This window comes from Eleftheria terrae, assembly GCF_030419005.1.
GTDB lineage: Bacteria > Pseudomonadota > Gammaproteobacteria > Burkholderiales > Burkholderiaceae_C > Caldimonas > Caldimonas terrae.
The window spans coordinates 2,333,259-2,387,095 of sequence record NZ_CP106951.1 but is presented as its reverse complement, the minus strand read 5'-3'; the positions used below and the strand labels follow the sequence as shown (position 1 = coordinate 2,387,095).

Here is a 53,837-nt window from a genome sequence, read left to right as displayed (position 1 = left end):
GGCCTTCGTCGCGCCCGGGCTCTACTCGCACGAGAAGAAGCTGGTGCTGCCGCTGGTCATCTCCAGCACCGTGCTGTTCCTGCTGGGCGTGGCCTTCTGCTACTTCTTCGTGTTCGGGCAGGTCTTCAAGTTCATCCAGAGCTTCGCCCCCGCCACGATCGCTGCCGCCCCCGACATCGAAGCCTACCTGAGCTTCGTGCTGACCATGTTCTTCGCGTTCGGCCTTGCCTTCGAGGTGCCCATCGTGGTGGTGGTGCTGGCCCGGCTCAACATGGTGAGCATCGAGAAGCTGAAGGCGTTCCGCAGCTATTTCATCGTGGTCGCCTTCATCGTCGCCGCGGTCGTGACGCCGCCCGACGTGATCTCGCAGCTCGCCCTGGCGGTGCCGATGTGCCTGCTCTACGAGTTGGGCATCTGGGCCGCCAAGCTGTTCATCAAGCACACCAAGGCGCCGGAGTCCGAGGAAGAGGACGCCGCGGGCTGATCGCCCCGCTGTGGCGGGCCCGCCTGACGCCGGCGGCAGGCGCCGGCAGTGAATCATCTGGCCGAGCTTGCGGCCACGGTCTTGGCCGGCGCCGGCCCTTCGCTACCGTGGCAGGTGCCTACACGGCGGGTGCCGCGGCTTCGGCGGGGGGCGGGCCATGTATGACCTGCCCTGCATGTACGGAAGAAGGCCCCGTCAGAGCCTCCGGCTCGTTCAGCGATTGCGGCGCGACACCTTGGGCCGCTGCGCCACCTTCACCCTCAGCTCGAGCTTCTTGTCGCCACGCTGCACGTCGATCTCGGCCTCCGACTCCGGCTTCAGCTCCGCCACCGCGTTGAGCAGCTGCACCGTGCTGGCCACCGGCTTGCCGGCCACCGAGGTCACCACGTCGCCCGGCCGCACGCCCGCCTGCTGGGCCGGGCCGCCCTGCAGCACGCCGGTGATCAGCACGCCTTCCTTGACCGGCAGGTTGAAGGTTTCCGCCATTTCCGGCGTCAGCTCCTGCGGCTCCACGCCGATCCAGCCCCGGGTGACCTGGCCTTCCTTGATCAGGCTCTCCATCACCTGGCGGGCGGTGGAGGCCGGAATGGCAAAGCCGATCCCCATGTTGCCGCCCGACCGCGAATAGATGGCGGTGTTGATGCCCATCAGGCTGCCGGCCGCATCCACCAGCGCGCCGCCGGAGTTGCCGGGATTGATCGCGGCGTCGGTCTGGATGAAGTTCTCGAAAGTGTTGATGCCCAGCTGGTTGCGCCCCAATGCGCTGACGATGCCCGACGTCACGGTCTGGCCCACACCGAAGGGGTTGCCGATGGCCAGCACCACATCGCCCACCTCCAGCGCGTCCGAATTGCCGAAAGTGATCACCGGCAGTTTCTCCAGCGTCAGCGACAGCTTGAGCACGGCCAGGTCGGTTTCGGGGTCGGTGCCCACCACCTTGGCGTGGGCCTTGCGGCCGTCGCTGAGCATCACCTCGATGTCGTCGGCGCCCTCGATGACGTGGTTGTTCGTCAGCACATAGCCCTCGGCCGACACGATCACGCCCGAGCCCAGACCCATCTGCGGTTGCGCCTGGCCCTCCTGGTCGCCGAAGAAGAACCGGAACCAGGGGTCCTCGGCCTGCGGGTTGCGGGCCGGTGCCTTGCTGGTGGCGATGTTGACCACCGCCGGCGAGGCCCGTTTCGCCGCTGCCGAATAACTGCTCTGCGCCTTGCCCGCCGGTACCTGGGGCACCTGGGTGATCGACACCGTGGGCGCCACCCCGGTGGCATTGCGTTCGAGCCATTCTGGCTTCAGCGTGGCGACGACAAACAGCGCGGCCACGGCGACGGTGACCGCTTGCGAGAAAATCAGCCAGGTATTGCGCATAGGACGTGTTTGATGACCCACCGCGATGAACTGAATGCTTACCTCAAGGGCCTGCTGGAGGTGGATCGTTTCCGGGATTATGGGCCGAACGGCCTGCAAGTCGAGGGACGCCCCGAGATCCGCACCCTCATCACCGGCGTGACGGCCAGCCTGGCTCTCATCGAGGCGGCTGCCGATGCCGGGGCCGACGCCATCCTGGTCCACCACGGCCTGTTCTGGCGCGGGCAGGACGGACGGGTGGTGGGCTGGATGAAGCAGCGGTTGCAGCGCCTGCTGTCGCGCGATATCAACCTCTTCGCCTACCACCTGCCGCTGGACGCGCATGCCGAGCTCGGCAACAACGCCCAGCTGGGCCGGGTGCTGGGTTTTGCTGGCGAACAGCGGTTCGGCGAGCAAGACCTGGGCTGGCTGGGCCAGCCCGAGGAGGCACTTGGCCTGGAAGCGCTGGCCGAGCGGGTGCGGCAGCGCCTGGGCCGCCCCCCGGTGCTGGTGCCGGGCGATGGCCGGCCCATTCGCCGCGTGGCGTGGTGTACCGGCGGCGCCCAGAGCTATTTCGAGCCGGCCATTGCCGCGGGCGCCGACGCCTTCCTGACCGGCGAGATCTCCGAACCGCAGGCCCACTACGCCCGCGAGACCGGCGTCGCCTTCCTGGCCTGTGGCCACCATGCCACCGAGCGCTACGGCGCGCCGGCCCTGGGCGAGCATCTGGCCCAGCGCTTCGGCCTGTCGCACCGCTTCATCGATGTGGAGAACCCGGCATGAGGGCGCCGCTGGCCCTCACGATGGGCGACGCCTGCGGCATCGGCCCCGAGATCATTGCGCAGGCCTTTCGCCGGCAGGCGGTGGCTGGCGCCTTCGTGCTTGGCGACCTGGGAGTGATGCGGCGTGCCGCCCAGGTCACCGGGGGGCTGCAGGCGGTTGCCGAGATCGAGCAACCGGCCGATGCGCTCGTTCTGCCGCCCGGCTGCATCGGCGTGTTGCCGGTGGTGCAGCTGCCGGCCGACCTGCCAGTGGGGCGGGTGGACGCCCGCGCCGGCGCGGCCGCGCATGAATGCATCCGCCGCGCCTGCGAGCTCGCATTGGCCGGCGAGGTGGCCGCCGTCGTCACCGCGCCCATCCACAAGGAGGCCCTTGCGGCGGCCGGCATCGGCTTTCCCGGCCATACCGAGATGCTGCAGGCCTATGCCAACGGGCCCGACGGCCCACCGGTGCGGATGATGCTCGCCAACGATGAGTTGAAGACGGTGCTGGTCACCATCCACGTCTCGCTGCGTCGTGCGATCGAGGGCGTCGACTTCGACAATGTGCTGGAGACGGTGCGCATCGTGCATCGCAGCGCGCGGCTGTGGGGCCAGCCCGCGCCGCGCATCGCGGTGGCCGGGCTCAACCCGCATGCGGGGGAGGGCGGGCTGTTCGGCGACGAGGAGCTGCGCATCATCGCGCCGGCCATCGAGGCAGCGCGGCGCGAAGGCATCGACGCCAGCGGCCCCTATGCGCCAGACACCATCTTCATGCGGGCCCGCAACACCCTCGAGCACCCCGGCGAGTTCGACGTGGTGGTGGCCATGTACCACGACCAGGGGCTGATCCCGGTGAAGTACCTGGGCGTGGAGCGCGGCGTCAACGTGACCCTCGGCCTGCCCTTCGTGCGCACCAGCCCCGACCACGGCACCGCCTTCGACCTCGCCGGCACCGGCCGGGCCGATCCGTCCAGCCTGGTGTCGGCCATCGAGATGGCGCGCCGCCTGGCCGCCGCGGGCGGCTGAGGGCGTGGCCGAGCCGCCTCAGCTTTTGCTGTTGGACGACAGCTCGGCGAGCTGTCGCCGGGCGCGTGCCACCGCGCGCTCGATCAGGTAGGCCTGCTCGAAGGCCTTGAAGCGGCCGGTCTCGCACAGCTTCGCGAAGGTGCGGCCGGTCAGCGAGATGATCTTCTGGTGCTTCTTGCCGTGGCTGAAGATGAAGAAGCTGCGGCCGGGGCTGACCCAGTTGAGCCGGACCTTGATCCAGCCTTCCTCGGTGTGCATCTGGTAGGCGATACCGGCTTGCACGCACTGCGCCAGCTTGGCGCCCTGCGTCGGCGTCTCGGGGGCCAGCTCGGGTCCCAGGCCGTCGAGGTTGATGTCGATGTCGCCGGGCGCGGCGGCCGCATCCAGGCTGCCGAGGTCGATGTCCAGCGAGCCGTTCCAGTCGATCGCGGCTTCGTCGATGAAGCCGAGCTGCTGGGCCTCCTCCTGGGAGAAGGCGGTGTCGGCGGCGGCCAGCGGGGCCGGCGTGGTGGCTTCGGCCACCTGCTCGGCGCTGGGCACCGGCAGGCGTTCCAGGGCCTGCAGGTGCACCTCCAGCTGGCGCAGCTGGAAGTCGGTGAGCGCCTGGCCCTTCAGCGACTGCGCGTGGCAGGGCAGCAACTCGCCGAAGAAGGCTTTCTTGCGCTCCTCCGGCCAGCGGATCAGCGCCAGGCCTTCGTTGAGCGTCTTCATCAACTGCGGCAGCGCCAGGATGAACTGCTTGCGGTCGGCCGGCGTGCCCTTGGGCTGGACGCTCAGGATCAGCTCGCGGGCGGTGCGCCGCAGCCGGGTGCTGACCTCGGCATCGGGGCCGTGCCTCAGGGTGGCTTCCACCACCGCCCGGCTCCACGCGGTCTGCAGGAATTCGCGCAGGAACTCCTGCATCGCGATCGGCAGCAGCAGGGCCTGCATCTGCTGCTCGTAGCGCGCCTGGATGCGCAGCTGCGCTTCCTTGCCGCTGAGCAGCTGTACCGCGTCGGCATGGGCGAGTGCCTCGTCGCGCGTCTGCTCCTGCACGAAGCTCTCCAGCACGCGCAGCTGGGCCTCGTACAGCTCCATCTGGTCGAAGTCGCCTTCGACCACCTGCTGCACCAGTTCGCGCACCAGTTCGAGGAAGCGCCGGCCGGCGCCCTCGGAGAAGTCATCGAAGGCGCAGGCCAGGCTGGCCATGCGGTTCACGAACTTGCGCACCGGGTGATTGCGCGAGGAGAAGAACTGCACGTCCTTCAGTGCCACCCGCAACACCGGCAGCTGCAGCCGCGCGATCTGACGCGCCATCTGCGGCGGCACCTTGCTGTCCGACAGAATCTGGTCGAACAGCGATGCGACGATGTCGATCACCATGTGATCGAGCGTGCCGCTGGAGGCCCGCATCAGCTCTTCGCGGTGGGTGCGGATCAGGTTCACCGCCATCAGGCCGCCCAGGCCCGAGCCGGTCGTCGGGCCGCCGCCTGCCTGTCCGCCGCCGGTCAGTGGCAACGCGCCGCTGTGGCCCAGCGTGGGCGACCCGGTGCTGCCCCAGGAGGTGCGGGGGTCGAGCGTGGCCGGTGCACTGCTCAGGAAGGCCAGGCGTCGGATCACTTCCGCCAGCTGAGCGTCGGACACGCCGCCACCCACCGCGCCGCCGCCTGCGCCCCGATGGCCACCGGCCAGGGCCTCTCCGGTGCTGTGGCCGAAGCCGCTGCCGAAGGCCGACAGGGCGCCCGAGGTGGTCCGCGTCGGCGCACCGCCCAGGCTGGCAGGCTGCGTGGCGGCCATGCCCAGCGGCGCCGCCACGCCGAACATGGCGCTGAGTGCCCGCATGGCCTCGGCCACCGCGGTGTCGGAAGCGGGAAGCCCGGCGGGCTGCGTGGGCGCATCGCTCTCATGGGAGCTCAGGCCCAGGCTGCGCGAGGGCGATTGCGTGGAATGCCCACCCGATGCCCGGCTGCGCACCGCCAGGCCGGCCGGCTGGATGCCACGGGCCACGAAGTCACTGACGATCTCGCCATAGCAGGCCCGCATGGCCTTCGCGAGGCCGTGGCCCAGTTCACCGGCCAGCGTCTTGCGCACCGGGGTGTCGGGCGAGGCCGCCTCGATCGCGCGGAACAACGCCTTGCCAAGCACCTCGGGCCGGATCGGGTTGCGCTCCGGGTCCGCCCGCTCCTGGCCCAGCAGCGAGCCGACATAGGCGTCCAGCTCGCGCAGCTCCCATTCGCAGGTGTGAGCGATGGCCAGCGCCAGGCGCTGGGCCGTCACATGTTCCTCCACCTCGCTGTCGCCCACGAGGCTCAGCGAAGCCCAGTTGGTCGCCGCAGCGCCTCGCGTGACCAGGCGGGGGTTGAGCTCCTGCGCCACCTTCTCGTTCAGCACTGTCGAGAAGGTCATGTTGAACAGCGCCAGCGAACGCTGCAGGTCGAACTGGGCCGCCATGTAGCTCTGGCGCTCGGCATTGCTTTTGGCAGAAAGCGCGAGCATGCCCAGCGCGTCCACCACCCGGCTGGAGGTGGTGGACACGGTGGACAGGATCTTCTGCACCGCCGCCTGCATGGCGGTGTGGAGTCGCGGATCTGGAAAGCTCATCGCACCTGCGTTCGCAAGGAGTAACAAGTATGGCGTGAAAAACCCGCCTGCGAACTCGGCATCGTCCCGGGCGCGCCGCGACCGTGAACAGTTCGCCATCCCTCGCCGGCATGTGACAGCGATTTACATTTGGTTGCCTTTTGGGCTGTCCGTCGTGCCGCGTTGGAGCACATCACGGATCTCGCGCAGCAGCACCACCTGTTCAGGCGGCGCGGCCGGGGGCGGGGGAGCTGCATGGAGTTTCTTCAGCCGGTTGATCTGCCTCACCATGAGGAAGATGACGAAGGCGAGGATGAGGAAGTTCAGTGCCACCGTGATGAAATTCCCGTAGGCGAACACAGCGCCGCCCTTCTTCGCCTCGGCCAGGGTGGCGGCCGTCTGGCCGGCCAGCGGAATGAAGTAGTTCGAGAAGTCCAGGCCACCGAAGATCCGGCTGACCACCGGCATGATGACGTCGCCGACCAACGAATCGACGATCTTGCTGAAGGCGCCGCCAATGATCACGCCGACGGCGAGATCGATCACGTTGCCCTTGATGGCGAACTCCCTGAACTCTTTCACGAATCCCATGTAGCGGCTCCTGTGGTGGGCTTGCGAATTGCGGGGCAGTCCCCGCCGCAACGACCTGAAGTATTGCTCAGGTATGTCGGGAAAGCCCCTGGCCGGGTGGCGCCTTCCGGCCGGTAGCGGACGGCCGGCGGCTGCCGTACTGGTTTCCTCGGGGGCCTGTCGGCTAGAATTGCAGGTTGCCCCTAACTGTAGAAGTGCTTCTGAGGATCCCCATGAGTGACCAGCAAGTGGACAAAGGCCGCCGGACCTGGGTGGCCATTGCCTGTGGCGCGGGTGCCGTCGGTGGCGTCGCCACTGCCGTTCCCTTCGTCAGCACCTTCCAGCCGTCCGAAAAAGCACGCGCCGCCGGTGCCGCCGTCGAGGTGGACATCAGCGGCCTGCAACCCGGCGAGATGACCACCGTCGAGTGGCGCGGCAAACCGGTGTGGATCATCAAACGCACCCCGCAGCAACTCGAGGGGCTGAAGCACACCGAAGCCCAGGTGGCCGACCCCACCTCGGCGCGCACCCAGTACCCCACGCCCGAGTACGCGAAGAACCAGTACCGCTCGATCAAGCCCGAGATCTTCGTCGGCGTCGGTATCTGCTCGCACCTCGGCTGCTCGCCGACCGCCAGGTTCGCGCCTGGTGCGCAGCCGTCGCTGCCTGATGACTGGCAGGGCGGCTTCCTCTGCCCCTGCCACGGCTCGACCTTCGACATGGCGGGGCGCGTCTTCAAGAACAAGCCCGCGCCGGACAACCTCGAAGTGCCGCCGCACATGTACCTCTCCGACAACAAGTTGTTGATCGGCGAGGACAAGAAGGCCTGAAGCCCACGCAGTACTTTGAGGTGACACCCCATGGCTAAATTCAAAGAAGCGCCGGCAAACGCGACGCCCGCCCAGCAGCTGCTCAACTGGATCGACAACCGCTTTCCGCTGAGCAAGCTCTACAACGAGCACGTGGGCGAGTACTACGCGCCCAAGAACTTCAACTTCTGGTACATCTTCGGCTCGCTCGCCCTCGTGGTGTTGGTGATCCAGATCGTCACCGGCATCTTCCTCGTGATGCACTACAAGCCGGACGCCAACCTGGCGTTCGCCTCGGTCGAGTACATCATGCGCGACGTGCCGTGGGGCTGGCTGATCCGCTACATGCACTCGACCGGCGCGTCAGCCTTCTTCGTGGTGGTCTACCTGCACATGTTCCGTGGCCTGCTGTACGGCTCGTACCGCAAGCCGCGTGAGCTGGTGTGGGTGTTCGGCTGCGCGATCTTCCTGTGCCTGATGGCCGAGGCCTTCTTCGGCTACCTGCTCCCGTGGGGCCAGATGTCCTACTGGGGTGCCCAGGTGATCGTGAACCTGTTCGCCGCCGTGCCTTTCGTGGGCCCGGACCTGGCGCTGCTGATCCGCGGCGACTACGTCGTCTCGGACGCGACGCTGAACCGCTTCTTCAGCTTCCACGTCATTGCGATCCCGCTGGTGCTGATCGGCCTGGTGGTGGCGCACATCATCGCGCTGCATGAAGTGGGCTCGAACAACCCGGACGGCGTCGAGATCAAGGACACCGTGGGCCCCAACGGCCGCCCGCTGGACGGCATCCCCTTCCATCCGTACTACACCGTGCACGACATCTTCGGTCTGTCGGTGTTCCTGATGGTCTTCACCGCGATCATCTTCTTCGCGCCGGAGCTGGGGGGCTACTTCCTGGAGTTCAACAACTTCATCCCGGCCGACCCGCTGAAGACGCCGGCGCACATCGCCCCGGTGTGGTACTTCACGCCGTTCTACTCGATGCTGCGCGCGACGACCGACCCGATGGTCACCGTGCTGTGCGTGGTGGTGGCGCTGGGTGCCATCCTCGGCGTGCTCAAGGGCGGCTTCAATGCCAAGGGCAAGGTCGCGACCCTGGTCGGCGCCCTGGTCGCGGTGGCGATGCTCAAGACCTTCGACGCCAAGTTCTGGGGTGTCGTGGTGATGGGCGGCGCGGTCGTGATCCTGTTCTTCCTGCCCTGGCTGGACCGCAGCCCGGTCAAGTCGATCCGCTACCGTCCCCAGTGGCACAGCTGGCTGTACGGCGTCTTCGTCGTGTACTTCCTGGTCCTCGGCTACCTGGGTATCCAGCCGCCGTCCGAGATCGGCACGCTGGTGGCCCAGGTCGGCACGCTGTTCTACTTCGGCTTCTTCCTGCTGATGCCGTGGTGGAGCCGCATCGGAACCTTCAAGCCGGTGCCCAATCGGGTCGTCTACGCCGCCCACTGAGCACGCCGGAGAAAAGCACGATGAAAAAACTGATCCTCTCCCTGCTGGCCTCGATGGCCTTTGCACTCGGCATGTCGTCGGGCGCCCAGGCGGCCGAAGGCGGCATCCCCTGGGACCGCTTTCCGATGGAGCGCCTGACGGACCGCACCGCGCTGCAAAACGGCGCCAAGCTGTTCGTCAACTACTGCCTGAACTGCCACTCGGCAGCCTTCATGCGCTACAACCGGCTGCGCGACCTGGGTCTCACCGAAGAGCAGATCAAGAACAACCTGACCTTCGCGACCGAGAAGATCGGCGAGACGATGAAGGTGGCGATGGACCCGAAGCAGGCCAAGGACTGGTTCGGCGCCACCCCGCCGGACCTGACCGTCATCGCCCGCTCGCGTGCCGGCCATGCCGGCACCGGTGCCGACTACCTCTACACCTACCTGCGCACCTACTACCGCGACGAGACCAAGGCGACCGGCTGGAACAACCTGGCCTTCCCGAACGTCGGCATGCCGCACGCGCTGTGGGAGCTGCAGGGCCAGCGCGCCGCCAAGTACGTCGAGGAAAAGGATCCGCACGACCCGAGCAAGACGCACCACAAGTTCGTCGGCTTCGAGCAGCTGACCCCGGGCACGATGACGCCGCAGCAGTACGACGCGGCCGTCGCCGACCTGGTCGCCTTCCTGCAATGGATGGGCGAGCCGGCGCAGAACGACCGCATCCGCCTCGGCGTGTGGGTCCTGATCTTCCTGGCGTTCTTCACCGTGATCGCCTGGCGCCTGAATGCCGCCTATTGGAAAGACGTGAAGTGATCCGGTGCAGCAGCATCGCCTGAACGGCCTTGCTGCACCGCTCGGAGTGGGTGACTGACCAGCGCCCACTCCGTTTGTGTTTTTGAGTCAACCTCGCCCCTCAAGGAGCACGCCATCATGATGGTGCTTTACTCCGGTACTACCTGCCCGTATTCCCACCGTTGCCGCTTCGTCCTGTTCGAAAAGGGCATGGACTTCGAAATCCGCGACGTGGACTTGTTCGCCAAGCCGGAAGACATCGCCTTGATGAACCCGTACAACGAGGTGCCCATCCTCGTGGAGCGGGACCTCATCCTGTACGAGTCCAACATCATCAACGAGTACATCGACGAGCGCTTCCCGCATCCTCAGCTGATGCCCGGCGATCCGGTGGCCCGTGCCCGCGTGCGCCTGTTCCTCCTCAACTTCGAGAAGGAGCTGTTCACCCACGTCAACGTGCTCGAGTCGCGCGGCATGAAGCCCAACGACAAGCAGCTCGAGAAGGCACGCTCGCAGATTCGCGACCGTCTGACCCAGCTGGCGCCGATCTTCCTGAAGAACAAGTACATGCTCGGTGAGGATTTCTCCATGCTGGACGTGGCGATCGCGCCGCTGCTGTGGCGCCTCGACTACTATGGCATCGAGCTGTCGAAGAATGCCGCGCCGCTGCTGAAGTATGCCGAGCGGATCTTCTCTCGGCCTGCCTACATCGAGGCGCTGACGCCGTCCGAGAAGGTGATGCGCAAGTAAGGCGTCCTCCACATGAGCAATCTGCAATCGACCGGCGGTTCCGCGGGCAGCTCCACGCGGCCCTACCTGATCCGTGCCTTGCACGACTGGTGCACCGACAACGGCTACACGCCCTACCTGGCCGTGTTCGTCGACCGGTCGGTGCAGGTGCCGATGGAGTATGTGAAGAACAGCGAGATCGTTCTCAACGTCAGCTTCGACGCCACCAGCGGCCTGCAGTTGGGCAACGATTTCATTGAATTCCGCGCCCGCTTCGGCGGCGTGCCGCGCGACATCATCGTGCCGGTTGATCATGTGATTGCCATCTACGCCCGCGAGAACGGGCAGGGCATGGCCTTCCCGATGCCCGGCGAGCATGCGGCTGCCTCGCTGGCCGAGCCGGCCGAGGCCGCCGACTCGGAGGCCGAGGCCCCACAGCCGCCCCGGCATGAGACGTCGCCCGGCCTGAAGCTGGCGCCTGTCGTTCCCGAGGAGCGCTCCGCTCCACCCACCGGTGAAGACGGCTCGACCGAGCCGCCGCCGCCCTCCGGCGGCCGGCCTTCGCTGAAACGGGTCAAGTAGAATCGCCTTGCCGGTGCCGCGAGGCACCGACATGCCGGCTTAGCTCAGTTGGTAGAGCAACCGCCTTGTAAGCGGTAGGTCATCCGTTCGAGTCGGATAGCCGGCACCAGCGTTTCGTGAAGGCTTACTCACGGGTTACGGCCGGTTTCGGCTCGGGGTCTCACCCCGATTGAACCTTGACCCTGATCGCGCTAACCTGCCAGCCACGCAACCGAAGCGCCTCCTCAAGGCGGGGTTGCAACTGCCGCAGCTTGGCTGCGGCCGCCCCGTTGGGGGCCAACAAGGACCATCCTTGCTCATCCACAGGCCCGGGTTTGACATGGGCCGCGAGGGCGGGAGGCAGGAGAGGGCGGACCACCGCGAAGCGCTCGTTCGACTCGCGCATCAGTTCCTGCAGGCGTTTCAGCCCCGCATGGCGGCTGAGGGCCTCATGGAAGGCAAGCGTGCGGTCGGCGCGTTGAGTCATGGCAGGAGTGTATCGATGCAGATCATGATCACACATGGACGACTGGCACAGACCCGCGTCTTGCAAGTCGGCCCGTGGCAGATGGGCTTGTTGGTGCTCGTCTTGTCCGCGCTGATGTTGACCTTTTCGGCTGCCGTTTACCACTTCATTTTCCTGAAGGCCGCCCGCGACGGCTGGCCGGTGGTCAGCTCCCTCGTGAAGCTGGTCGTCAAGGACGAGTTCGCCCAGCGCGATCGGTTCATGCGCGAGAACCTCGACGCGATGGCACAACGTGTCGGCGAAATGCAGGCCAAGCTGATCCATCTCGAGGCGGTCGGCGAGCGCGTGTCCGGCCTGGCCGGGCTGAAGCCCGAAGACCTGAAGCTTGAGGACAGCGCCACGCTGAAGCCGGCCGACAAGGCGGCCGGCGCGCAGGGCGGCCCGTTCGTGCCGAGCGACAAGCCTTCGCTGACCGAGCTGAACCGCGCCATCGACCTGCTTGACAACGTCTCCGCGCAACGCGCGGATGTCTTCACGCTGATCGAGTCGCGCCTCTTCGAGGAGCAGATGAAATCGCTGATGGTGCCCAATTCCAAACCGGTCGAAGGGCCCACCAGCTCGGGCTTCGGCTTCCGCTCCGACCCCTTCTCGGGCCGTTCGGCGCTGCACACCGGCCTCGATTTTCCCGGCGCGACGGGCTCGCCGATCAAGGCCGCCGCCGGCGGCGTGGTGGTGCGGGCGGAGTTGCACCCGCAGTACGGCAACATGATCGACCTGGATCACGGCAACGGCCTGGTGACGCGCTACGCGCATGCGTCCAAGCTGCTGGTGCAGCAAGGCGACCTGGTCAAGCGCGGGCAGGTCATCTCCCAGCTCGGCTCCACCGGGCGTTCGACCGGGCCCCACCTGCACTTCGAGGTCATCCTCAACGGCGTGCATCAGGACCCGGCGAAGTTCCTGGCCAGCGGCCCGCGGGCCAAGGCCGGCGAGCAGGTGGCGGCCAAGTCGCATCGTCACGACGAGGTGGCGCCCCCGTCCCATCGTCACGACGAGGTGACGGCCGCCGCGCCGGCACAGGACGCACCGGCCGCCCACTGAGAGCCCGGCCGCGTCGCAGCAGAACCACCGCAGCGGATCACGGGACCGGACACCGTCCGGGCGCGCGAGCCACTGGCGCCGACCGGATCGGCGCCCGGCAAGAGTGGCCGCTGCGGCCGGCCACCGGCCGGTATCGGGCGCCGGAGGGGCGGCTCTGAGCGCCTGTTCCCCGGTGCTAAACTCCAACGCTTTTGGAGCGGTCCCTCCCGCGGCATGCAGCAGCCGGCCTGGCATGGCCGGCTTGCAAAGCACGCGGCAGGCCTCACCTGCGCTGACACTCACAGGCGGCGGCCCCTGCGCGATGCCACGGTTGCGACGGCGCGCCCAGCGCGCCGCCGGCCTCGGCTCCCCGGGCCGCTCTTTTCATCCAAGAACCTATCCGCATGTTGCCCAAGCTTCTCACCCAGATTTTCGGCAGTCGCAACGATCGACTCCTCAAGCAATACCGGCGTGTGGTGGAGAAGGTGAACGCGCTGGAGCCGCAATTCGAGAAGCTGAGTGATGAGCAGCTGCGCGGCAAGACCGAGGAATTCCGCAACCGCTTCGACAAGGGCGAGACGCTGGACGACCTGCTGCCGGAAGCCTTCGCCGTGGTCCGCGAGGGCGGCAAGCGGGTGCTCAAGATGCGCCACTTCGACGTGCAGCTGATCGGCGGCATGGCGCTGCACAACGGCAAGATCGCCGAAATGCGCACCGGCGAAGGCAAGACGCTGATGGCGACGTTGCCGGTCTACCTCAACGCGCTGAGCCGCCGCGGTGTGCACGTGGTGACGGTGAACGACTACCTGGCCCGTCGTGACGCCGAGTGGATGGGGCGGCTCTACAACTTCCTCGGTCTGAGCGTCGGCGTCAACCTGCCGCAGATGCCGCGCGAGGACAAGCAGGCCGCCTACGCGGCCGACGTGACCTACGGCACCAACAACGAGTTCGGCTTCGATTACCTGCGCGACAACATGGTCTACGAGACCGCCGATCGCGTGCAGCGGGGCCTCAACTACGCCATCGTCGACGAGGTGGACTCCATCCTGATCGACGAGGCCCGCACGCCGCTGATCATCAGCGGCCAGGCGGACGACCAGACAGCGCTGTACCTCGAGATCAACAAGATCGTGCCGCTGCTGAAGAAGCAGATCGGTGAGGCCGACCCGCGCACCGGCGAAGGCGTGATCGAGCCCGGCGACTTCACCGTGGACGAGAAGACGCACCAGGTCTTCCTGACCGAGGCCGGCCACGAGAATGCCGAGCGCATCCTGGCCCAGGCCGGCCTGCTGGCCGAAGGCGCGAGCCTTTACGACCCGGCCAACATCACGCTGATGCACCACCTGTATGCAGCGCTGCGGGCCAACCACCTCTACCACCGCGACCAGAACTACGTGGTGCAGAACGGCGAGGTGATCATCGTCGACGAGTTCACCGGCCGCCTGATGTCCGGCCGACGCTGGTCGGACGGCCTGCACCAGGCGGTGGAGGCCAAGGAAGGCGTGAAGATCCAGGCCGAGAACCAGACGCTCGCCTCCATCACCTTCCAGAACTACTTCCGCATGTACGCCAAGCTGGGCGGCATGACGGGCACGGCCGACACCGAGGCCTACGAGTTCCAGGAGATCTACGGCCTGGAGACGGTCGTGATCCCGCCGAACCGGCCGATGCAGCGCAAGGACCAGCTGGACCTGGTCTACAAGACCAGCCGCGAGAAGTACGACGCGGTCATCGCCGACATCCGCGACTGCTATGAGCGCGGCCAGCCGGTGCTGGTGGGCACCACCTCGATCGAGAACTCCGAGCTGATCTCCGGCCTGCTGGAGAAGGCCCAGCTGCCGCACCAGGTGCTCAACGCCAAGCAGCACGCCCGCGAAGCGGAGATCGTCGCCCAGGCCGGCCGGCCGAAGATGATCACCATCGCCACCAACATGGCGGGCCGGGGCACCGACATCGTGCTGGGCGGCAATGTCGAGAAGCAGATCCAGCTCATCGAGGCCGACCCGGCCTTGAGCGAGGCCGAGAAGCAGGCCCGCGCGGCCCAGTTGAAGGACGAGTGGAAGGGCCTGCACGAGCAGGTGAAGGCCCTTGGTGGCCTGCGCATCATCGCCACCGAGCGCCATGAGTCGCGCCGCATCGACAACCAGCTGCGGGGCCGCTCCGGCCGCCAGGGCGATCCGGGTTCCTCGCGCTTCTACCTGTCGCTCGAAGATCCGCTGATGCGCATCTTCGCCGGCGACCGGGTGCGCGCCATCATGGAACGCCTGAAGATGCCCGATGGCGAGGCCATCGAGGCCGGCATCGTCACCCGGTCCATCGAAAGCGCGCAGCGCAAGGTGGAGGCGCGCAACTTCGATGTGCGCAAGCAGCTGCTGGAGTACGACGACGTCTCCAACGACCAGCGCAAGGTCATCTACCAGCAGCGCAACGACATCCTCGATGCGCAGGACCTCAATGCCCAGATCGCCAGCCTGCGCGAGGGCGCGCTGACCGACGTGGTGCGCACCTATGTGCCGGCCGAAAGCGTCGAGGAGCAATGGGACCTGGCGGGGCTGGAGAAGACGCTGCGCGAGGAGTGGCAGATCGAGCTGCCGCTGAAGGCCGACGTCGAGAAGAGCTCGGCCATCACCGACGAGGAGATTGTCGAGCGGGTGGTGAAGGCTGGCCACGAGCTGTACGAGCGCAAGGTGGGCTTGGTGGGCAAGGAGCAGTTCACCCAGTTCGAGCGCATGGTGCTGCTGCAGTCCATCGACTCCCACTGGCGCGAGCACCTGGCCGCGCTGGACTACCTGCGCCAGGGCATCCACCTGCGCGGCTACGCGCAGAAGAACCCGAAACAGGAATACAAGCGCGAGGCTTTCGAGCTGTTCGCCCAGTTGCTGGACGTGGTGAAGATGGAAGTCACCCGGGTGCTGTTGACGGTGCGCATCCAGTCCGAGCAGCAGATCGCGCAGGCCGCCGAAGCCATCGAGGACCGTGCCGAGAGCATCTCCAACGTGACCTACACGCATCCGAACGATGACGGCAGTGTCGCGAGCGAGACCGATCCCGCCACGGCCGCCACCGGCATGCAGCGGGTTGGCCGCAACGATCCCTGCCCCTGCGGCAGCGGCAAGAAATTCAAGCAGTGCCACGGCCGGCTGTCCTGATCGTCGCCGTCGCCTGCTGTGCAAGGGCTCCTTCGGGAGCCCTTTGTCATGATCGGTCGCGCACGACTCCTACAATGCGCTGTTGTCCTTTTTGAAGCCGAGCCTGTCCATGCCCGTCAACCTGTCCGCTCCCGATCCGCAGCAACTCCACCCCGTCGCCGGTGTCCGGCTGGGCATCACGATGGCCGGCGTGCGCAAGGCCAATCGCAAGGACCTGACGGTGATCGTGCTCGACGAGGGCAGCGAGGTCGCCGCCGTCTTCACGCAGAACCGCTTCTGTGCGGCCCCGGTCCAGCTGGCGCGCAAGCACCTCTCGCTGGGCGTCGGCACGCGGGCGATGGTCATCAACACCGGCAACGCCAACGCCGGCACCGGGGAAGATGGCCTGGTGCGGGCCTTCTCGACCTGCGTCGCGCTGGCTCGTCACCTGGAACTCGCGCCGGAGCAGGTGCTGCCGTTCTCGACCGGCGTGATCATGGAGCCGCTGCCGCACGACCGCATTGCGGCCGGCCTGCCCGGCGCGCTGGCCGACCTGCGGGAAGACAACTGGCACCAGGCCGCCGAAGCCATCATGACCACCGACACGGTGGCCAAGGCGGCTTCCCGGCGGGTGCGTATCGGCGGCCAGGAAGTCACCGTCACCGGCATCAGCAAAGGTGCCGGCATGATCCGCCCGAACATGGCCACGATGCTCGGCTTCATCGCCACCGATGCCAACATCGACGCGGCGGCGCTGCAGCAACTGGTGCGCGAGGCGGCCGATGCTTCCTTCAACCGCATCACCATCGACGGCGATACCTCCACCAACGATTCACTCGTGCTGGTGGCCAGCGGCAAGGCGGCCCATGCGCGAATCGCCGACCTCGGCTCGGCCGACGGCCAGGCGCTGCGCGAGGCGGTCACCGCGGTGGCGCTTCAGCTGGCGCAGGCCATCGTGCGCGACGGTGAAGGCGCCACCAAGTTCATCACCGTGCAGGTGGAGGGCGGGCGCAACGAGGACGAGTGCCGGCAGGTGGCCTACGCCATCGCCCACTCGCCGCTGGTGAAGACGGCCTTTTTCGCGAGCGACCCCAACCTGGGCCGGATCCTGGCCGCGGTCGGCTATGCCGGCATCGCCGACCTCGACCAGGCGGGCATCGACCTGTACCTGGACGATGTTCACGTTGCCCGCCAGGGTGGCCGCCATCCCGACTACCAGGAGGCCGACGGCCAGCGGGTGATGAAGCAAAGCGAGATCACGGTGCGGGTCGGCCTGGGCCGAGGCACCGCCAGCGCGACCGTCTGGACTTGCGATCTCTCGCACGACTACGTGAGCATCAACGCCGACTACCGCAGCTGAGCGGCGGCTGCATCGCTGGGCGCGAAGGCGCCACCATGCCGGTGATACCGGTGGCCACCGGCGCTTCGAAGGCGGTCAGCCGGCCACCGGCTTGCGTGCCGCGGCACGGCGTGCCGCCGGCGCTGCCGGGGCTGCGGCGTCCTCGCCAGCTTGCCGGGCATCACGCCGCTGACGGCTGGCCTTCGCCATCGTCTTGGCCGGCGTGCTCGCGGCGACCAGGGAGGCCACCGTGCGGTCCAGCCGCTCGACATGCGCGAGCAGCGTCTCGAGTTCCTGACGGCTGGGAGTGGCGAGCCGGGTCAGGGCCTTGGCCACGCGGGTCTCGAAGATCGACTCGAGCCGCTCCCACGCAGGGGCTGCCTGGCGCGTCAATTCACCAGCGACGCTGCTGAAGCGCTGCGCCATCTCGCCCAGTTGCTCGGCTACCAGGGCCTGGTTCCTGCGTTGCAGCGAGGCGCCTTCCTTCACCAGCGCGTCGAAGGCCTGGCTGCCCTCCGCCTGTGCCTTGGCGAAGGCGCCCAGGCCCGCAAGCCAGATCTGCTGGGCGGAGTCGCGCACCGTGACGGCCAGCGAGGCATCGGCCGTGGCGGGGTCCGCGAGCGTGGACTTGCCTGCGGCCTTGCGCGCTTTCTTGCTCATCGGTACTCCTCACTTCGATGCATCCGGCGATGCCGGCACTATAGGAGGGCCGCCTAGGCGGGGCAGCCTAAAGCGCCAGCCGGGTGTTCCCCCTGCACGCAGCCCGCTGTTTTCGCGAGGAAACAACGACCGCGCTGCACGGGCGCTGCACCGATGCAGGCAGAAGGCGGTCGCTTGCCCGACGCAGCCCGCATCTTGTCGCGAACGTGCGCCAAAAGGGTGGCAACTTCGCCGTGTGGCTTGTCTTGCCTCAGCTCGCGGCGCTTCCTAAGATGCACGCTTTTTGCGGGCCCCCCGGGCTCGGCACAGGAGGGTCCGATGACAGCACATGCTCCGGCAGAGGCGGACACACGCAACGTGCAGTGGCAGCAGCGCAGCATCGCCCACGTCTGGCATCCCTGCACGCAGATGCAGCGGCTGCGCGAGGTGCCGCCGCTGGCCATCGCCCGGGGCCGCGGGCCCTGGCTCGAAGACCATGCGGGACGGCGCTACTTCGATGCGATCAGCTCCTGGTGGGTCAATCTTTTCGGCCATGCCGATGCCCGCATCAATGCAGCCCTGAAGGCCCAGCTCGATGAGCTCGAGCATGTGATGCTCGCCGGTTGCACCCACATGCCGGCTGTGCAGCTGGCAGAGCGGCTCGCCGGGCGCACCGGCGGGGTGCTGGACCATGCCTTCTTTGCAAGCGATGGTGCGTCGGCCGTCGAGATCGCGCTCAAGATGAGCTTTCACAGCTGGCGCAACCAGGGCCGCGGGGCCAAGCAGGAGTTCGTCTGCCTGCGCGGCGGCTACCACGGCGAGACCATCGGCGCGCTCGCGGTGACCGATGTGCAGCTGTTCCGGGACGCCTACGATCCCTTGTTGATGCGGGCCCACCTCGTCATGTCGCCCGATGCACGGCAGGCGGCGCCGGGCGAGACGGGCGCCGATGTGGCACGCCGCGCGGCGGCGGAACTGGCCGCGCTGCTGGAGGCACGCCACGAGCACATCGCTGCCCTGATTCTGGAGCCGCTGGTGCAATGCGCGGCCGGCATGCTGACCTACGACCCGCTCTACCTGCGCGAGGCGCGCGCACTGTGCGACCGCTACCAGGTGCATCTGATCGCCGACGAGATCGCGGTGGGCTGCGGCCGCACGGGCAGCTTCTTCGCCTTCGAGCAGGCCGCCCTGCCTGGTGAGGTGCAGCCCCCCTGGCCCGACCTGTTGTGCCTGTCCAAGGGCATCACCGGCGGCTACCTGCCCCTGTCGCTGGTGCTCGTGCGCGACGAGATCTACCGCAGCTTCCTGGACGACCAGACGGCTCGCGCCTTCCTTCACTCCCACTCCTACACCGGCAACCCGCTGGCCTGCCGTGCGGCACTGGCGGTGCTGGACCGCTTCGACGAGGAGCCGGTGTTCGAGCGCAACCGGGCCGCCGCGGCTGCGTTGAGCGAGGCACTGAGACCCCTGGATGACGACCCGCGGGTGCAGGCGCAGCGCCAGCTCGGCATGATCTGGGCCTTCGACGTCCGGGAGTCGCTGGCAGGGCCGCGCTTTGCCGAGCGCTTTCACCTGGCCGGCCGTGAGCATGAACTGCTGGTGCGGCCGATTGGCCACACCGTCTACCTCATGCCGCCCTACGTGCTCGATGAGGTGCAGGCCGGCTGGCTGGCGGAGCGCACGCTGGCCACGCTCGAGGCGGTGCTGCCGCGAAAGGATGGCCGCCATGCTGCTTGACCACCTCAGGCGCCAGCTGGACGAGCGGCAGGCCCTGGCGCTGCGGCGCCGCCGTCGCACGGCCGAGTCGCCCTGCGGGCCACACCAGCAGGTCCGCGGGATCGACGGCCAGGTGCGCCCGCTGCTGGCCTTCTGCAGCAATGACTACCTCGGCCTGGCCGGCCATCCGGCGCTGGCGTCCGCGCTTGCCGAAGGTGCTGCCCGCCACGGCGCGGGCAGCGGCGCGTCGCACCTGGTCAGTGGCCATGGCGCGGCCCATGCAGCGCTCGAGGACGCGCTGGCCGCAGCGCTGGCGCCGCAGGTGCCCGAAGCGCAGGCGCTGTTCTTCTGCTCGGGCTACATGGCCAACCTGGCGGTGCTCACCGCCCTGGGCGACGCGCAGGCCACCATCTTCTCGGAAGCGCTGAACCATGCCTCGCTGATCGACGGCGCCCGGCTGGCACGGGCGCAGGTCCTCAAGTACCCGCATGGCGACCTGCAGGCGCTGGACGCGCTGCTGGCCGGCTGCGACAGCCCCATCAAGCTCATCGCCACCGACGCGGTGTTCAGCATGGACGGCGACATTGCGCCGCTGCCCGGGCTGCTGGCGCTGGCGGATCGGCACGATGCGTGGCTGGTGGTGGACGATGCACACGGCTTCGGCGTGCTGGGCGAGCGGGGGGCGGGCAGCCTGTCGCATTTCGGCTTGCGCAGCGAGCGCCTCATCTACATCGGGACGTTGGGCAAGGCCGCCGGCATTGCAGGTGCCTTTGTCGCCGCGCATGCCACCGTGATCGACTGGCTGGTGCAGAGCGCCCGCACCTACATCTACACCACCGCTGCGCCGCCCGCTGTGGCGCATGCCCTGTGCGCCAGCCTGGCGCTGATCCAGGGCGAGGACGGTGAACGCCGGCGTGCCCACCTGCGGAGCCTCATTGCCGGGCTGCGCGAGGGGCTCGGCCGCCTGCTGCACGGGCATCGCTGGCAGTTGGCGGCCTCCAGCACCGCGGTGCAGCCGCTCATCGTCGGCAGCAACGCCGACGCGCTGGCGCTGGCCGCCCGGCTGGAGGACGACGGCCTGTGGGTCCCGGCCATCCGGCCGCCCACCGTGCCGGTCGGCACCGCCCGCTTGCGCATCACGCTGAGCGCCGCTCATCGCCACGAGGACGTGCAACGCCTGCTCGACAGCCTGCAGCGCGCAGCCAGGGAGCTGGCATGAGGCCGGTGCCACGCGGGCTGTTCGTCACCGGCACCGACACCGAGGTGGGCAAGACCCTGGTCAGCTGCGGCCTGTTGCAGGCGCTGGCCGACCAGGGGCTGAGCACGGCCGGCTACAAGCCGGTGGCGGCTGGCACCGAAGCGCGCGGTGGGGTGGAGGTGAATGAAGACGTCGCTGCCCTGTGCGCCGCGAGCCGGCCGCCCCTGCCGAGCGAGGCCGTCTGCGCCTGCCTGCTGAAGGCAGCGTGTGCGCCGCACATCGCGGCGCGCCTGGAAGGGCGGGCGATCTCGCCGTCCGCCCTGATCGACGGTGCCCGCCGCCTGGCCGGGCAGGCCGACGTGGTGGTGGTGGAGGGGGTCGGCGGGTTCTGCGTGCCGCTGGCGGGCGACTGGGGCACCGATGACCTGGCGGCCGAACTGGCGCTGCCGGTGGTGCTGGTGGTGGGCCTGCGACTGGGCTGCCTCAACCATGCGCTGCTCACCGCGCAGGCGGTACGGGCCCGCGGCCTGACGCTGGCGGGCTGGGTGGCGAACCGCATCGATCCGCGGATGCCGTGGACCGAAGAGAACCTGGCCACGCTGCAGGCCCGGCTGGCGCGGCACTTCGACGCACCCCACCTCGGCACGGTGCCGTGGCTAGAGGCGCCGAGCGCACGGGCCGCGGCGGACTGCCTCGACGTGGCGCCCCTGTTGTCGAGGCTGGCGGCGGCCTAGTGGCGTGACTCAGGCGGGTGGCGGCTGCAGGCGGCGGCTCATGTCCTCCACCTGCCCGCTGTCCAGTCGGCGCTGCGCCAGTTGTCGCCAGCGGGCGCTCAGGGCCGGCAAGGCAGCCATGGCGGCCAGGCCGTCGCGGTCCTTGCGGTCAACGTACAGCAGCCGGTGCAGCCGCGCCAGTGGCCAGGCAGTGTGTGGCCGCTCCAGCAGGCGCAAGGCCGTGCCGGCCTCGGCCCAGCCCACCCGCAGCACCCGGTAGTACCAGCCGGTGCGGCCACTGGCCTGCACCTCGGCCGCCAGGCCCGGCAGCCCGAAGCGGGCATTGAGACGCCAGCAGGGCTGGCGGGCTTGCGAGACCTGCAGCAGGGCCTCACCCATCTCGAACACATCTCCAATGCACACGCTGGCCTCGGTCCAGCCTGCGGCAACCAGGTTCTCGCCGAAGGCGCCCGGCTGGAAGTGGCAGGCGGCCTCCGGATAGGCCGCTTGCCACGCCGGGTAGTGCTCCAGCGGGTAGTGGTGCACCGCCTTTTCAGTGCCACCGTGGTGCTGGCGGTCGCCCTGGTGGTCGCCCCGCAGGCCGTCGGCCGAGATCCAGCAAGGGCCGGCCACCGGCTGCTTGCCGATGCCACTCGGCACCCCGGCATGGCCGGGCAGGGGCGCCAGGCTGCCGATGCGCAGTTGCTGTATGCAGGAGGTGATGGTCATGGACGTAGGCAAGGAAGGATGCAAGGGAAACACTGGCCCGGCCTGTCGGGGCCGAAGAAACAGGGCCCGGCCCCGACAGGCCAAGTTAACAAGAGCCGGGCCCGGACAGGCAGGGCCCGGGGTGGCGGTCGTCAGCCGCCCAGGTCGGCCAGCGAGGCGCCGAAGTTGATGTGGAAGGGCAAGCCCCCCACCACCAGCGCCGGCACCGAGCTCACGCCGGCCTCTCTGGCCTGCGCCAGCCGTTGCGGCTGCTCCCCGAGGTGCACGATCTCGACCGCGTAGCGGGTGGGGTCGAGGGCGGTGGCCAGCTGCTGTTCGGCCTCGACACAGACCGGGCAACCTGCGTGATAGAAGGTGGCAGATTCTTTGTACATGAAGGACTCCAGACTCAAGTGAATTGAATGTGACAGGGGTTCATCGAGGCGCGGCGGGGCTGATGCGTCCGGGCAGGCTGAGGTCGCCGGAGGCCACCTTGAAGACCTGGCGCACGCAGAGCATCGGCGCATGCAGGTTGGCATTGACGCGCAGGGCCGCGGTCACTGCATCGAAGCGCGCACCTTGCCAGTCGCCAAGCCGGGCCATCGGCACCCGCACGGTGAGGCTGCCGCCGTCGAAGACCGGCGCATAGCCCGGGCTGTCGATCAGCAGCGGCACCCCGGGCCAGGTGGGTGGCAACGGAGGGGTCCTGCCTTCTGGGATATCCTTCACCTTCAGGGCGTCCTTGCCGCAGGCGTCGTCCCTGACCAGGACGACCCAATGGCTGTGCCACCGAGCACCATCGTTATCTACCTTGCCGTCACCGTTCTCGTCGAAAAGGGGGGTGTCGTCAAAGTCGGGGTGCGAAGTCACGGCGAAGGCCAGGATGCCCGCCTTCTCCTCGAAGCCCACCGCGGCCGGGTCCAGCGAGGTGGGCCACACATACGACACCACTTCTGAACCGCCGAAGCGCCCCGAGGGCGCCGGCAGCTCGCGGCCGGCCGGGCCGCGGGTGTGCATGTGGAACACCAGCTGCCGCCCTTCGGTGGTGACACGGGCGTGCAGCACGTCCCAGGACGGGTGGACGGCGGCCTGGCTCGCTGCCTGGAGCTCATGTGCGCCGGCGGACCAGGCCAGCGACAGCCACCCCAGGGCCACCCAGGCTCGCACGGCCGCATAGCGCGGCCTCTTTCGTTTCATGACGTCTTCCTTTCTCGGGAGGCGGGAAGCGAACTTCCCGCGAACTTCATCCAGACGACCCGCTGGACTTCGGGAACGGCGGGCGCATGCTCAGGGCAGGCGAGCCGCAGATGGCGATGGCCAAACGGTGCTTGCACCAGATGGCAGAAATGAGGCGTGTCGGAATCCGGTGTGCGGTTGGGCTCGAAGTGCCGGCAGGTGGGGCACAGCCCGGAATCGGGCAACTCGCCGCTGAGCTGCAGGGCGCGGATCATCTTCAGGGCCGAGAGGTAGAGCGTTTCCAGCTCCGCTGGCGAGAGGACCGCCATGGCGGTCTGCAAGGGGTCGCCCGCCTCGGCCAGCTGCGTGGCCAAGCGGCGGCCGCCGTCGGTGAGGCCGATCGCCAGTGCCCGCGCCGTGCCGGAGGCCGGCTGCTTGCTGAGCAGCGAGCGCGCTTGCAGCGAGGTGACGCTTTGCGAGGCGGTGGCGGCGGTGACGTTGAGCAGGCGCGCCAGCTCCGACAGCTTCATGCCGGCCGCCATGCCGGGCGTCACCGCCGCGTCATGCTCGCGCTGAAGCAGGGCGGACAGGATCGCCCCCTGGGTCGCGCTGACCGGTTGTTCATTGTGGGGGCCCCACGCACGCCAGGCTGCCGACTTGGCCGCTTGCGCGAGGTGACGGAGCGCGTGGGCGAGCTGCTCCGACACGGGGCGCGAGATCTCGTCAAAGCGCTGTGAAGAAGCGGTGGGGGCGGGTGAAGGCGACGGCATGGTGCAATGTTAGTAGTACTAACATTGCACGTCAATGTCTGCCTTCAGCCGGGCCTTGATGCGGCGCGGCAGGCCTGCGCGATGCGACGTGCACCGTGCGACGTGCGTCGCGATACCGAGCGACGCGCATGAGCAACCAGCATGAGCCACCAGCGCCGCAACGAGTCGCCCAGCGGGCGCGGCGCAGGCTGCAGTGCAACCGGCACCCGTCCTTGCCTGAGCTGTGCCGGAGGCGACACAGGCGGCGGGTGATTCAAGGGCCAGGCGCGAGGCGGTCCGTGTCGGCGTTCTTCATTCGCCGAAACCGCTGAGCACCACCTTGCCGTGCACGCGGCCGCTTTCCAGCAGGGCGTGTGCACGGCGCAGGTGGGTGGCATCGATGCGGCCCAGGGTCTCGGTCAGCGTGCTGCGGATGCGTCCGGCATCGGCCAAGGCCGCTACCTCAGCCAGCAGCTCGCCTTGTGCGGCCATGTCGGGCGTCTGGTGCAGCGAGCGGGTGAACATCATTTCCCAGTGCAGCGACAGGCTCTTGCCCTTGAGCGCCATCACGTCGATGTCGCCCGGGGCGAAGTCGTCGATGACGGCCAGTCGTCCCTGCGGCGCGAGGGCTTCCACCAGCTGGGGGTAGTGCTGCGGCGTGTGCGTGAGGCTGGCCACATAGGTCACCGGCGGCAGGGCCAGCGCCTTCAATTGCGGCCCGAGCGGCTGGCTGTGGTCCACCACCTGGTGGGCTCCGAGCTGCAGGCACCAGTCGCGGGTCTGCGGCCGTGACGCGGTGGCCACCACGGTAAGGCCGGTCAGCTGGCGCGCCAGCTGGATCAGGATGGAACCCACACCGCCCGCCCCGCCGGTGATGAGCAAGGTGGCCGGTGTTGCGGCTGCGCCGCTGCCGGTGCGCGGCACCTGCAGGCGGTCGAACAGCAGTTCCCAGGCCGTGATCGCAGTCAGGGGCAAGGCGGCGGCTTCTGCGTCGCTCAGCGTCGCAGGCGCCCGGGCAGCGATCCGCTCGTCCACCAACTGCAGTTCGGCATTGCTGCCGGGGCGGTCGATGGCACCGGCATACCACACACGGTCCCCCGGGCGGAAGCCGCTCACTGCGGCACCCACGGCTTCGACCGTGCCGACCGCATCCCAGCCCAGCACCTGGGGCTGGCCCTCGGCCGGGATGCGGTTGCGGCGCACCTTGGTGTCGACCGGGTTGACGGACACGGCCTGCACGCGCACCAGCAGGTCGCGCGGACCGGGTGCGGGAGCAGGCAGCTCCAGGTCGAGCAGGGCTTCCGCATGGTCGGCGGGCAGGCAGCGGGTATAGGCAACGGCTTTCATGGGCAGCCTCTGGGCAGTGAGTGAAGGTGAAGGCATTCTCGGCATTCAAGCGTCGCTTGATAAGGCGCCGATAAAATCAAAAGAATCAAATGAAGATTGAAAATACCCAGGAGCTTCGCCTCATCGTTGCCTGCGTCGGCGGCGGCAACCTGTCCAGCGCGGCGCGGCTGCTGCAGGTGACGCCGGCTGCCGCCAGCGCCATGCTGCAGCGACTGGAGGCCCGCATCGGCGCCCGCCTCTTCGAGCGCAGCACCCGCGCGATGCGGCCGACGCCGGCCGGCGAGGTGCTGGGTGACTACGCCCGGCGTGCCCTGGAACTGCTGGAGGAGGGCACCGCCCAGGTCGGTGAGGACGGCCGGCGGCTGAGCGGCACCATCCGCCTCACCGGCGCGAGCGACCTGACTCGCCATGTGCTGCTGCCCTGGCTGGACACCTTCCTCGAACGCCATCCCGGCGTGGAGCTGAACCTCAGCGTCAGCGACATGCTGCAGGATGTGGTGAAGGACCAGGTCGACCTGGCGCTGCGCTACGGCGAACTGGACGATTCCCGATTGGTGGCGCGCAAGCTGCTGGACTGCCGTCGCCTGGCCTGCGCGTCGCCCGCCTATGTCGCGAGGCGCGGCATGCCGATGGAGCCGGCGGCACTGGTCGGGCACGACTGCATCACCTTCCGCATGCGCAACCGCCGCAACACCCTGTGGCGCTTCGAGCACGCGTCGAGCGGCACGGCGTGTGAGGTGAGGGTGGAGGGGCGCCGGCAGTGCGACGACGGCGAAATCGCCCGTCGCTGGGCGGTCGAGGGCCACGGCATCGCCTACAAGAGCGAGCTCGACCTGCGGGCCGACCTGCTCAGTGGCGCCCTGGTGCGGCTGCTGCCCGACTGGCAGGGCGAGGCCATACCGCTGCACGCGGTGCTGCCGAGCAACCGCTTCATTCCTGCTCGGGTGAGAGCGCTGGTGGACCACCTGGCCGCCTGCTGCGAGGCGCTGGGGCCGCTGCCCTGAACGGGCCGCGCAGCCGGCGCACAGGGGGGCGCCGGGCAGGGGAGGGTTTACTTCTCGATGGCGGTGACGGTGTAGGTGCCGCCCACCTTCTCGGCGCGGAAGCGCACCTTGTCGCCCACCTGCACCTTGTCGAGCAGGCCGGCCGGCTCTGCCTTGAACACCATGGACATCGGCGGCATGTCGAGGTTCTTGATCTCGCCATGCTTGATGGTGATCTTGCCGTTGTCCTTGTCGATCTTGCGGACCTCGCCCTCGGTCATCTGGGCCAGTGCAGCGCCGGAGGCGAGCAGGGCCAGCAGGGCGGCGAAAAGCTTGTTCATCGTCTCTCCTTCACTTCCCTCAACGCTTCAGCGGTAGCTTTGGTAGACCGAGGACTGGCCGCTGCGTGTGACGAGAAGCACATCGTAGGGGTCTTTGCGGGTGCCCACTTCCATGCCGGGCGAGCCGACCGGCATGGCCGGCACCGCCAGCCCCAGCGCATCGGGCCGCTCCTTCAGGAGCCGGTGGATCTCGCGCGCCGGCACATGGCCTTCGAGCAGGTAGCCCTGCACCCGTGCGGTGTGGCAGGAGCCATAGCGATCCGGCATGCCGAGCTGGCGCCGCTGGTCCGCGGGGCCCTCGACATGGCGCACGGTGACGTCGAAGCCCTGCCGCTGCAGGTGCTCCACCCAGCCCTGGCAGCAGCCGCAGCTCTCGGACTTCCAGACCTCGATATGGGGGCGGGACGGTGTGGCGGCAAGGACGGGCAGGGCCGCACAGGCAGCGAAGGCGGCCAGCAGGCCGCGTCGGGCGATCAGGGTCATCAGGAACTCCAGGCTGAAGCAGATGCGCCGCCCTCGTGTCCACCCGCCGGCAATGCACTGCCGAAACAGCGCGCCGGCTGCGCGGCGGCGGAGGCGATGCGGGCCGGCGTCTGTACCGGCAAGCCGTCGTGCCGCCAGCACGGGCGTCGCGACAGGGGGCATGGCGCCACGCCACTATAGGGCTTGCCACAGTGGCAAGGTCAAGCGGCATCGGGCAGGAAGTTCCTGATGCCGGCGCGAGTCGGCGCAGCGACCCTAAAATCGCTCACCACGTTTTGTTCGTTTTCCTGTCCCTCCTTCCGGAGTCCCGATTCCATGAGCACTGAGCCCCCCGCTGCCGCCGTCGTCAACCAGGCCGACCTTGCCCACATCGCCCCGCGCGACAAGGCCGAAATCCTCGCGCAGGCCTTGCCCTACATTCGCAAGTTCCATGGCAAGACCATCGTCATCAAGTACGGCGGCAACGCCATGACGGATCCGGCCCTGCAGCAGGATTTCGCCGAGGATGTGGTGCTGCTCAAGCTGGTCGGCATGAACCCGGTGGTCGTGCACGGCGGCGGGCCTCAGATCGACGAAGCGCTGGCCAAGGTCGGCAAGAAGGGCACCTTCATCCAGGGCATGCGCGTCACCGACGAAGAAACCATGGAGGTCGTCGAGTGGGTGCTGGCCGGCCAGGTGCAGCAGGACCTGGTGGGCCTGATCAACGTCGCTGGCGGCAAGGCGGTGGGCCTGACCGGGCGCGACGGCGGCCTGATCCGGGCGCGCAAGCTCAAGATGGTCGACAAGGACGATCCGTCCAAAGAGCATGACGTCGGCCAGGTGGGGCAGATCGAGTCCATCGATCCTTCGGTGGTCAAGGCGCTGCAGGACGACCAGTTCATTCCCGTGATCTCGCCGCTGGGCTTTGGCGAGCACAACGAGAACTACAACATCAATGCCGACGTCGTCGCGGGCAAGCTGGCCGAGGTGTTGAAAGCCGAGAAACTGGTGCTGCTGACCAACACCCCTGGCGTGCTCGACAAGACCGGCAAGCTGCTGACCGACCTCTCAGCCCGCGAGATCGACGAGCTGTTCGCCGACGGCACCATCTCGGGCGGCATGCTGCCCAAGATCGCCTCGGCGCTGGACGCGGCCAAGAGCGGTGTGAACTCGGTGCACATCATCGACGGCCGGGTGCCGCATTCGATGCTGCTGGAGATCCTCACCGAGCAGGCCTACGGCACCATGATCCGTTCCCATTGAGGGGGCGGGAGCAGTCGCGGGGCATCCGGGCCGCCGCGGCTGGCCGGAAGTCTTTCGACGGCCGCCCTGGGCGGCCGTTGTCACGAGCGTCTCATGAAACCCACCCCCGTCTGGCTGTTCGACCTCGACAACACCTTGCATGACGCCTCGCGCGCCGCCTTCGGCATGATCGATCGTGCGATGACGGACTACATCGTGCGCGAGCTGGGCGTCAGCCGCGAACAGGCGGATTTCCTGCGACGCGACTACTGGCGCCGCTATGGCGCGACGCTGCTGGGCCTGGTGCGCCACCACCAGGTGAATGCGCCGCACTTCCTGAAGCACACCCACGCGCTGCCGGGCCTGGAAGACGAATTGCACACCCATGCCCATGACCGGGCCGCCCTGCGGCAACTGCCCGGCCGCAAGTATGTGTTGACGAATGCACCGGCCGCCTATGCACACCGCGTGCTGGATGCGCTGGGCCTCGCTGACTGCTTCGACGACGTGTTGTGCATCGAGGACATGTGCATGTTCGGGCAGTACCGGCCCAAGCCCGATGCTCGCATGCTGCGGCACGTCCTGGCCCGTCTCAAGGTGCCGGCACACCGCTGCATCCTGGTCGAAGACACCCTCGCTCACCAGAAATCTGCACGCGGTTTGGGGATGAAAACCGTCTGGATGCAGCGATACATGCGACGCAATTCACACGGACCCGAAGTAGGTGTTTACGTGCGACGTCGACCATGCTATGTGCATGCGAGAATCCGCTCGCTACAGAAGTTACGCGAGCTGTGATGTCAGATACTACTTCTCCAATTGATATGGCGGCTTCCACTGAGGGCCTGCCTCCCGAGGATGCGACGTCCGAGGCGCCGGCGCGCAAGCGCCCCAAGCCCGGTGAACGGCGCATCCAGATCCTGCAAACGCTCGCGGCCATGCTCGAGCAGCCGGGCTCCGAGCGGGTGACGACCGCGGCGCTTGCTGCGCGGCTGGAAGTCAGCGAGGCGGCCTTGTACCGGCACTTTGCCAGCAAGGCGCAGATGTTCGAAGGCCTGATCGAGTTCATCGAGCAGAGCGTCTTCACGCTGGTCAACCAGATCGTCGAGCGCGAGGCGCAGGGCACCGGCCAGGCGCAGAAGATCGCAGCCGTCGTGCTGCAGTTCGGCGAGCGCAACCCCGGCATGACGCGGGTGATGGTCGGCGACGCACTGGTCTTCGAGCATGAGCGCCTGCTGGCCCGCATGAACCAGTTCTTCGACCGCATCGAATCGCAGCTGCGCCAGAGCCTGCGCAGCGCGGCCGATGCCGGCGGCTCTGCCACGCCCACCGTGGACGCGGCGGCCCAGGCTTCGGCGCTGACGGCCTTCATCGTCGGACGCCTGCATCGCTACGCCCGCTCCGGCTTCAAGCGCTCGCCCAGCGAGCACCTGGAAGCCAGCCTGAGGGTGTTCGTCGGCGCGTGATGCCGGAGGCGGCCGGGCTCGACTTCGGCGGTGAGCGGCTTCTGCTGCTGCCCGAGAAGGCGGTCTTCCTGCCCGAGCACGCCACCCTGCTGGTGGCGGACGTGCATATCGGCAAGGCCCAGGCTTTCCGCAGGCTGGGTGTGCCGGTGCCGCACGGCACCACCGGCGAGACGCTGCAGCGCCTGTCGGCCCTGCTCGAGCGCACCGCTGCCCGGCGCCTGGTCTTCCTGGGCGACTTCCTGCATTCGGCGGCTGCCCATGCGCCGGCCACGTTGGCGGCGCTTCATCAGTGGCGCGAACGGCACCTGCGCCAGCAACTGGTGCTGGTGCGCGGCAACCATGACGACCGGGCTGGCGACCCGCCGGCCTCGCTCGGCATCGAGTGTGTCGACGAGCCCTGGCGGCTCGCAGGCCTGGCGCTGTGCCACCATCCACGCAGCGTGCCGGGGGCTGTTGCACTGGCGGGGCATCTGCATCCCTGTGTCCGCCTTGGTGGCCGCGCGCTGGACCGGCTGCGGCTGCCGTGCTTCTGGTTCTCGGCCGAGCTGGGCGTGCTGCCGGCATTCGGCAGTTTCACCGGCATGCATGCGGTGCACCCCTTGCCGCACGATCGGGTGTTCGTGGCGGCCGACGGCCGGGTGGCCGAGCTGCCGCCTCGCTGAGCCGGCGCTGGCAGCCCGCTACACTGCGCTCGCTGTTTCACCTCAACTGCCTGCCGCCCCACCATGTCTGCTGCCCTGGACGCTCTGTTCACTCGTGCCGAAGCCCTGCTGGCCCGCCTGGAGGCGGCCTTGCCGCATGCGCCCACCGCTCCGGACTGGACTGCCTCTATCGCCTTTCGCTATCGCAAGCGCGGCAGCAGCGCGCTGATCGAGCCAGTGCGCCATGTGGCGGGCATCCGCTTGTCGGAACTGCAGGAGGTCGATGGGCAGAAGGAGCGGCTGCTGCGCAACACGGCGCAATTCGTCGCCGGACGCAGTGCCAACAACGCGCTGCTCACCGGCGCACGAGGCACCGGCAAATCGTCGTTGATCAAGGCTTGCCTCAACGAGTTCGCCCCCCAGGGCCTGCGCCTGATCGAAGTCGACAAGACCGACCTGGTGGACCTGCCCGACATCGTCGACCTGGTGGCCGAGCGGCCGGAGCGCTTCATCGTCTTCTGCGACGACCTCAGCTTCGATGAGGGCGAGCCGGGCTACAAGGCGCTGAAGTCCATCCTGGACGGCTCGGTGTCGGCGGCGTCGGCCAACGTGCTGGTCTACGCCACGTCGAACCGGCGCCACCTGCTGCCGGAGTACATGAAGGAGAACCTCAGCTACCAGCACACCGAGGACGGCGAAGTGCATCCCGGCGAGGTGGTGGAGGAAAAGATCTCGCTGTCCGAGCGCTTCGGCCTGTGGATCAGCTTCTATCCCTTCAGCCAGCAGGAATACCTGGCCATCGTGGCGCAATGGCTGCGCAGCTTCGGTGTCGCCGAGGAAGCGATTGCCGCCGCCCGCCAGGAAGCGTTGGTGTGGGCGCTGGAGCGCGGCTCGCGATCGGGCCGGGTGGCTTACCAGTTCGCCCGTGATCTGGCTGGCCGCGCCGACAGCGGCGACCAGGCCGCGGTCGACGGCGAGGCGGCCCGATGAGCGCCGTCGAGCATGCGCCGGGCCGCCAGCCGGTCGAAGTGGCCGTTGGCGTGCTGATCGATCGCGAGGGCCGTTTCCTGCTGACCTCCCGGCCCGACGGCAAGGTCTACGCCGGGTATTGGGAATTTCCGGGCGGCAAGCTGGAGGCCGGCGAGACCGTCGAGCAGGCCCTGCGGCGCGAGCTGCATGAGGAACTGGGCATCACCATCGGTGCGGCCCATCCCTGGAAGATCGAGATGTTCGACTATCCGCACGCCCTGGTGCGCCTGCATTTCTGCAAGGTCTACGACTGGAGCGGCGAATTCGAGATGCGCGAGCGGCAGTCCATGGCCTGGCAGGCGCTGCCGGTGTCGGTGCAGCCCGTGCTGCCGGGCACGGTGCCGGTCCTGCGCTGGTTCGCCGAGGAGCGCGGCTTCGACGGCCCTACCCATGCCGCTTGAACCGGAGCTCGCCGCAGGGCCCGCAGGCCCGTTTCAGTGGGGGTGCTCTCCGTCGGAGCCTTCCGGGTCTTGAGGGCCGGGCGGTGATCCGACCCGGTAGCTCTCGCTGGCCCAGGCACCGAAGTCGAGGTTCTTGCAGCGCTGGCTGCAGAACGGCCGCCAGGGGTTCTCGGGCGAGAACAGGCTCTCGCCCTGGCAGGCGGGGCAGCGCACCGTGCGCGGCCGGGGAGGCGGGGGCGGGGCAGGTGTGTCCATCAGCACAGTGCGAGTTCGAAGGCGGCCGATGATTCGTTGGCCGGCCGCAGCCGGCCCTCGGCATCCTGGCGCATCAGCCGGATGGACACCATCAGGCGGTGGCCGCTGATCTCGGGAATGATGCCCAGCGCCGGGTCCATGCGCACCCGCAGCAGCGAAAAGCTGCGGCCGGCCGGCAGGCTTTGCTGGTATTGGCCATTCTGGGCCATCACCTTGTGGGGCATGCCCGAGTCGCGCAGCAGGGAAAGCAGCACCTTCAGCGCCTCGGCCAGCGGCATCAGGCTGGCGGTCCATTGCTGCAGGTCGGCCTGGCGGCGCTCGGCCGGCAGTTGCTGCCAGGCGTAGTAGGCTGGCAAGTCGAACTCGCAGGTGCCGCCGGGGATGCTGATGCGGCTGCGGATGCTCATCAGCCACTCATTGGTGGTGAGCGCATGTCCGGCCTTGCCGGGCAACTGGTTCAAGCCGTTGAAGGCGTGGTCGATGCGGGCCACCACCTCGTCGAGCGCCTGCTCGGAGATGGACGGGTTGCCGCGGAAGGCACTGAGCTGGGCCTTCTGGCGTTCCAGCTCCTTGAGCAGGTCGGACTTCAGGTCGGCACGGGAGGCGACATCGATGATCTCGAACATCGTCGCGATCGCGAAGTGGTGGTCCACGGCCGCTTCCCGGGTCAGCAACAGAGCCAGCCGGTCGAACAAGTGCTCAAGCCGCAGCATCGTGCGGATGCTCTCGTTGAAGGGGTATTCGTACAGTATCAAGGCAGGTTCCCTCGGCCGCCGGGCAGCCGTCGGTGGCGAAGCTTCGCGGCATTGTTTCACAGGCTTTTGCCCGAAACCATGCGCAAGTCAGACACCGTAACAGCCAAGGGCTCGCTGTAACGCCCTGAGGGTGACTAGATGAACGGTTTCAACCGGTATGCCAGCGGTTCCACAAGGCCTGGACCTCGGCTTCCAGTTCAGTCAGGGACAGTCCATCGTTGTGAATGATGGCGTCTGCCGCTGCCGCGCGCTGTTCCCGCGTCGCCTGCTGCGCGATGATGCGCTCGACCTCCGCGGGTGCCAGGCCCGAACGGCGGGTGACCCGTTCAACCTGGGTGGCGACGCTGCAGTCGACCACCAGCACCGCGTCGACCAAGGCCGGCCAGCGCCCCGACTCGACCAGCAGCGGCACGTCGAAGACAACCATCTGGCCCGGCGCAGCGAGCGCGGCCTGGCGCACGGTTTCCTGGCCAATCAGCGGGTGCAGCAGCTGTTCCAGCCGCTGGCGTGCGGACGGATCGCGGAACACCAGATCGCGCATGCGGGCCCGGTCCAGCGCGCCGCTGCTGTCGATGAAGTCATCGCCGAAGGTGGCCTGCAGCGCTGGGATGGCGCTGCCGCCTGCCGCGCTGAGGCTGCGCGATATGGCGTCGGTGTCGACCACCCAGGCGCCCAACCGGGCCAGCAGCCCGGCCACAGTGCTTTTGCCGCTGCCGATGCCGCCCGTCAAGCCGAGTCGTTGCGGGAAGAGCATCGTGGGGCTCCGGTTTCGTGGTGCGCGGTCGCCTGGCTAGTACCAGCCCAGCCAGTCCTTGACGGTTTCCGGGCCGATCAGGAAGGCGGCAATCGCCGCCGCGCTCAGGAAGGGGCCGAAGGGCACATAGCGCCCCTCATGCAGCGCGCCGGTGAGCTTCAGGCCGGCCCAGCCGATGATGCCCGCCACACAGGCTGCGATCAGCACCGGCAGCAGCATGGTCCAGCCGAGCCAGGCGCCGATGCCGGCGAGCAGCTTGAAGTCGCCATCCATCATGCCGTCTTCCTTGCGCACCCGCTTGTAGAGCTGGTTCACGCTCCAGAGCGACAGGTAGCCGGCAACGGCGCCCCATAGCGAATCCAGCAAAGGCAAGGTCCAGCCCATGGCAGCGGCGATGATGCCGGCCCAGAGCAGGGGTTGCGTGATGTCGTCAGGCAGGAAGGTGGTGTCCCAGTCAATGAAGGCCAGCGCAATGAAGGCCGCGACCGCGCCGCACCACAGCAAGGCCTGGGGTTGGGGCCCGACCTTCCAGGCGACCGCTGCGAACAACACGCCAGTCAATGCCTCGACCAGCGGGTAACGCGCCGGGATGCGCGTCTTGCAACCGGAGCAGCGGCCTTTCAGCCCCAGCCAGCCCAGTACCGGGATGTTCTCGTACCAGCGCAACACGTGGCCGCACTTCGGGCAGCGGGAACGCGGCTTGGACAGAGACAGGGGCGGGCCGGCGTCCTCGATCTCCTGCTTCAGCAGCTCGGCGCACTGGCAGCGCCAGTCGCGCTCGAGCATCACCGGCAGCCGGTAGATGACCACATTCAGGAAGCTGCCGACGCACAGGCCGAGCACGGCCAGCGCGGCTGGCGAGCACCACCAGCTCCAGACGTCAGGACTCATGGTCGCGGCGGGGGATCAGACCACCTGGCCGAGCTTGAAGATGGGCAGGTACATCGACACGACGATGCCGCCGATCAGGCTGCCGAGCACGACGATGATGATGGGCTCCATCAGGCTGGACAGACCCTTGACCGCTTCGTCGACCTCCGCCTCGTAGAACTCGGCGGCCTTGTTCAGCATGTGGTCGATCGAGCCCGATTCCTCACCGATGGAGCACATCTGCAGCACCATGATCGGGAAGATGCCGGTGGACTGCATGGACATGGTCAGGCTGGAACCGGTGGACACGTCCTTCTGGATCTTCTCGGTGGCTTCGGTGAAGACGGCATTGCCGGAGGCGCCGCCGACCGAGTCCAGCGCTTCCACCAGCGGCACGCCGGCGGCGAACATCGTGGCCAGTGTGCGGGTCCAGCGGGCGACGGCCGACTTGTAGACCAGCGAGCCGAAGACCGGCACCCGCAGCAGCAGGCGGTCCATCGTCCGTTGCATCTTCTCCGAGCGTTTCCAGGACTCGAAGAAGAAATAGGTGCCGCCGATCAGCGTGCCGAAGATCAGCCACCAGTAGGCGACGAAAAACTCCGACATCGCGATGACAAACAGCGTCGGTGCCGGCAGGTCGGCACCGAAAGACTTGAACACGTCCTTGAAGGCAGGGATCACGAAAATCATGATCACGGCCACCACGATGAAGGCCACCACCATCACCGACACCGGGTAGATCAGGGCCGACTTGATCTTGGCCTTGATGGCCAGCGTCTTTTCCTGGTAAACGGCGAGACGTTCCAGCAGGGTCTCGAGAATACCCGCGGCCTCACCGGCTTCCACCAGGTTGCAATACAGCGCATCGAAGTACAGCGGATGCTTGCGGAAGGCCGAAGACAGGCTCGTGCCGGTCTCGATGTCCGTGCGGATGTCGTTCAGCAGACGCGTCAGCTTCGGATTGGCGCTGCCCCGGCCGACGATGTCGAACGATTGCAGCAGCGGCACGCCGGCGCGCATCATGGTCGCCAGCTGGCGGGTGAAGATGGCGATGTCCTTCTGCTGGATGGCCTTGCCACCGCCCATGCGGCGCTTCTTCACCTTGGTGATCAGCACGCCCTGGCGACGCAGGCTGGCACTGACCATCGCTTCGCCGCCCGCGCGCATTTCGCCGCGCACAGGCTTGCCATTGCGGTCCTTGCCTTCCCACTCGAATACGAATTCCTGAACCTTTTTTGCCGCAGCAGCCGTTGCCATGATGCCTCCGGGGCTCACCACCCCTACTCCAACTCGTCGGTGTCTATTCGTTCGTGACCGAGATCACTTCTTCCAGCGTGGTGACGCCCAGTTTGACCTTCAGCAGCCCTGCCTGGCGGAGATCGCGCACTCCCTCTTTCTGGGCTTGTGCGGCAATGTCCATCGCGCTCCCGTCGGCCAGGATGATGCGCTGAATCTCTTCGGAGATCGGCATCACTTGGTAAAGGCCGACACGACCTTTATACCCATTGTTGCAATTACTGCAGCCAACTGCGCGATAAGGTTTCCACGTTCCGTCGAGGTCCGAATCCTTGAATCCCGCACGCAGCAAGGCTTCTTTCGGATAGGTCGCCGGCGATTTGCAACTTTCACACAGTCGGCGCGCCAGGCGCTGTGCTGTGATCAATATCACGCTCGACGCGATATTGAATGGGGCGACCCCCATGTTGCGCAAACGAGTCAAAGTCGTCGGTGCGTCGTTCGTATGCAACGTCGACATCACCATGTGGCCGGTCTGCGCGGCCTTGATCGCGATGTCAGCCGTCTCGAGGTCGCGAATTTCGCCGACCATGATGACGTCCGGATCCTGGCGGAGGAAGGCCTTCAGTGCGGTCGAGAAGTTGAGGCCGGCCTTGTCATTCACATTGACCTGGTTGATGCCCGGCAGGTTGATTTCGGCCGGGTCCTCCACGGTCGAGATGTTCACGCCCGGCTTGTTGAGCATGTTGAGGCAGGTGTACAGCGACACGGTTTTGCCACTCCCGGTCGGGCCGGTCACCAGGACCATACCGTAGGGACGCTCAATGGCCTTCAGCAGCCGGTCCTTCTCTTCCTTCTCATAGCCCAGGGCCTCGATGCCGAGCTTCGCACTGGAGGGGTCGAGAATCCGGATCACGATCTTCTCGCCGAACAGCGTCGGCAGCGTGCTGACCCGGAAGTCGATGGCCCGGTTGCCGAACTTCAGCTTCATGCGACCGTCTTGCGGCACACGTTTTTCGGCAATGTCGAGCCGGGAGATGACCTTGATGCGGGACGCCAGCTTTTCCTTGATGGCGATCGGCGGCTGGGTGATCTCACGCAACTCGCCGTCGACGCGAAAGCGCACGCGGTAGTTCTGCTCGTAGGGCTCGAAATGCAGGTCGGAGGCGCGCAGGTTGATGGCGTCGATCAGCATCTTCTGCAGGAAGCGCACGACCGGCGCATCCTCCACATCGGTGGTGACCTCTTGCGATTCCTGGGGCGTGCTTTCTTCGTCCGTGACCTCGAAGTCGAACTCGCCACCGACGATGTTGTCGAGTGCCTCGCTCGCATTGGCGCCACTGCTCTCCAGCAGCTTGACCAGCTTGTCGTGCTCGACGACCACCCACTCGGGTGTCAGCTGCGTCGCGAACTTGATGCGCTCCAGCGCTTCCTGGTTGGTCGGGTCGGCGCCGGCGACAAACAGCCGGCTGCCGCGCTTGCCGAGCACCGCCACCTGGTACTGTGCAGCCAACTTCGCCTCGATGAGGTTGCGTGGCAGCTTGGTGGCATCGACCGCCGACAGGTCGATCAGGGGCAGGGAGAAGGCGGTCGACAGCGCATGAGCGAGGTCGGTCGAAGAAACAGCGCCGGCCGCGATGACGGCCGCGATGAAGCTCGTGTTCTTTTCCTTGGCGGCCTTCGCCAGGTCTTCCGCGGTCTTGGCGTTGAGCTTGCCCGCATTCACAAGCACTCGCGCAACGCCAGACAGGGTCAGGTTGGGAGCCTCAGCCAGTGTGTCCATGAATTTGGGAAATCTCAGCGCAAGCCGAGCAACAGTGCTCGAAAGAGGCCTCCTGGGAGCGCCAAAAGCCGGCGAATCATCGCTGATTCGCCTTGCACTGTAAACCGAGGAGGGGGATTGCTACCGTGCAATAAACCGCAGCTTGGCGGCAAATCGACACATGAGAAGACACAGACGAAAAATCTGGTCGGGGTGAGAGGATTCGAACCTCCGGCCTCTACGTCCCGAACGTAGCGCTCTACCAGGCTAAGCTACACCCCGTTGTGTGAACCGGCAAACCGGTCTTCTACAAGAGCCCGACAGTCTAACAAAAAAGACAGCGGTTTGTCGAAGTCGTTTTGCGGTGCTCGCTGCTTCGAAGCATCTTCTTCACATCGTCAAGAAGACCTGTCGATCGAGCGAACGCATAATTCTAGCAGAGCTTCTCGATAAGGCGAAGGGGGTATCGCCTGCAAAGTGGCGCGGGCCAGGTCGGCTTCGACACGCGCGGCGTCGCGGGTTGCCTCCAGCGCGCCGGTCTCGGAGACGATGCGGATGATCTCGGGCAGCCGTTCGACCTCGCCTTGTTGGATGGCCTGGCGGATGAACTCGCGCTGCTCCGGCGTGCCACGTTCCATGGCCAGCAGCAGCGGCAGCGTGGGCTTGCCTTCGCGCAGGTCGTCGCCAACGTTCTTGCCGAGTTCGGCGGTGGAGCCCTGGTAGTCCAGCATGTCGTCGATCAGCTGGAAGGCGGTGCCGAGGCTGCGGCCGTAGTCGGCGCAGGCATCCTCGATGTCACGGGGGGCATCCGCCAGTACCGCGCCCAGCCGGGCGCTGGCTTCGAACAGCTTGGCGGTCTTGTAGCGGATGACCTTGAGGTAGGCGGGAATGTCGATGTCCGGGTCGTGCATGTTCATCAGCTGCAGGACCTCGCCTTCGGCAATGATGTTCGTCGCATCGGCCAGCACCTCGAGCACGCGCATGCGATTGACCGACACCATCATCTGGAAGGCGCGCGAGTAGAGGAAGTCGCCGACCAGCACGCTGGGTGCGTTGCCGAACAGCGCGTTCGCGGTGTCGCGTCCTCGGCGCAACTCGGACTCGTCGACCACATCGTCGTGCAGCAGCGTAGCGGTGTGGATGAACTCGACGACCGCTGCCATCTCGAAGCGCTCGCGACCCTGGAAGCCGAGCGCGTTGGCGAACAGCAGCACGAGCATCGGGCGAATGCGCTTGCCGCCGGCGCTGATGATGTAGTCAGAGATCTGGTTGATCAGCACCACCTCGGAGGCCAGTCGCTGGCGAATCACCTTGTCGACTTCGCCCATCTCGTCAGAGACGACCGAGAGGAGGTGGCGGGATGGGACGGAGGTGGTGGGAGAGGCGACAGACACGCGAGACCTTGAAGCAGAGTGCGCAAATTATAGGGAGCGTGTTCGCCGCGGCGCACGACCGGCGCATGGCGGGGCGTGCCGGCCCTGCGAGGGCGGCGGGTGCGGGCGGGGGGTGTGCAATCCTGCCGGGTTGGCCGGAGCGACCGTGCTACAATCGCCGGCTCGGCCAAAAAGGCCGGGTTATCTTATTGGTGCAGACCTTTCGGGTCTGCCGCATGTGTGAGCCTTCGGGCTCTTGAAGGGGCTGATATGTACGCGGTCATAAAAACCGGCGGCAAACAATACAAGGTTGCTGCAGGCGAGAAGATCAAGGTAGAACAGATTGCTGCGGAAGTTGGCCAAGAGATCGTGATCGACCAGGTGCTCGCCGTTGGTAACGGCGCCGACCTGAAGATCGGCACGCCCTTGGTTGCTGGCGCAAGTGTGAAGGCGACGGTGGTCGCTCATGGCAAGCACGACAAAGTGCGCATCTTCAAGATGCGTCGTCGCAAGCACTACCAGAAGCATCAAGGTCATCGCCAGACCTACACCGAACTGGAAATCGGCGCGCTGAGCGTCTGAGTCCCGTCGGCAACAGTTCAAGGAGCTATCAACCATGGCACAGAAAAAAGGCGGCGGTTCCACCCGGAACGGCCGCGACTCCCAACCGAAGATGCTCGGCGTGAAGGCCTTCGGCGGCCAGATCGTCTCGGCGGGTTCCATCATCGTGCGCCAGCGCGGCACGCGCTTCCATGCCGGCACCAATGTGTCGACCGGTCGCGACCACACGCTGTTCGCCCTGGTGGACGGCGAGGTCACCTTCTCGGTGAAGGGCCCGCTCAACCGCAAGACCGTCAGCATCACGCCGGTCTGAGCTTCGCGCTCTGCATAGACAAAGCCCCGGCCTTCCGGGGCTTTGTCGTTTGCGCGGCCTCCTGAAACGGAGCCGTGCCTGAAGTACCATCGACGGGTCGGCGCAAGCCAGGCGTGGCGGCGGACGAACGGTGGCCAAGGTTGCCGGTGCATCCGCGTCATCTGCCCGCAGGCCTGTGCGTCGGTGGTGGCTGCTGCCCCCTGCTGCCTGCCCACTGGTCGCGACCCGCGGTCTGGCAGGGGCGGACAGCGCCCCTCCCCAAGTCGGACACACCATCATGAAATTTGTAGACGAAGCTTATATCGACGTGGCTGCCGGCAACGGCGGCAGCGGCTGCATAAGCTTTCGGCGCGAGAAGTTCATCCCCTTCGGCGGCCCCAACGGTGGGGACGGCGGACGCGGTGGACATGTCTATGTCGTTGCCGATCCCAACCTGAATACGCTGATCGACTTCCGCTACGCCCGGCGCCACGAGGCGCGCAACGGCGAGCAGGGCCGGGGCTCCGACCAGTTCGGCGCGGCGGCCGAGGACATCGTGCTGCGCATGCCGGTGGGCACCATCATCAGCGACGCAGACACCGGTGAGGTGATCACCGAGCTGCTGGTGCCGGACGAGAAGGTCATGCTGGCCAAAGGCGGCGACGGCGGCTTCGGCAACCTGCACTACAAGTCGAGCACCAACCGCGCGCCGCGGCAGAAGACGCCCGGCTGGCCGGGGGAGCAGAAGCGGCTGAAGCTGGAGTTGCGCCTGCTGGCCGATGTGGGCCTGCTGGGCATGCCCAACGCGGGCAAATCGACCCTGATCGCCGCGATCTCGAACGCGCGGCCCAAGATTGCGGACTATCCGTTCACCACCTTGCATCCCAACCTCGGGGTGGTGCGCGTGGCGGCCGAGCAGAGCTTCGTCGTGGCCGATATCCCGGGCCTGATCGAAGGCGCCGCCGAAGGTGCGGGGCTGGGGCACCAGTTCCTGCGCCACCTGCAGCGCACCCGGCTGTTGCTGCATCTCGTGGACTTCGCGCCCTTCGATGAAGCGGTCGATCCGGTGGCGCAGGCCAAGGCCATCGTTGCCGAGCTGAAGAAGTACGACCAGGCCTTGTACGAGAAGCCGCGCTGGCTGGTGCTGAACAAGGTCGACATGGTGCCCGCCGAGGAGCGCGAGCAGCGCGTCAAGGACTTCGTCAAGCGGCTGAAGTGGAAGGGTCCGGTCTACCAGATCTCGGCCCTCACCCGCGAGGGATGTGAAAGCCTGATTCAGGCGGTCTACCAGCATGTAGCGGCGGAACGCCGCCCGCCGGTGGAAGTGCCCGATGTGCGCTTCGTCGCCCCGCCCGAGTCGCCACCTGACGCCGTTCCGCCGTCGGACGATCCGCGCTTTCGCTGAGTCTTCCTGTCTGCTTCTTCCCGCTAGCTTTTCTTGCCGCAATGAGTGACGTGCTCAAAAACGCGCGACGTATCGTCGTGAAGGTGGGCTCCAGCCTGGTGACCAACGAAGGCCGGGGGGTGGACGCGGTGGCCATCGGCCACTGGTGCCGCCAACTGGCCGCGCTGGCTGGGCAGGGCCGCGAGGTGGTGATGGTCTCCAGCGGCGCCATTGCCGAAGGCATGAAGCGCCTGGGCTGGGCGGCCCGGCCGAAGGAGCTGCACGAGTTGCAGGCGGCGGCAGCGGTCGGGCAGATGGGACTGGCCCAGATCTACGAGACGCAGCTGCGCGAATACGGCATGGGCAGTGCACAGGTGCTGCTGACACATGCCGACCTGGCCGACCGGGAGCGCTACCTCAACGCCCGCTCGACGCTGCTGACGCTGCTGCGGCTGCGCGTGCTGCCGGTCATCAACGAGAACGACACGGTGGTCACCGACGAGATCAAGTTCGGTGACAACGACACGCTGGGTGCCCTGGTGGCCAACCTGGTGGAAGCGGACGCGCTGGTGATCCTGACCGACCAGAAAGGCCTGTACTCGGCCGATCCCCGCAAGGACCCCTCAGCTCGCTTCATCGACGAGGCGGAGGCCGGCACGCCGGAACTGGAGCGCATGGCCGGCGGGGCGGGCTCCAGCATCGGCAAGGGCGGCATGATCACCAAGATCCTTGCCGCCAAGCGTGCCGCCGGCAGTGGCGCTTCCACCGTCATTGCCTGGGGGCGCGAGCCCGACGTCTTGCTGCGGCTGGCTGCAGGCGAGCCAATCGGCACCTTGCTGCATGCGCGCACGCCCAAGCTCGCCGCGCGCAAGCAATGGATGGCCGACCATCTGCAACTGCGAGGCGCCGTGGTGATCGATGCGGGCGCCGTTGCAAAGCTGCGCGACGAAGGCAAAAGCCTGCTGCCGATCGGCATGGTGGAGGTGGCGGGCGAGTTCGCGCGCGGCGACGTCATCGCGGTGCGTTCGGCCGACGGGCTGGAGGTGGCCCGCGGCCTCGCCAACTACTCCAGCAGCGAGGCGCGGCTGATCGCGCGCAAGCCGTCCAGCGAGTTCGAGCGCCTGCTGGGCTTCACCGGCGAGCCGGAGATGATCCACCGCGACAACCTGGTGCTGGCCTGACGCGGGGCAGGCGACAGCGGCTGCCTCAGGCGCCGCTGTTGAGCTCGTCGTCGCTCGGGTCGGCCAGCACCTGGGCGGCACCGCGCTCCAGGCGCGGCTCCTCGCGCGGTGAGTGGGGGCGCATGCCGCCGCGCAGGTAGCGGTTGTGGTGGTTGGCGCGCGGCAGGAAGCGCGCCAATTCAGTCAGCGCCATCTGGTAGACGTCGCGCTTGAACTCGATCACCACGTCCAGCGGCACCCAGTACTCGTTCCAGCGCCAGGCGTCGAACTCAGGATGGTCCGTCGCCCTCAGGTTCATGTCGCAATCGCGGCCGGTCAGCTGCAGCAGGAACCAGATCTGTTTCTGGCCCCGGTAGTGGCCGCGGGCGTCGCGGCGGATGTAGTGCTCGGGCACCTCGTAGCGCAACCAGTCCCGGGTCCGGGCGAGGATGCGCACGTGCTCGGGCAGGAGCCCGACTTCTTCGTGCAGCTCACGGTACATCGCCTGCTCGGGGCTCTCACCGTGTTTGATGCCCCCTTGGGGGAACTGCCAAGAGTGCGTGCGGATCCGCTTGCCCCAAAAAACCTGGTTCCTCTGGTTGAGCAGGATGATGCCGACGTTGGGCCGGAAGCCTTCCCTGTCGAGCATAATCAAACCTCAATTTTGTCAACTGAAACCATTATTGCACCGGCGGGTGCGGTTTCAACCCCCTCCGTAGTCCTCAGCCTCCTGCTTGCCCGGCCTGCTCGGGTCAGGCCATGATCCATCCATGAAAGCCTCTCAGTTTTTTATTTCCACTCTGAAAGAAGCGCCTGCCGATGCGGAGGTCGTGAGCCACAAGCTGATGATGCGCGCCGGCCTGATCAAGCGGCTCGGCGCCGGCATCTACAACTACATGCCGATGGGCCTGCGAGTCATCCGAAAGGTGGAGAACATCATCCGTGAGGAGATGAACCGGGCCGGTGCGGTGGAGCTGTTGATGCCGGTGGTGCAGCCGGCCGAGCTGTGGCAGGAGACCGGGCGCTGGGACAAGATGGGCCCCGAGCTGCTGCGGGTGAAGGATCGGCACGAGCGCGACTTCATCATCCAGCCGACGTCGGAGGAGGTCATCACCGACATCGCGCGGCAGGAACTGCGCAGCTACCGCCAGCTGCCGAAAAATTTCTATCACATCCAAACCAAGTTCCGCGACGAGCGCCGGCCTCGTTTCGGCATCATGCGCGGGCGCGAGTTCACGATGAAGGACGCCTATTCCTTCGACCGTGACGTCGAGTCGGCCGGCCGCAGCTACGACGCGATGTACGCCGCCTACTGTCGCATCTTCGACCGCCTGGGCCTGACGTACCGCGCGGTGGCGGCCGACACCGGCGCGATCGGCGGCGACCGCTCGCACGAGTTCCAGGTGATTGCCGAGACCGGCGAGGACGCGATCGTCTACAGCCCGCAGTCGGACTATGCCGCCAACATCGAGCTGGCCGAGGCCGTTTCGCTGCTGCCCTCGCGCGCAGCGCCGACCCAGGCCATGGAGCGCACCGCGACGCCGGGCAAGAGCACCTGCGCCGCGGTGGCCGAGCTGCTGGGCTTGCCGCTGTCGCAGACCGTGAAGTCGCTGGTGCTTGCCACCGACGAGAAGAACGCGGCTGGCGACATCACCAAGACCACCGTCTGGCTGCTGCTGGTGCGCGGCGACCACGACCTGAACGAAGTCAAGGCGGGCAAGGTCGACGGCCTGAAGGCGGGTTTCCGCTTCGCCACCGAGGCGGAGATCGCGGCCCATTTCGGCTGCCGGCCCGGTTATCTGGGCCCGGTCGGCCTCAAGCACCCGGTGAAGGTCGTGGCGGACCGGACGGTAGCCAACATGGCCGACTTCGTCTGCGGTGCCAACGAGGCCGACTACCACCTGACCGGGGTGAACTGGGGCCGCGACCTGCCCGAGCCCGACCTGGTGGCCGACCTGCGCAACGTGGTGGAGGGGGATCCCTCGCCCGATGGCCAGGGCACGCTCGCCATCCAGCGCGGCATCGAGGTGGGCCACGTGTTCTACCTTGGCACCAAGTACTCGGCAGCGATGAATGCCAACTACCTGGACGAGAACGGCAAGCCGCGCCCGATGGAGATGGGCTGCTACGGCATCGGCGTGACGCGCATCCTGGGCGCGGCCATCGAGCAGAACCACGACGAGCGCGGCATCATCTGGCCGACCGCGATGGCGCCTTTCGCGGTGGTGATCTGCCCGATCGGCATGGATCGCTCGGCCGAGGTCCAGGCCGCCGCGCAACAGCTGCATGATGAGCTGGCCGGGCTGGGCGTGGACGTGCTGCTGGACGATCGCGGCGAGCGCCCGGGCGCCATGTTCGCCGACTGGGAACTGATCGGTGTGCCGCACCGGGTGGTCATCTCCGACCGCGGCCTGAAGGAAGGCAAGCTCGAATACCAGGGCCGCCGCGATGCACAGGCCACCGCAGTGCCGCCCGCCGAAGTGCTGGCCCTGCTGAAGGGCAAGCTGGCGGCATGAGGCCGGTGCCGGGCCGCCGTGGGGCGGAGGCCACCGCCGCACCGCTGGATGAGGCTGGCGCCGTGAGGCGGCGCCTCGTGCTGGGCGGCGGCGCGGCTGCCTGCATGGCCGCCGGCCTGCCACTGCCGGCGCGCGCCGGCGGGCAGGTCGAGGAGCCGCTGGCCAACGCGGTGAAGACGGCGTTGTCGGCGGCGGTGGCCAATACCGCGCCACCGAAGGCGGTGTTCACGAACATCGAGGATCGGCTGCGCTACCTGCGCTGGCTGGGTGCGATGAGCGAGCGGCTGTCCAAGCGCAAGCTCGACACCCAGACCCGGCTCGAATTCCTGGAGACGGTCTGGTACGAGAGCCGTCGCGCCGGGCTGGAGACGGCGCTGGTGCTGGGCCTGATCCAGGTGGAAAGCGGCTTCCGCAAGTACGCCATCAGCAGCGTCGGCGCTCGCGGCTACATGCAGGTGATGCCGTTCTGGACCCGGCTGATCGGCGACGGCGACCCGAACAAGCTCTTCCACATGCAGACCAACCTGCGCTTCGGCTGCGTGATCCTGCGCCACTACCTCGACATCGAGCGTGGCGATCTCTTCCTCAGCCTGGGCCGCTACAACGGGAGCCGCGGGCGCTCGCCGTACCCGGACGCGGTGTTTGCGTCGCGCCGGCTCTGGGAGTATCGGGAATAGGGGCAGAAGCGGCGGCCGCGCCCGGCCCGGCTCAAAGGCCCTGCCATTCGCGCGGGCGCGCCTGCGGCAGGCCCACCAGTGCCAATGCGCGCTCCACCGTGTCGTCGACCAGCTGGTCGATGCTTTGTGGCCGGTGGTAGAAGGCCGGCAGCGGCGGAAAGACGATGCCGCCCATCTCGGTGACCGCGGTCATGTTGCGCAGGTGGGCCAGGTTGAAGGGGGTCTCGCGCACCATCAGCAGCAGGCGCCGGCGTTCCTTGAGGGTCACGTCGGCCGCCCGGGTCAGCAGGTTGTCACACAGGCCGTGGGCCACCGCGGCCAGTGTCTTCATCGAGCAGGGCGCCACCAGCATGCCATCGGCCGCGAAGCTGCCGCTGGCGATCGCCGCGCCGATGTCGGCCGGGTTGTGAGCGACATCGGCCAGCGCCTCGAGTTCGCGCCGGTCGAGGCCCAGTTCATGGTGCACGTTGAGAATGCCGGCCGGCGTGGCCACCAGGTGGGTCTGCACGCCCAGCGCGCGCAGGCGCTGCAGCAGGCGCACGCCGTAGATGGCGCCGCTGGCGCCGGTGATGCCGACAACGAGGCGGCCGCTCATCGCAGAACCGCACCTGAGCGGGCGACGGGTGCCGGGCGGGGACTGGCGTTCACGCGGCGCGCAGCACGTCCTGCAGCTCGCCGGCCTGGTACATCTCCATCATGATGTCCGAGCCGCCGATGAATTCGCCATCGACGTAGAGCTGGGGGATGGTTGGCCAGTTGGCATATTCCTTCACGCCCTGGCGGATTTCTTCGTCCTCCAGCACGTTGACCGTCTTCAGGTCGGTCACGCCGCAGGCCTTGATGATCTGGACGGCGCGGCCGGAGAAGCCGCACATCGGAAATTGCGCAGTGCCCTTCATGAAGAGCACCACCCGGTGGTTCTTGACGAGATCGTCGATGCGTTGCTGAACGTCGCTCATGGTGGTTGTGAATAGAGGATCGGGAATCAGCCCACTTTATAGAGCAAATCAGTGCGCCGCCCTTTGCGCTGGCGCGATGTCCGAGCGCATGCCTGCGGCGTTACCGCCGCGGTGGCGCGCGTCGCGGCAGACCGCGATCAGAACGAGTACGACACCCCCACCTGCACCAGCGGCGACAGCCGCCAGTCGCCCAGCAGCCGCGGCAGGTCGAGTTCACCGTCGCGGCGGCCCTCTTCGCTGATGAACCAGGCGCTGCCGGCGTCGTTGCCCAGCTTGATGTTGGACTTGGGCTTGAGCATCACCACGCCGACGTCGGCGAAGAAGCCCCAGCCGCCGGCGGCGGCCAGCTCCGAGTAGCCCATGCCCAGGTAGGGCAGGGCGCTGCTGCGCTTTTCCACGCCCAGGGTGGGCGAGGTGCGGGCGCCGCTGCTGGCCAGGCTCAGGCCGTGGCCGCTGCCTTGGCTGGCGGCCAGGCGCGGGGCATCGGCCCCCAGGACGCCGCCCGTGGCCCGCAGCCCCAGGTCGCGGCGGAAGTAGAAGTCGCCCAGCACCGACCAGTCGCTCCAGGCCGGGCGGGACTCGCTGTAGGCGGCGGTCCGGCGCAGGCCGGGACGGGTGAGGTAGCGCGCCACGCCAGGCGCCGGAGCGTCTTCGGCGGTATGGCCAAGCGGGACGGCCTGCGAGAAGTGCAGGCCCGGACCCTCCACCCGCACGGCCAGCACCGCCTCGGCGGCGCTGGCGGGCAGGCCGAGTGCCGCAGCGGCACCGGCAGCGACAAGGTGAACCAACCGGGACAGCTTCATGGCTCGCTCCTTGCAATACATGCCGCCTCCCGCAGGAGCGGGCGGCATGCACGTGGCACAACGATGATGAAGTGATCGTAGACCTGCCCGCCGTCCTCGCCAAGAGGGCAGAACGAAGTTGTCTGCCTTCATTTCGGGAGGCCGCGCGTCGCTGCGCGGGGTGCCGCTGTTTGGTCCGCTGGCGCCGGCGATGTGGGGGTCGTGGCCGGGCGCGTCAGCGCCGGCGGCCTCCGGTGCAGCGGGGCCGGCCGGCCAGGTCGTGGCGGGTCGCGATGGACCGGAAGCCGGCCTCGCCAAGCAGTTGCTGCACCGCAGCGGCCTGCTCGTGGCCGTGTTCCATCAGCAGCCAGCCGCCCTCCTCCAGGTGGGCGGGTGCGCCGGCCACGATCTGCGCCAGGTCGTCCAGGCCGCGCGGGCCGGCCGTGAGTGCGCCGCGCGGCTCATGCCGCAGCGCCGGCAGGTGCGGGTCGTCCTCGGCGATGTAGGGCGGATTGCTGACCACCAGATCGAAGCGGGCCTCGGGCTGGCCCGCGAAGGCCTGCCACCACGAGCCGTGCAGCCAGCGCACCGGCAGCCCCAGGCGCTCGCCGTTGAGGCGGGCCACAGCCAGGGCGGCTTCGCTGATGTCGACGGCGCAAACGTCGGCGGCGGGCAGGGCCTGCCGGAGGGCCAGCGCAATGGCGCCGCTGCCGGTGCCCAGGTCGGCCAGCCGGGGGATGGGCCAGGGGCGGGCCAGTTCCAGCGCCCAGTCCACCAGCGTCTCGGTGTCGGGACGGGGCACCAGGACGGCCGGCGAAACCGCCAGGCGCAGGCCGAAGAACTCCTTCTCACCGACCAGGTAGGCCAGCGGCTCACCGTGGGCGCGCCGGCCCGCCAGCTCGGCATAGCGGGCGGCCGCGGCGGCGGGCAGCGGGTCGGTGTCGTGTGCGAGCAACCAGGCACGCGCCCGCTCCACCGGCAAGCCGAGGACATGGGCCAGCAGGGCCTGGGCGTCGATTCGGCCCAGGCCGTTCTGCACGGCGGCCTGCCAGGCGGCCGCCACGCTGGCTGCGGCGGCGATGCTCGCGGCCCTGGCCGGCGGCGAGGCGGGGGCGCCGGCGCTCATGAGCCGCCCAGCTCGAGCGCGTCGAGCTGCTCGGCCAGCTGTTCGGCCTCGCGGGCGGTGCGCAGGGCGCCGATCACCTCGGCCAGGTCGCCATCCATCACCGCCTGCAGCCGGTAGAGCGTCAGGTTGATGCGGTGGTCGGTCAGCCGGCCCTGTGGGAAGTTATAGGTGCGAATGCGGTCGCTGCGGTCGCCGCTGCCCACCAGGCTCTTGCGGGTGGCGGCCTCCTTGGCCTGGCGCTCGCTGCGTTCGCGGTCGCGCAGCCGGGCCGACAGCACGGCCATGGCCTTGGCCTTGTTGCGGTGCTGGGAGCGGTCGTCCTGGCATTCGGCCACGATGCCGGTGGGCAGGTGGGTGATGCGAATGGCCGACTCGGTCTTGTTCACATGCTGCCCGCCGGCGCCGCTGGCCCGGAAGGTGTCGATGCGCAGGTCGGCCGGGTTGATGGCCACTTCTTCGGCTTCGTCCGGCTCGGGCATCACCGCCACGGTGCAGGCGCTGGTGTGGATGCGGCCCTGCGTCTCGGTGGCCGGCACGCGCTGCACCCGGTGGCCGCCTGATTCAAACTTGAGCTGGGCGTAGACATCCTCGCCCTCGATGCGGGCCACCACTTCCTTGTAGCCGCCCAGGTCCGATTCGCTGGACGACATCAGCTCGCAGCGCCAGCCCTGGCGCTCGGCATGGCGCAGGTACATGCGCAGCAGGTCGCCGGCGAACAGGGCCGATTCGTCGCCGCCGGTGCCGGCGCGGATTTCGAGGAAGACGTTGCGGCTGTCGTCCGGGTCGCGCGGCAGCAGCGAGCGTTGCAGCTCGCCTTCCAGGCGCTGCAGGTCGGCCTCGGCGGCGGCAATCTCCTCGCGGGCCATCTCGGCCATGTCGGGGTCGGACAGCATCTCGCGTGCACCGGCCAGGTCGCGCTCGCGCTGCAGGTAGCGGTCGTAGCGCTGGGCCACCGCGGCCACCTCGGCGTGCTCCCGGGTCAGGCCACGGAAGCGGGTGATGTCGCTCAGCACGTCGGGTGCGGCCAGCACCGCGTCCAGGTCGTGCAGGCGCTGGACGTATCGTTCGAGTTGGTGGCGCAGGGCGTTTTTCATCGGGGGCTTTCGGCCCGCCGGCTGCCGGATGGAGGGGCGCGGCGGCCCCGTCCGGCATCCGGCGGACGGCGGGGCTAGAGAGCGGTTTGGCCCAGGGCGGGCGCCAGCCGGCCGGGCGCCGGGCGCCGCGGCCGGGCCGGCCCTCGGTGAGGGCAGCCGGCTCGGTGCAGGGCGGCGATCCGGCTCGGCATCATGGCATGGGCCATCACGGTGCGGCGCGGCATCTCAGCGACGGCCGTCGCCGGGCTTGGTCAGCCCGCGCAGGAACAGCCGCGAGACGGTATCGGCCAGCTGCTGCCGGTGCTGCGCATCGGCGCTGTGCAGCTCGGCCATGGTGCCGTGCAGCATCTTCTGGGTCAGGCCGCGGGAGAGGGCGTCCAGCACCTCCTCGACATCGGCGCCGCGGGCGATCGCCTTGCGGGCGCGCGCGATCTCGGCTGCGCGCCATTCGTCGGCCTGGGCGTTGAGGGCTTGGATCAGCGGCACGGTGGAGCGCTGGTCGAGCCAGTTCACGAAGCTCTGCACGCCGGTTTCGATGATGGCCTCGGCCTGGGCCACTGCGGCCTGGCGCTTCTCGCCGGCCGTCTGCACCACGGCGGACAGGTCGTCGACCGTGTAGAGATAGACGTCGTCCAGCCGCGACACCTCGGGCTCGATGTCGCGCGGCACCGCCAGGTCAACCATGAACATGGGCCGGTGCTTGCGCGCCTTCAGGGCCCGCTCCACCGCCCCCAGCCCGATGATGGGCACCGAGCTGGCGGTGCAGGACACCACCACGTCGAACTCGTGCAGCCGGCTCGGCAGGTCGGCCAGGCGCATGGCCTCGGCGCTGAAATGCGTGGCCAGCTTCTCGCCGCGCTCCAGGGTGCGGTTGGCCACCGCCATCGCCTTGGGCGCCTTGGCCGCGAAATGGGTGGCGGCCAGCTCGATCATCTCGCCAGCACCGACGAACAGCACCTTGACGTCGCGCAGGTCCTCGAACAGCTGGCTGGCCAGCCGCACGGCGGCGGCGGCCATGCTGATCGAATGCGCGCCGATCTCGGTGGAAGTGCGCACTTCCTTGGCGACCGCAAAGGAGCGCTGGAACAGCTGGTGCAGCGTGGTGCCCAGCGTGCCGGCGGCATCGGCCTCGCGCACCGCCTGCTTCATCTGGCCGAGGATCTGCGGCTCGCCCAGCACCATGGAGTCGAGCCCGCTGGCCACCCGGAAGGCATGCCGGGCCGCCTGGCCGCCCTGCAGCACATAGGCATGCTGCGACAGCTCGGCGCTGCCCACACCACCCAGGCCGGCCAGCCAATCCATGGCGGGTCGCACCAGCTCGGTGGGTGCGGCACAGTACAGCTCGGTGCGGTTGCAGGTCGAGATGAGCGCCGCTTCGGGCCGCAGGCTGATGCGCTCGCGCAGGTTGTGCAGCGTCGGCCCCAGTTGTTCGAGGGTGAACGCAAAACGCCCCCGGAGGTCGACGGGGGCGGTCGTATGGTTCAGTCCGAGGGCGAAAACGCTCATGGGACGGATTATAAAATTGCCAGCTGTTTCAAGCGCTTGGTGTCTCACTATGGGCTTGATCGAAATCAACCCTGGACACCACCGCCGATGGGCTTTCTCGATGCCGTGTGGCACCTGCTCAATTTCGTGGCTCCCGCGCTCGGGCTGGGCCTGCTGAGCGCCAGCTTTGCCAAGCTCTGCTGGCGCCAGGCGCTGCAGGGGGTGCCATGGCGGCGGCTGGCCGCCTGGAGTTGTGGCGGCGCCGGCCTGGCCCTGGTGGCGGGCCTGCTGTTGAGCGGCCGGGACGGCCGCATGCTGACCTACCTGGCCATGACCGTGGCCAGCGCTGCCGCCCTGCTGTGGGCCGGCTGGGGCCCGGGGCGCCGTGGCTGACGCGCTGCCGGCCCTCTGGTGCCGCTGGCTGCGCGGCTGGCGCGGCCTGCCGCTGGCGCTCCTGCTCTGGCTGGCCTGCGGCGCCGCGCTGGCCGAACCGGTGTCGCTGGTCGGCCAAGCCGACTACCTGGTGGACCGCAGCGGGCGGCTGAGCGCCGATCAGGCGCTGCGCGCCAAAGGCTGGCGCCTGCTCGGCCCGCGCCAGGAGTTTGCCGCGGCGCCGGCCGCGGTGTGGTTGCGGTTCCGGCTGCCGGCGACGGTCGGCTCGCGGGCGGTGCTCGAACTGCCGCGCACGGTGGTCAGCGAAGCGACCCTCTACCAGCCGGCGCGCGAGGGTGGCTGGCTCCGGCTGGAAGCCGGCGACCGGGTGCCGCCGACGCAATGGCCAATCGCTGCGCCCGAGCTCGCCTTTCCGGTGCACCCGGTGCCCGGCGCCGCGTCTACCACCGTGTTGCTGCGCCTGCGCCACGCCGATCCCTTCCTGCCCCGGCCGCTGGTGTGGGCCGAAGAGGGCTACGGCACCCACCGGGCGCTGGAGCACCTGTGGATCGGACTCTTCCTGGGCGTGGCACTGATGTCGGTGGCCTACGCGGCCGGTGAAGCGCTGCTGCGCGGCGACGCCGTCAACGCCTGGTATGCCTGGCATGTGGTGCTGATGGCGGCCTTCCAACTGGTGCAGATGGGCTATGCACGGGTCTACCTGGGCGGGCACGATGCCGGCTCGACCCAGGCGGCCCGGCTGGTGGCGGGCACCCTGCTGGCGTCGGTGAGCCTGTTGTTCGTGCGCCGTGCGCTGCCGCAGGCCATCAGCGGCATGCGGGTGAGCGCCTGGGCGCTGGCGGTGGCAGCCTTTGGCGTCGTCCTGACCGCGGCCTATGTGCTGTGGCCCGCGCTGTCGCAGCAGCCCGGGGTGCTGGTGGCGCAGCACGGCTACTACCTGCTGGTGGTGTTCAGCGTGGGCCTGCTGTTGTGGACGGTGCGCGGCCTGCGCCTGCCCTACATGGGCTGGTACGTGGCGGCCTTCGCGGCGGCCGGGGCGGGGGTGGCGCTGCAGATCGCGCATGCGCAAGGCTGGCTGCCGGCCGATAGCCCGGCCCGCTACGCATTGCTGGCCGGCGTGGCGGTGGAAATCGCGGTGCTCACCTACGCGCTGAACTTCAGCGCCCGCGAAGTGCTGAGCGACCCGGGCCTGAAACGCGAAGGCGCCCGGCGTGACCGCTGGACCGGCCTGCTGCATGCGGCCGAGCTGCCCCGCCTGCTGGTGGCGATGGCGGTGCGGGCGCTGCGGCTGAACACGCGCGGGTCGGTGGTGCTGCTGCAGCTGGCCAACCTGGCCGACCTCAAGCGCAGCCACGGTGCGGCCATCACCGAGACGGTGGTGAAGGCCTGCGGCCGCGTCATCCGGGAAGCCTGCAATGCCGGCGACCTGCCGCTGCGGCTCGACGAGGAGCGCTTCATCGTGTTGATCGAGCAGGTGCACAGCCGTGCGGAGGCCCATGCCCTGGCCGAGCGCGTCCTGCAACTCGGCTTGCGCCACCATCCCGAGCTGCCGCCGCTGGAGCTGCTGCACTGGCATGCAGCGATCGCCCACCTGCCACGCCACCTCAAGGGCGATCCGCAGACGCTGGTGGTGCGGCTGGACCAGTTGCTCACGCAGATCCGGCGGGGCAGCGCCGCGCTGGTGCGCGAGCTGCCCTAGCAGGCTGCTGAAATACTGCGCTGAAGAACCTACCTCGACCCGCGAGCTGATGGAGTTTCGGTAGCTGCCGTCGCGAGGAGTGTCAGAAGGGCCATTTCCAAGCTGGTTCGCCCCTGTGGAGGGCCGAGTTGCGCACCTGCGCTGCTCATCTGGCGCCTTGCAGACGGACCTGTCCCAGCGAGCGCATGCGCACCAAGTTGTAGGCCGCCATGTTCAGCACGAACAACTGGTCCACCTTCTTGAGTCCGCGCACCATCACCTGCCGGATCGAGCCGATGGTCTTGGCCCACCCGAAGGCCTGCTCGATGCGCTTGCGGCACTGCATCGACAACGCGTACCCGTCGGTCTGGGCGATCTCATCGGGCACCGCCGAGCGACGCCCCGACTTGTTCTGCGCCACATGAGGCTCGACCTTGAGCTGCTGCAATTCGGCGATGAACTGCGCCGCGTCGTAGCCCTTGTCTGCACCCAGCGTGATCTCTGCCTCAGGGTTGACCTGCCGGGCATCGTTGATCATGGCCCGGGCCGCCGCGCGCTCGGCATAGCCGTTTGCCTGAGTGACCACGGCATTGACGATCAGGCCGTGCCGGTTGTCCATCAGTGTGTGGCCCATGAAGCGCATCTCGCTGGCAGTCTTGCCCTTGCGATACAGGCGGCTGTCTGGATCGGTCTTCGATTCGTGCGTGTCGTTGCTGCGCGGCTGGCCCCGGAAGTCGCTGCCATCGTTGCTGCTGCCACCGCCCGCGTCGTCGTCGTCGCCGGCCTTCTTGGGCACAAAGCTCTTGTGGCTGGCCCACGCCTGGATC

General features: G+C 67.9%; 55 protein-coding genes and 2 tRNA genes (2 of these 57 cut by a window edge). 30 read left to right on the top strand and 27 right to left on the bottom strand.

The annotated features are described in order from the left end of the window. Positions 1–484, top strand: the 3' portion of a protein-coding gene (tatC, locus tag N7L95_RS10455; RefSeq protein WP_301259761.1) for a twin-arginine translocase subunit TatC. Its footprint begins 314 nt before the window's first position; 484 of the gene's 798 nt are visible here — the last part of the coding sequence; its start codon lies off the left edge, out of view; the stop codon is at positions 482–484. A gap of 213 nt (positions 485–697) precedes the next feature. On the opposite strand, the gene N7L95_RS10450 is transcribed toward tatC, so the two are convergent. Beyond that, entirely contained in the window at positions 698–1,852 is a 1,155-nt protein-coding gene (locus N7L95_RS10450) for a Do family serine endopeptidase (RefSeq protein WP_301259760.1), read from the bottom strand. 12 nt (positions 1,853–1,864) lie between these two features. Between N7L95_RS10450 and N7L95_RS10445 the strand changes: the two genes are divergently transcribed. Then, complete coding sequence (locus N7L95_RS10445) at positions 1,865–2,614, top strand: Nif3-like dinuclear metal center hexameric protein (RefSeq protein WP_301259759.1); 750 nt, start codon at positions 1,865–1,867, stop codon at positions 2,612–2,614. Further along, a complete protein-coding gene (pdxA, locus tag N7L95_RS10440) occupies positions 2,611–3,618 on the top strand; it encodes a 4-hydroxythreonine-4-phosphate dehydrogenase PdxA (protein ID WP_301259758.1) in 1,008 nt (335 codons plus the stop codon). The genes N7L95_RS10445 and pdxA overlap by 4 nt, the downstream gene beginning before the upstream one ends. An 18-nt stretch (positions 3,619–3,636) precedes the next feature. On the opposite strand, the gene N7L95_RS10435 is transcribed toward pdxA, so the two are convergent. Both N7L95_RS10435 and mscL read right to left on the bottom strand, forming a co-directional pair. Beyond that, positions 3,637–6,198 (bottom strand): DUF1631 family protein, encoded by a 2,562-nt coding sequence (locus N7L95_RS10435; RefSeq protein ID WP_301259757.1) that lies wholly within the window; start codon positions 6,196–6,198, stop codon positions 3,637–3,639. A 123-nt stretch (positions 6,199–6,321) separates the two neighbouring features. After that, positions 6,322–6,768: a large conductance mechanosensitive channel protein MscL gene (gene mscL, locus N7L95_RS10430; protein WP_301259756.1), complete on the bottom strand. Its 447-nt coding sequence runs from the start codon at positions 6,766–6,768 to the stop codon at positions 6,322–6,324. A gap of 212 nt (positions 6,769–6,980) precedes the next feature. Between mscL and petA the strand changes: the two genes are divergently transcribed. The 9 genes from petA (at position 6,981) to argJ (ending at position 17,108) form a co-directional block, all read left to right on the top strand. Then, entirely contained in the window at positions 6,981–7,577 is a 597-nt protein-coding gene (gene petA / locus N7L95_RS10425) for a ubiquinol-cytochrome c reductase iron-sulfur subunit (RefSeq protein WP_301259755.1), read from the top strand. Between the two features lie 30 nt (positions 7,578–7,607). After that, positions 7,608–9,008 (top strand): cytochrome b, encoded by a 1,401-nt coding sequence (locus N7L95_RS10420; RefSeq protein WP_301259754.1) that lies wholly within the window; start codon positions 7,608–7,610, stop codon positions 9,006–9,008. A 20-nt stretch (positions 9,009–9,028) separates the two neighbouring features. Beyond that, positions 9,029–9,808: a cytochrome c1 gene (locus N7L95_RS10415; RefSeq protein WP_301259753.1), complete on the top strand. Its 780-nt coding sequence runs from the start codon at positions 9,029–9,031 to the stop codon at positions 9,806–9,808. A gap of 117 nt (positions 9,809–9,925) precedes the next feature. Beyond that, a complete protein-coding gene (locus N7L95_RS10410; protein ID WP_301259752.1) occupies positions 9,926–10,537 on the top strand; it encodes a glutathione S-transferase N-terminal domain-containing protein in 612 nt (203 codons plus the stop codon). A gap of 12 nt (positions 10,538–10,549) precedes the next feature. Continuing rightward, positions 10,550–11,098, top strand: a complete 549-nt coding sequence (locus tag N7L95_RS10405) for a ClpXP protease specificity-enhancing factor (protein WP_301259751.1) — start codon at positions 10,550–10,552, stop codon at positions 11,096–11,098. Between the two features lie 33 nt (positions 11,099–11,131). Beyond that, a tRNA-Thr gene (locus tag N7L95_RS10400) sits at positions 11,132–11,207 on the top strand. A gap of 210 nt (positions 11,208–11,417) precedes the next feature. Then, entirely contained in the window at positions 11,418–12,641 is a 1,224-nt protein-coding gene (locus N7L95_RS10395) for a M23 family metallopeptidase (RefSeq protein ID WP_363324867.1), read from the top strand. Positions 12,642–13,024: 383 nt separating this feature from the next. Next, positions 13,025–15,769 (top strand): preprotein translocase subunit SecA, encoded by a 2,745-nt coding sequence (gene secA / locus N7L95_RS10390; RefSeq protein WP_301259749.1) that lies wholly within the window; start codon positions 13,025–13,027, stop codon positions 15,767–15,769. A gap of 109 nt (positions 15,770–15,878) precedes the next feature. Beyond that, positions 15,879–17,108 (top strand): bifunctional glutamate N-acetyltransferase/amino-acid acetyltransferase ArgJ, encoded by a 1,230-nt coding sequence (gene argJ, locus N7L95_RS10385; RefSeq protein WP_301259748.1) that lies wholly within the window; start codon positions 15,879–15,881, stop codon positions 17,106–17,108. Between the two features lie 75 nt (positions 17,109–17,183). Here argJ and N7L95_RS10380 read toward each other — a convergent pair whose 3' ends face one another. After that, the gene (locus tag N7L95_RS10380) at positions 17,184–17,747 is read right to left on the bottom strand and encodes a phasin family protein (protein WP_301259747.1); all 564 of its coding nucleotides are present in this window, start codon (positions 17,745–17,747) and stop codon (positions 17,184–17,186) included. Between the two features lie 318 nt (positions 17,748–18,065). Here N7L95_RS10380 and bioA point away from each other — a divergent pair, with 318 nt between their 5' ends. Genes bioA through bioD form a run of 3 tightly spaced genes read left to right on the top strand, consistent with a single transcriptional unit; the run spans position 18,066 to position 21,374 of the window. Next, positions 18,066–19,463 carry an adenosylmethionine--8-amino-7-oxononanoate transaminase gene (gene bioA, locus N7L95_RS10375; RefSeq protein ID WP_301259746.1) on the top strand — a complete coding sequence of 466 codons (1,398 nt, stop codon included), beginning with the start codon at positions 18,066–18,068 and terminating at the stop codon, positions 19,461–19,463. After that, the gene (bioF, locus tag N7L95_RS10370; protein ID WP_301259745.1) at positions 19,453–20,661 is read left to right on the top strand and encodes an 8-amino-7-oxononanoate synthase; all 1,209 of its coding nucleotides are present in this window, start codon (positions 19,453–19,455) and stop codon (positions 20,659–20,661) included. Before bioA ends, bioF begins: the two co-directional genes overlap by 11 nt. Beyond that, entirely contained in the window at positions 20,658–21,374 is a 717-nt protein-coding gene (bioD, locus tag N7L95_RS10365) for a dethiobiotin synthase (protein WP_301259744.1), read from the top strand. Before bioF ends, bioD begins: the two co-directional genes overlap by 4 nt. 9 nt (positions 21,375–21,383) lie before the next feature. On the opposite strand, the gene N7L95_RS10360 is transcribed toward bioD, so the two are convergent. From N7L95_RS10360 to N7L95_RS10340, 5 genes are all read right to left on the bottom strand, one after another. Next, on the bottom strand, positions 21,384–22,106 hold the full coding sequence (locus tag N7L95_RS10360) for an MOSC domain-containing protein (protein WP_435870074.1): 723 nt from the start codon (positions 22,104–22,106) through the stop codon (positions 21,384–21,386). Between the two features lie 107 nt (positions 22,107–22,213). After that, positions 22,214–22,456 carry a hypothetical protein gene (locus N7L95_RS10355; protein ID WP_301259742.1) on the bottom strand — a complete coding sequence of 81 codons (243 nt, stop codon included), beginning with the start codon at positions 22,454–22,456 and terminating at the stop codon, positions 22,214–22,216. Positions 22,457–22,496: 40 nt separating this feature from the next. After that, on the bottom strand, positions 22,497–23,258 hold the full coding sequence (locus N7L95_RS10350; RefSeq protein ID WP_301259741.1) for a hypothetical protein: 762 nt from the start codon (positions 23,256–23,258) through the stop codon (positions 22,497–22,499). Continuing rightward, complete coding sequence (locus N7L95_RS10345; RefSeq protein ID WP_301259740.1) at positions 23,255–24,007, bottom strand: MarR family winged helix-turn-helix transcriptional regulator; 753 nt, start codon at positions 24,005–24,007, stop codon at positions 23,255–23,257. Before N7L95_RS10345 ends, N7L95_RS10350 begins: the two co-directional genes overlap by 4 nt. A gap of 291 nt (positions 24,008–24,298) precedes the next feature. Next, complete coding sequence (locus N7L95_RS10340; RefSeq protein ID WP_301259739.1) at positions 24,299–25,333, bottom strand: zinc-binding alcohol dehydrogenase family protein; 1,035 nt, start codon at positions 25,331–25,333, stop codon at positions 24,299–24,301. A gap of 89 nt (positions 25,334–25,422) precedes the next feature. Between N7L95_RS10340 and N7L95_RS10335 the strand changes: the two genes are divergently transcribed. After that, positions 25,423–26,337, top strand: a complete 915-nt coding sequence (locus tag N7L95_RS10335) for a LysR family transcriptional regulator (RefSeq protein ID WP_301259738.1) — start codon at positions 25,423–25,425, stop codon at positions 26,335–26,337. A 47-nt stretch (positions 26,338–26,384) separates the two neighbouring features. Here N7L95_RS10335 and N7L95_RS10330 read toward each other — a convergent pair whose 3' ends face one another. Then, positions 26,385–26,657 (bottom strand): copper-binding protein, encoded by a 273-nt coding sequence (locus N7L95_RS10330; protein ID WP_301259737.1) that lies wholly within the window; start codon positions 26,655–26,657, stop codon positions 26,385–26,387. A 27-nt stretch (positions 26,658–26,684) separates the two neighbouring features. Then, a complete protein-coding gene (locus tag N7L95_RS10325; RefSeq protein WP_301259736.1) occupies positions 26,685–27,140 on the bottom strand; it encodes a DUF411 domain-containing protein in 456 nt (151 codons plus the stop codon). 315 nt (positions 27,141–27,455) lie between these two features. Between N7L95_RS10325 and argB the strand changes: the two genes are divergently transcribed. From argB to N7L95_RS10295, 6 genes are all read left to right on the top strand, one after another. Next, positions 27,456–28,382 (top strand): acetylglutamate kinase, encoded by a 927-nt coding sequence (argB, locus tag N7L95_RS10320; protein ID WP_301259735.1) that lies wholly within the window; start codon positions 27,456–27,458, stop codon positions 28,380–28,382. Between the two features lie 93 nt (positions 28,383–28,475). Beyond that, positions 28,476–29,159, top strand: a complete 684-nt coding sequence (locus N7L95_RS10315) for a pyrimidine 5'-nucleotidase (protein ID WP_301259734.1) — start codon at positions 28,476–28,478, stop codon at positions 29,157–29,159. Positions 29,160–29,185: 26 nt separating this feature from the next. Continuing rightward, entirely contained in the window at positions 29,186–29,827 is a 642-nt protein-coding gene (gene slmA / locus N7L95_RS10310) for a nucleoid occlusion factor SlmA (protein WP_301259733.1), read from the top strand. Beyond that, positions 29,827–30,489: a ligase-associated DNA damage response endonuclease PdeM gene (pdeM, locus tag N7L95_RS10305; protein WP_301259732.1), complete on the top strand. Its 663-nt coding sequence runs from the start codon at positions 29,827–29,829 to the stop codon at positions 30,487–30,489. Before slmA ends, pdeM begins: the two co-directional genes overlap by 1 nt. 63 nt (positions 30,490–30,552) lie before the next feature. Continuing rightward, positions 30,553–31,458, top strand: a complete 906-nt coding sequence (locus N7L95_RS10300) for an ATP-binding protein (protein WP_301259731.1) — start codon at positions 30,553–30,555, stop codon at positions 31,456–31,458. After that, on the top strand, positions 31,455–31,898 hold the full coding sequence (locus N7L95_RS10295; protein WP_301259730.1) for an NUDIX domain-containing protein: 444 nt from the start codon (positions 31,455–31,457) through the stop codon (positions 31,896–31,898). Before N7L95_RS10300 ends, N7L95_RS10295 begins: the two co-directional genes overlap by 4 nt. A 33-nt stretch (positions 31,899–31,931) precedes the next feature. On the opposite strand, the gene N7L95_RS10290 is transcribed toward N7L95_RS10295, so the two are convergent. From N7L95_RS10290 to ispB, 8 genes are all read right to left on the bottom strand, one after another. Beyond that, positions 31,932–32,153 (bottom strand): DNA gyrase inhibitor YacG, encoded by a 222-nt coding sequence (locus tag N7L95_RS10290; protein WP_301259728.1) that lies wholly within the window; start codon positions 32,151–32,153, stop codon positions 31,932–31,934. Then, on the bottom strand, positions 32,153–32,908 hold the full coding sequence (gene zapD, locus N7L95_RS10285; protein WP_301259727.1) for a cell division protein ZapD: 756 nt from the start codon (positions 32,906–32,908) through the stop codon (positions 32,153–32,155). Before zapD ends, N7L95_RS10290 begins: the two co-directional genes overlap by 1 nt. Positions 32,909–33,056: 148 nt before the next feature. Then, positions 33,057–33,662, bottom strand: a complete 606-nt coding sequence (coaE, locus tag N7L95_RS10280; protein WP_301259726.1) for a dephospho-CoA kinase — start codon at positions 33,660–33,662, stop codon at positions 33,057–33,059. A 36-nt stretch (positions 33,663–33,698) separates the two neighbouring features. After that, positions 33,699–34,553 carry a prepilin peptidase gene (locus N7L95_RS10275; RefSeq protein WP_301259725.1) on the bottom strand — a complete coding sequence of 285 codons (855 nt, stop codon included), beginning with the start codon at positions 34,551–34,553 and terminating at the stop codon, positions 33,699–33,701. A 15-nt stretch (positions 34,554–34,568) separates the two neighbouring features. After that, entirely contained in the window at positions 34,569–35,789 is a 1,221-nt protein-coding gene (locus N7L95_RS10270; protein WP_301259724.1) for a type II secretion system F family protein, read from the bottom strand. Between the two features lie 43 nt (positions 35,790–35,832). Continuing rightward, positions 35,833–37,551 carry a type IV-A pilus assembly ATPase PilB gene (gene pilB, locus N7L95_RS10265; RefSeq protein WP_301259723.1) on the bottom strand — a complete coding sequence of 573 codons (1,719 nt, stop codon included), beginning with the start codon at positions 37,549–37,551 and terminating at the stop codon, positions 35,833–35,835. Between the two features lie 184 nt (positions 37,552–37,735). Continuing rightward, positions 37,736–37,812: transfer RNA gene (locus N7L95_RS10260), tRNA-Pro, on the bottom strand. Positions 37,813–37,928: 116 nt separating this feature from the next. Continuing rightward, positions 37,929–38,858: an octaprenyl diphosphate synthase gene (gene ispB / locus N7L95_RS10255; protein WP_301260118.1), complete on the bottom strand. Its 930-nt coding sequence runs from the start codon at positions 38,856–38,858 to the stop codon at positions 37,929–37,931. A 315-nt stretch (positions 38,859–39,173) separates the two neighbouring features. Between ispB and rplU the strand changes: the two genes are divergently transcribed. The 4 genes from rplU (at position 39,174) to proB (ending at position 42,321) form a co-directional block, all read left to right on the top strand. Further along, the gene (gene rplU / locus N7L95_RS10250) at positions 39,174–39,485 is read left to right on the top strand and encodes a 50S ribosomal protein L21 (protein WP_301259722.1); all 312 of its coding nucleotides are present in this window, start codon (positions 39,174–39,176) and stop codon (positions 39,483–39,485) included. 34 nt (positions 39,486–39,519) lie between these two features. Next, positions 39,520–39,777, top strand: a complete 258-nt coding sequence (gene rpmA, locus N7L95_RS10245) for a 50S ribosomal protein L27 (protein ID WP_301259721.1) — start codon at positions 39,520–39,522, stop codon at positions 39,775–39,777. 277 nt (positions 39,778–40,054) lie between these two features. Next, the gene (obgE, locus tag N7L95_RS10240; protein ID WP_301259720.1) at positions 40,055–41,161 is read left to right on the top strand and encodes a GTPase ObgE; all 1,107 of its coding nucleotides are present in this window, start codon (positions 40,055–40,057) and stop codon (positions 41,159–41,161) included. A gap of 41 nt (positions 41,162–41,202) precedes the next feature. Then, positions 41,203–42,321: a glutamate 5-kinase gene (gene proB, locus N7L95_RS10235; protein ID WP_301259719.1), complete on the top strand. Its 1,119-nt coding sequence runs from the start codon at positions 41,203–41,205 to the stop codon at positions 42,319–42,321. 25 nt (positions 42,322–42,346) lie between these two features. Here the strand turns inward: proB and N7L95_RS10230 are convergent, their stop codons facing one another. Next, entirely contained in the window at positions 42,347–42,949 is a 603-nt protein-coding gene (locus tag N7L95_RS10230; RefSeq protein WP_301259718.1) for an RNA pyrophosphohydrolase, read from the bottom strand. 121 nt (positions 42,950–43,070) lie between these two features. Between N7L95_RS10230 and N7L95_RS10225 the strand changes: the two genes are divergently transcribed. Further along, positions 43,071–44,816 (top strand): proline--tRNA ligase, encoded by a 1,746-nt coding sequence (locus N7L95_RS10225; RefSeq protein ID WP_301259717.1) that lies wholly within the window; start codon positions 43,071–43,073, stop codon positions 44,814–44,816. A 104-nt stretch (positions 44,817–44,920) separates the two neighbouring features. Then, positions 44,921–45,493: a lytic transglycosylase domain-containing protein gene (locus N7L95_RS10220; RefSeq protein ID WP_301260117.1), complete on the top strand. Its 573-nt coding sequence runs from the start codon at positions 44,921–44,923 to the stop codon at positions 45,491–45,493. A gap of 31 nt (positions 45,494–45,524) precedes the next feature. On the opposite strand, the gene N7L95_RS10215 is transcribed toward N7L95_RS10220, so the two are convergent. The 6 genes from N7L95_RS10215 to hemA all read right to left on the bottom strand — a co-directional run bounded on the left by N7L95_RS10215 (position 45,525) and on the right by hemA (position 50,960). Continuing rightward, the gene (locus N7L95_RS10215) at positions 45,525–46,088 is read right to left on the bottom strand and encodes a UbiX family flavin prenyltransferase (protein WP_301259716.1); all 564 of its coding nucleotides are present in this window, start codon (positions 46,086–46,088) and stop codon (positions 45,525–45,527) included. A 49-nt stretch (positions 46,089–46,137) separates the two neighbouring features. Further along, complete coding sequence (gene grxD, locus N7L95_RS10210) at positions 46,138–46,452, bottom strand: Grx4 family monothiol glutaredoxin (RefSeq protein WP_301259715.1); 315 nt, start codon at positions 46,450–46,452, stop codon at positions 46,138–46,140. 137 nt (positions 46,453–46,589) lie between these two features. After that, a complete protein-coding gene (locus tag N7L95_RS10205) occupies positions 46,590–47,255 on the bottom strand; it encodes a hypothetical protein (protein ID WP_301259714.1) in 666 nt (221 codons plus the stop codon). A gap of 214 nt (positions 47,256–47,469) precedes the next feature. After that, positions 47,470–48,360, bottom strand: a complete 891-nt coding sequence (gene prmC / locus N7L95_RS10200) for a peptide chain release factor N(5)-glutamine methyltransferase (RefSeq protein WP_301259713.1) — start codon at positions 48,358–48,360, stop codon at positions 47,470–47,472. Next, positions 48,357–49,454: a peptide chain release factor 1 gene (gene prfA / locus N7L95_RS10195; protein WP_301259712.1), complete on the bottom strand. Its 1,098-nt coding sequence runs from the start codon at positions 49,452–49,454 to the stop codon at positions 48,357–48,359. Before prfA ends, prmC begins: the two co-directional genes overlap by 4 nt. A gap of 225 nt (positions 49,455–49,679) precedes the next feature. Beyond that, positions 49,680–50,960, bottom strand: a complete 1,281-nt coding sequence (gene hemA, locus N7L95_RS10190) for a glutamyl-tRNA reductase (protein WP_301259711.1) — start codon at positions 50,958–50,960, stop codon at positions 49,680–49,682. 87 nt (positions 50,961–51,047) lie between these two features. Between hemA and N7L95_RS10185 the strand changes: the two genes are divergently transcribed. Further along, entirely contained in the window at positions 51,048–51,332 is a 285-nt protein-coding gene (locus N7L95_RS10185) for a hypothetical protein (protein ID WP_301259710.1), read from the top strand. Then, positions 51,325–53,031 (top strand): sensor domain-containing diguanylate cyclase, encoded by a 1,707-nt coding sequence (locus N7L95_RS10180; protein ID WP_301259708.1) that lies wholly within the window; start codon positions 51,325–51,327, stop codon positions 53,029–53,031. Before N7L95_RS10185 ends, N7L95_RS10180 begins: the two co-directional genes overlap by 8 nt. A 145-nt stretch (positions 53,032–53,176) precedes the next feature. Here the strand turns inward: N7L95_RS10180 and N7L95_RS10175 are convergent, their stop codons facing one another. Beyond that, positions 53,177–53,837, bottom strand: partial view of an IS5 family transposase gene (locus N7L95_RS10175; RefSeq protein ID WP_301259707.1) — the 3' portion only. Its footprint extends 455 nt past the window's final position; only the last 661 of its 1,116 coding nucleotides appear in the window; its start codon lies beyond the right edge, outside the window — the gene reads right to left on this strand; it ends in the stop codon at positions 53,177–53,179.

Bases quoted from the DNA above. Each gene is read 5' to 3' on its own strand.
- N7L95_RS10215 (WP_301259716.1), bottom strand. From the start codon at position 46,088: ATGAGCGGCCGCCTCGTTGTCGGCATCACCGGCGCCAGCGGCGCCATC.
- N7L95_RS10325 (WP_301259736.1), bottom strand. From the start codon at position 27,140: ATGACCCTGATCGCCCGACGCGGCCTGCTGGCCGCCTTCGCTGCCTGT.
- argJ (WP_301259748.1), top strand. From the start codon at position 15,879: ATGCCCGTCAACCTGTCCGCTCCCGATCCGCAGCAACTCCACCCCGTC.
- N7L95_RS10330 (WP_301259737.1), bottom strand. From the start codon at position 26,657: ATGAACAAGCTTTTCGCCGCCCTGCTGGCCCTGCTCGCCTCCGGCGCT.
- N7L95_RS10205 (WP_301259714.1), bottom strand. From the start codon at position 47,255: ATGAAGCTGTCCCGGTTGGTTCACCTTGTCGCTGCCGGTGCCGCTGCG.
- pdxA (WP_301259758.1), top strand. From the start codon at position 2,611: ATGAGGGCGCCGCTGGCCCTCACGATGGGCGACGCCTGCGGCATCGGC.
- N7L95_RS10435 (WP_301259757.1), bottom strand. From the start codon at position 6,198: ATGAGCTTTCCAGATCCGCGACTCCACACCGCCATGCAGGCGGCGGTG.
- obgE (WP_301259720.1), top strand. From the start codon at position 40,055: ATGAAATTTGTAGACGAAGCTTATATCGACGTGGCTGCCGGCAACGGC.
- secA (WP_301259749.1), top strand. From the start codon at position 13,025: ATGTTGCCCAAGCTTCTCACCCAGATTTTCGGCAGTCGCAACGATCGA.
- mscL (WP_301259756.1), bottom strand. From the start codon at position 6,768: ATGGGATTCGTGAAAGAGTTCAGGGAGTTCGCCATCAAGGGCAACGTG.
- prfA (WP_301259712.1), bottom strand. From the start codon at position 49,454: ATGAAAAACGCCCTGCGCCACCAACTCGAACGATACGTCCAGCGCCTG.
- N7L95_RS10220 (WP_301260117.1), top strand. From the start codon at position 44,921: ATGGCCGCCGGCCTGCCACTGCCGGCGCGCGCCGGCGGGCAGGTCGAG.
- N7L95_RS10355 (WP_301259742.1), bottom strand. From the start codon at position 22,456: ATGTACAAAGAATCTGCCACCTTCTATCACGCAGGTTGCCCGGTCTGT.
- petA (WP_301259755.1), top strand. From the start codon at position 6,981: ATGAGTGACCAGCAAGTGGACAAAGGCCGCCGGACCTGGGTGGCCATT.
- N7L95_RS10225 (WP_301259717.1), top strand. From the start codon at position 43,071: ATGAAAGCCTCTCAGTTTTTTATTTCCACTCTGAAAGAAGCGCCTGCC.
- prmC (WP_301259713.1), bottom strand. From the start codon at position 48,360: ATGAGCGCCGGCGCCCCCGCCTCGCCGCCGGCCAGGGCCGCGAGCATC.
- N7L95_RS10290 (WP_301259728.1), bottom strand. From the start codon at position 32,153: ATGGACACACCTGCCCCGCCCCCGCCTCCCCGGCCGCGCACGGTGCGC.
- rplU (WP_301259722.1), top strand. From the start codon at position 39,174: ATGTACGCGGTCATAAAAACCGGCGGCAAACAATACAAGGTTGCTGCA.
- N7L95_RS10445 (WP_301259759.1), top strand. From the start codon at position 1,865: ATGACCCACCGCGATGAACTGAATGCTTACCTCAAGGGCCTGCTGGAG.
- N7L95_RS10335 (WP_301259738.1), top strand. From the start codon at position 25,423: ATGAAGATTGAAAATACCCAGGAGCTTCGCCTCATCGTTGCCTGCGTC.
- N7L95_RS10420 (WP_301259754.1), top strand. From the start codon at position 7,608: ATGGCTAAATTCAAAGAAGCGCCGGCAAACGCGACGCCCGCCCAGCAG.
- grxD (WP_301259715.1), bottom strand. From the start codon at position 46,452: ATGAGCGACGTTCAGCAACGCATCGACGATCTCGTCAAGAACCACCGG.
- N7L95_RS10380 (WP_301259747.1), bottom strand. From the start codon at position 17,747: ATGAGCAAGAAAGCGCGCAAGGCCGCAGGCAAGTCCACGCTCGCGGAC.
- N7L95_RS10300 (WP_301259731.1), top strand. From the start codon at position 30,553: ATGTCTGCTGCCCTGGACGCTCTGTTCACTCGTGCCGAAGCCCTGCTG.
- N7L95_RS10185 (WP_301259710.1), top strand. From the start codon at position 51,048: ATGGGCTTTCTCGATGCCGTGTGGCACCTGCTCAATTTCGTGGCTCCC.
- N7L95_RS10275 (WP_301259725.1), bottom strand. From the start codon at position 34,553: ATGAGTCCTGACGTCTGGAGCTGGTGGTGCTCGCCAGCCGCGCTGGCC.
- coaE (WP_301259726.1), bottom strand. From the start codon at position 33,662: ATGCTCTTCCCGCAACGACTCGGCTTGACGGGCGGCATCGGCAGCGGC.
- N7L95_RS10410 (WP_301259752.1), top strand. From the start codon at position 9,926: ATGATGGTGCTTTACTCCGGTACTACCTGCCCGTATTCCCACCGTTGC.
- bioD (WP_301259744.1), top strand. From the start codon at position 20,658: ATGAGGCCGGTGCCACGCGGGCTGTTCGTCACCGGCACCGACACCGAG.
- hemA (WP_301259711.1), bottom strand. From the start codon at position 50,960: ATGAGCGTTTTCGCCCTCGGACTGAACCATACGACCGCCCCCGTCGAC.
- bioF (WP_301259745.1), top strand. From the start codon at position 19,453: ATGCTGCTTGACCACCTCAGGCGCCAGCTGGACGAGCGGCAGGCCCTG.
- rpmA (WP_301259721.1), top strand. From the start codon at position 39,520: ATGGCACAGAAAAAAGGCGGCGGTTCCACCCGGAACGGCCGCGACTCC.
- bioA (WP_301259746.1), top strand. From the start codon at position 18,066: ATGACAGCACATGCTCCGGCAGAGGCGGACACACGCAACGTGCAGTGG.
- N7L95_RS10395 (WP_363324867.1), top strand. From the start codon at position 11,418: ATGGGCCGCGAGGGCGGGAGGCAGGAGAGGGCGGACCACCGCGAAGCG.
- pilB (WP_301259723.1), bottom strand. From the start codon at position 37,551: ATGGACACACTGGCTGAGGCTCCCAACCTGACCCTGTCTGGCGTTGCG.
- N7L95_RS10350 (WP_301259741.1), bottom strand. From the start codon at position 23,258: ATGAAACGAAAGAGGCCGCGCTATGCGGCCGTGCGAGCCTGGGTGGCC.
- N7L95_RS10405 (WP_301259751.1), top strand. From the start codon at position 10,550: ATGAGCAATCTGCAATCGACCGGCGGTTCCGCGGGCAGCTCCACGCGG.
- N7L95_RS10315 (WP_301259734.1), top strand. From the start codon at position 28,476: ATGAAACCCACCCCCGTCTGGCTGTTCGACCTCGACAACACCTTGCAT.
- N7L95_RS10415 (WP_301259753.1), top strand. From the start codon at position 9,029: ATGAAAAAACTGATCCTCTCCCTGCTGGCCTCGATGGCCTTTGCACTC.
- N7L95_RS10295 (WP_301259730.1), top strand. From the start codon at position 31,455: ATGAGCGCCGTCGAGCATGCGCCGGGCCGCCAGCCGGTCGAAGTGGCC.
- N7L95_RS10270 (WP_301259724.1), bottom strand. From the start codon at position 35,789: ATGGCAACGGCTGCTGCGGCAAAAAAGGTTCAGGAATTCGTATTCGAG.
- N7L95_RS10340 (WP_301259739.1), bottom strand. From the start codon at position 25,333: ATGAAAGCCGTTGCCTATACCCGCTGCCTGCCCGCCGACCATGCGGAA.
- proB (WP_301259719.1), top strand. From the start codon at position 41,203: ATGAGTGACGTGCTCAAAAACGCGCGACGTATCGTCGTGAAGGTGGGC.
- pdeM (WP_301259732.1), top strand. From the start codon at position 29,827: ATGCCGGAGGCGGCCGGGCTCGACTTCGGCGGTGAGCGGCTTCTGCTG.
- N7L95_RS10230 (WP_301259718.1), bottom strand. From the start codon at position 42,949: ATGCTCGACAGGGAAGGCTTCCGGCCCAACGTCGGCATCATCCTGCTC.
- N7L95_RS10345 (WP_301259740.1), bottom strand. From the start codon at position 24,007: ATGCCGTCGCCTTCACCCGCCCCCACCGCTTCTTCACAGCGCTTTGAC.
- argB (WP_301259735.1), top strand. From the start codon at position 27,456: ATGAGCACTGAGCCCCCCGCTGCCGCCGTCGTCAACCAGGCCGACCTT.
- ispB (WP_301260118.1), bottom strand. From the start codon at position 38,858: ATGGGCGAAGTCGACAAGGTGATTCGCCAGCGACTGGCCTCCGAGGTG.
- slmA (WP_301259733.1), top strand. From the start codon at position 29,186: ATGGCGGCTTCCACTGAGGGCCTGCCTCCCGAGGATGCGACGTCCGAG.
- N7L95_RS10450 (WP_301259760.1), bottom strand. From the start codon at position 1,852: ATGCGCAATACCTGGCTGATTTTCTCGCAAGCGGTCACCGTCGCCGTG.